Origin of the sequence: Roseiconus lacunae (assembly GCF_008312935.1) — a bacterium.
Taxonomy (GTDB): Bacteria; Planctomycetota; Planctomycetia; order Pirellulales; family Pirellulaceae; genus Stieleria; species Stieleria lacunae.
This window is the reverse complement of sequence record NZ_VSZO01000005.1, coordinates 173015-230685: the sequence shown is the minus strand read 5'-3', so window position 1 is coordinate 230685 and position 57671 is coordinate 173015. Positions and strand designations below refer to the sequence as shown.

The 57671-nt window shown below is 54.3% G+C and carries 46 protein-coding genes (2 of these 46 running past the window's edge); 28 read left to right on the top strand and 18 right to left on the bottom strand.

Annotated features, from left to right (window positions below; translation table 11 throughout):
• From FYC48_RS09430 to FYC48_RS09385, 10 genes are all read left to right on the top strand, one after another.
• On the top strand, window positions 1-742 hold the final stretch of the coding sequence (locus FYC48_RS09430; RefSeq protein ID WP_149496442.1) for an efflux RND transporter permease subunit. Its footprint begins 2450 nt before the window's first position; only the last 742 of its 3192 coding nucleotides appear in the window; its start codon lies off the left edge, out of view; its stop codon occupies window positions 740-742.
• Between the two features lie 46 nt (window positions 743-788).
• Window positions 789-1178 (top strand): RND transporter, encoded by a 390-nt coding sequence (locus tag FYC48_RS09425; protein ID WP_149496441.1) that lies wholly within the window; start codon window positions 789-791, stop codon window positions 1176-1178.
• Window positions 1179-1436: 258 nt separating this feature from the next.
• Entirely contained in the window at window positions 1437-2213 is a 777-nt protein-coding gene (locus tag FYC48_RS09420) for a hypothetical protein (protein ID WP_149496440.1), read from the top strand.
• A gap of 224 nt (window positions 2214-2437) precedes the next feature.
• The gene (locus FYC48_RS09415) at window positions 2438-3667 is read left to right on the top strand and encodes an ABC transporter permease (RefSeq protein WP_149496439.1); all 1230 of its coding nucleotides are present in this window, start codon (window positions 2438-2440) and stop codon (window positions 3665-3667) included.
• Window positions 3660-4229 (top strand): hypothetical protein, encoded by a 570-nt coding sequence (locus FYC48_RS09410; RefSeq protein ID WP_160149421.1) that lies wholly within the window; start codon window positions 3660-3662, stop codon window positions 4227-4229. Before FYC48_RS09415 ends, FYC48_RS09410 begins: the two co-directional genes overlap by 8 nt.
• Window positions 4230-4296: 67 nt before the next feature.
• Window positions 4297-4980 carry an ABC transporter ATP-binding protein gene (locus tag FYC48_RS09405; protein ID WP_149496437.1) on the top strand — a complete coding sequence of 228 codons (684 nt, stop codon included), beginning with the start codon at window positions 4297-4299 and terminating at the stop codon, window positions 4978-4980.
• 78 nt (window positions 4981-5058) lie between these two features.
• Window positions 5059-5472 carry a thioredoxin family protein gene (locus tag FYC48_RS09400; RefSeq protein WP_149496540.1) on the top strand — a complete coding sequence of 138 codons (414 nt, stop codon included), beginning with the start codon at window positions 5059-5061 and terminating at the stop codon, window positions 5470-5472.
• A gap of 105 nt (window positions 5473-5577) precedes the next feature.
• Window positions 5578-6228 carry a cation diffusion facilitator family transporter gene (locus tag FYC48_RS09395; protein WP_149496436.1) on the top strand — a complete coding sequence of 217 codons (651 nt, stop codon included), beginning with the start codon at window positions 5578-5580 and terminating at the stop codon, window positions 6226-6228.
• A gap of 5 nt (window positions 6229-6233) precedes the next feature.
• The gene (locus tag FYC48_RS09390; RefSeq protein ID WP_149496435.1) at window positions 6234-6428 is read left to right on the top strand and encodes a hypothetical protein; all 195 of its coding nucleotides are present in this window, start codon (window positions 6234-6236) and stop codon (window positions 6426-6428) included.
• Between the two features lie 10 nt (window positions 6429-6438).
• On the top strand, window positions 6439-8571 hold the full coding sequence (locus FYC48_RS09385) for a heavy metal translocating P-type ATPase (protein ID WP_235034168.1): 2133 nt from the start codon (window positions 6439-6441) through the stop codon (window positions 8569-8571).
• Between the two features lie 19 nt (window positions 8572-8590).
• Here the strand turns inward: FYC48_RS09385 and FYC48_RS09380 are convergent, their stop codons facing one another.
• Window positions 8591-9283, bottom strand: coding sequence for a hypothetical protein (locus tag FYC48_RS09380; protein WP_149496434.1), 693 nt, complete (start codon window positions 9281-9283; stop codon window positions 8591-8593).
• Between the two features lie 103 nt (window positions 9284-9386).
• Window positions 9387-9737: a hypothetical protein gene (locus FYC48_RS09375; protein WP_149496433.1), complete on the bottom strand. Its 351-nt coding sequence runs from the start codon at window positions 9735-9737 to the stop codon at window positions 9387-9389.
• A 239-nt stretch (window positions 9738-9976) separates the two neighbouring features.
• Here FYC48_RS09375 and FYC48_RS09370 point away from each other — a divergent pair, with 239 nt between their 5' ends.
• Both FYC48_RS09370 and FYC48_RS09365 read left to right on the top strand, forming a co-directional pair.
• Window positions 9977-10507: a hypothetical protein gene (locus FYC48_RS09370; RefSeq protein WP_149496432.1), complete on the top strand. Its 531-nt coding sequence runs from the start codon at window positions 9977-9979 to the stop codon at window positions 10505-10507.
• A 189-nt stretch (window positions 10508-10696) separates the two neighbouring features.
• Window positions 10697-12085 carry a TolC family protein gene (locus FYC48_RS09365; protein ID WP_160149420.1) on the top strand — a complete coding sequence of 463 codons (1389 nt, stop codon included), beginning with the start codon at window positions 10697-10699 and terminating at the stop codon, window positions 12083-12085.
• Window positions 12086-12433: 348 nt separating this feature from the next.
• Here the strand turns inward: FYC48_RS09365 and FYC48_RS09360 are convergent, their stop codons facing one another.
• Complete coding sequence (locus tag FYC48_RS09360) at window positions 12434-12877, bottom strand: hypothetical protein (RefSeq protein WP_149496430.1); 444 nt, start codon at window positions 12875-12877, stop codon at window positions 12434-12436.
• Between the two features lie 152 nt (window positions 12878-13029).
• On the opposite strand from FYC48_RS09360, the gene FYC48_RS09355 reads away from it, so the two are divergent.
• The 9 genes from FYC48_RS09355 to FYC48_RS09315 all read left to right on the top strand — a co-directional run bounded on the left by FYC48_RS09355 (window position 13030) and on the right by FYC48_RS09315 (window position 25778).
• A complete protein-coding gene (locus FYC48_RS09355) occupies window positions 13030-14532 on the top strand; it encodes an efflux RND transporter periplasmic adaptor subunit (protein ID WP_235034167.1) in 1503 nt (500 codons plus the stop codon).
• Window positions 14533-14543: 11 nt separating this feature from the next.
• Window positions 14544-17798 (top strand): efflux RND transporter permease subunit, encoded by a 3255-nt coding sequence (locus FYC48_RS09350; protein WP_149496429.1) that lies wholly within the window; start codon window positions 14544-14546, stop codon window positions 17796-17798.
• Between the two features lie 36 nt (window positions 17799-17834).
• Window positions 17835-18509 (top strand): hypothetical protein, encoded by a 675-nt coding sequence (locus FYC48_RS09345; RefSeq protein ID WP_149496428.1) that lies wholly within the window; start codon window positions 17835-17837, stop codon window positions 18507-18509.
• Between the two features lie 94 nt (window positions 18510-18603).
• Window positions 18604-19134 (top strand): hypothetical protein, encoded by a 531-nt coding sequence (locus FYC48_RS09340; RefSeq protein ID WP_149496427.1) that lies wholly within the window; start codon window positions 18604-18606, stop codon window positions 19132-19134.
• 94 nt (window positions 19135-19228) lie between these two features.
• Window positions 19229-20005 carry a hypothetical protein gene (locus FYC48_RS09335; protein WP_149496537.1) on the top strand — a complete coding sequence of 259 codons (777 nt, stop codon included), beginning with the start codon at window positions 19229-19231 and terminating at the stop codon, window positions 20003-20005.
• 98 nt (window positions 20006-20103) lie between these two features.
• On the top strand, window positions 20104-21333 hold the full coding sequence (locus FYC48_RS09330) for an ABC transporter permease (RefSeq protein ID WP_149496426.1): 1230 nt from the start codon (window positions 20104-20106) through the stop codon (window positions 21331-21333).
• A gap of 69 nt (window positions 21334-21402) precedes the next feature.
• Window positions 21403-22086, top strand: a complete 684-nt coding sequence (locus FYC48_RS09325; protein ID WP_149496425.1) for an ABC transporter ATP-binding protein — start codon at window positions 21403-21405, stop codon at window positions 22084-22086.
• Between the two features lie 186 nt (window positions 22087-22272).
• Window positions 22273-23034 carry a methyltransferase family protein gene (locus FYC48_RS09320; RefSeq protein ID WP_149496424.1) on the top strand — a complete coding sequence of 254 codons (762 nt, stop codon included), beginning with the start codon at window positions 22273-22275 and terminating at the stop codon, window positions 23032-23034.
• Between the two features lie 236 nt (window positions 23035-23270).
• The gene (locus tag FYC48_RS09315) at window positions 23271-25778 is read left to right on the top strand and encodes a heavy metal translocating P-type ATPase (RefSeq protein WP_149496423.1); all 2508 of its coding nucleotides are present in this window, start codon (window positions 23271-23273) and stop codon (window positions 25776-25778) included.
• 427 nt (window positions 25779-26205) lie between these two features.
• Here FYC48_RS09315 and FYC48_RS09310 read toward each other — a convergent pair whose 3' ends face one another.
• Both FYC48_RS09310 and FYC48_RS09305 read right to left on the bottom strand, forming a co-directional pair.
• Window positions 26206-28260 carry a recombinase family protein gene (locus FYC48_RS09310; RefSeq protein WP_149496536.1) on the bottom strand — a complete coding sequence of 685 codons (2055 nt, stop codon included), beginning with the start codon at window positions 28258-28260 and terminating at the stop codon, window positions 26206-26208.
• Window positions 28261-28453: 193 nt separating this feature from the next.
• Window positions 28454-29884 carry a hypothetical protein gene (locus tag FYC48_RS09305; protein WP_149496422.1) on the bottom strand — a complete coding sequence of 477 codons (1431 nt, stop codon included), beginning with the start codon at window positions 29882-29884 and terminating at the stop codon, window positions 28454-28456.
• Window positions 29885-31037: 1153 nt separating this feature from the next.
• On the opposite strand from FYC48_RS09305, the gene FYC48_RS09295 reads away from it, so the two are divergent.
• The 4 genes from FYC48_RS09295 (at window position 31038) to FYC48_RS09280 (ending at window position 37998) form a co-directional block, all read left to right on the top strand.
• Window positions 31038-32216, top strand: a complete 1179-nt coding sequence (locus FYC48_RS09295; RefSeq protein ID WP_149496420.1) for an exonuclease domain-containing protein — start codon at window positions 31038-31040, stop codon at window positions 32214-32216.
• 74 nt (window positions 32217-32290) lie between these two features.
• Window positions 32291-34480, top strand: coding sequence for a tellurite resistance TerB family protein (locus tag FYC48_RS09290; RefSeq protein WP_160149418.1), 2190 nt, complete (start codon window positions 32291-32293; stop codon window positions 34478-34480).
• Between the two features lie 3 nt (window positions 34481-34483).
• Window positions 34484-35800: an ATP-binding protein gene (locus FYC48_RS09285; RefSeq protein WP_149496418.1), complete on the top strand. Its 1317-nt coding sequence runs from the start codon at window positions 34484-34486 to the stop codon at window positions 35798-35800.
• On the top strand, window positions 35797-37998 hold the full coding sequence (locus FYC48_RS09280) for a DEAD/DEAH box helicase (protein ID WP_149496417.1): 2202 nt from the start codon (window positions 35797-35799) through the stop codon (window positions 37996-37998). The genes FYC48_RS09285 and FYC48_RS09280 overlap by 4 nt, the downstream gene beginning before the upstream one ends.
• A gap of 161 nt (window positions 37999-38159) precedes the next feature.
• On the opposite strand, the gene FYC48_RS09275 is transcribed toward FYC48_RS09280, so the two are convergent.
• The 5 genes from FYC48_RS09275 to FYC48_RS09255 form a co-directional block, all read right to left on the bottom strand.
• Entirely contained in the window at window positions 38160-41276 is a 3117-nt protein-coding gene (locus FYC48_RS09275; protein WP_149496416.1) for a UvrD-helicase domain-containing protein, read from the bottom strand.
• On the bottom strand, window positions 41273-43936 hold the full coding sequence (locus FYC48_RS09270; protein WP_149496415.1) for a PD-(D/E)XK nuclease family protein: 2664 nt from the start codon (window positions 43934-43936) through the stop codon (window positions 41273-41275). The genes FYC48_RS09275 and FYC48_RS09270 overlap by 4 nt, the downstream gene beginning before the upstream one ends.
• 196 nt (window positions 43937-44132) lie before the next feature.
• Window positions 44133-45971, bottom strand: a complete 1839-nt coding sequence (locus tag FYC48_RS09265) for an AAA family ATPase (RefSeq protein WP_160149417.1) — start codon at window positions 45969-45971, stop codon at window positions 44133-44135.
• Window positions 45972-46889: 918 nt separating this feature from the next.
• Window positions 46890-47495: a restriction endonuclease gene (locus tag FYC48_RS09260; protein WP_160149416.1), complete on the bottom strand. Its 606-nt coding sequence runs from the start codon at window positions 47493-47495 to the stop codon at window positions 46890-46892.
• Window positions 47496-47685: 190 nt separating this feature from the next.
• A complete protein-coding gene (locus FYC48_RS09255; RefSeq protein ID WP_149496412.1) occupies window positions 47686-48585 on the bottom strand; it encodes a WYL domain-containing protein in 900 nt (299 codons plus the stop codon).
• A 226-nt stretch (window positions 48586-48811) separates the two neighbouring features.
• Between FYC48_RS09255 and FYC48_RS09250 the strand changes: the two genes are divergently transcribed.
• From FYC48_RS09250 to FYC48_RS09240, 3 genes are all read left to right on the top strand, one after another.
• Complete coding sequence (locus FYC48_RS09250) at window positions 48812-49045, top strand: DUF2188 domain-containing protein (RefSeq protein WP_149496411.1); 234 nt, start codon at window positions 48812-48814, stop codon at window positions 49043-49045.
• Between the two features lie 228 nt (window positions 49046-49273).
• Window positions 49274-50182, top strand: a complete 909-nt coding sequence (locus tag FYC48_RS09245; RefSeq protein WP_235034166.1) for an SAVED domain-containing protein — start codon at window positions 49274-49276, stop codon at window positions 50180-50182.
• A 2-nt stretch (window positions 50183-50184) separates the two neighbouring features.
• Entirely contained in the window at window positions 50185-51768 is a 1584-nt protein-coding gene (locus tag FYC48_RS09240) for a nucleotidyltransferase (RefSeq protein WP_149496409.1), read from the top strand.
• Window positions 51769-51964: 196 nt separating this feature from the next.
• Here FYC48_RS09240 and FYC48_RS09235 read toward each other — a convergent pair whose 3' ends face one another.
• The 8 genes from FYC48_RS09235 to FYC48_RS09200 form a co-directional block, all read right to left on the bottom strand.
• Entirely contained in the window at window positions 51965-52627 is a 663-nt protein-coding gene (locus tag FYC48_RS09235; RefSeq protein ID WP_149496408.1) for a HesA/MoeB/ThiF family protein, read from the bottom strand.
• Entirely contained in the window at window positions 52627-53211 is a 585-nt protein-coding gene (locus FYC48_RS09230) for a hypothetical protein (RefSeq protein WP_235034165.1), read from the bottom strand. The genes FYC48_RS09235 and FYC48_RS09230 overlap by 1 nt, the downstream gene beginning before the upstream one ends.
• Window positions 53212-53227: 16 nt before the next feature.
• A complete protein-coding gene (locus FYC48_RS09225) occupies window positions 53228-54223 on the bottom strand; it encodes a hypothetical protein (RefSeq protein WP_149496407.1) in 996 nt (331 codons plus the stop codon).
• Window positions 54223-54444, bottom strand: coding sequence for a MoaD/ThiS family protein (locus FYC48_RS09220; RefSeq protein WP_149496406.1), 222 nt, complete (start codon window positions 54442-54444; stop codon window positions 54223-54225). Before FYC48_RS09220 ends, FYC48_RS09225 begins: the two co-directional genes overlap by 1 nt.
• 122 nt (window positions 54445-54566) lie before the next feature.
• Window positions 54567-54785, bottom strand: a complete 219-nt coding sequence (locus FYC48_RS09215; RefSeq protein ID WP_149496405.1) for a hypothetical protein — start codon at window positions 54783-54785, stop codon at window positions 54567-54569.
• Window positions 54786-54888: 103 nt separating this feature from the next.
• Window positions 54889-55107, bottom strand: coding sequence for a hypothetical protein (locus FYC48_RS09210; protein ID WP_315853770.1), 219 nt, complete (start codon window positions 55105-55107; stop codon window positions 54889-54891).
• Window positions 55108-55139: 32 nt separating this feature from the next.
• The gene (locus tag FYC48_RS09205) at window positions 55140-56084 is read right to left on the bottom strand and encodes a hypothetical protein (protein WP_149496403.1); all 945 of its coding nucleotides are present in this window, start codon (window positions 56082-56084) and stop codon (window positions 55140-55142) included.
• A 209-nt stretch (window positions 56085-56293) separates the two neighbouring features.
• Window positions 56294-57671, bottom strand: the 3' portion of a protein-coding gene (locus FYC48_RS09200) for an AAA family ATPase (protein WP_149496402.1). Its footprint extends 116 nt past the window's final position; the window shows 1378 of its 1494 coding nt (coding positions 117-1494); the start codon falls outside the window, past its right edge; it ends in the stop codon at window positions 56294-56296.

The window sequence follows — 57671 nt, the reverse complement described above, 5'->3', positions numbered from 1 at the left end:
GTATCAACGGCGGATCACGATCGAATCGAACGTTCGTGGTCGCGACATGGGTACTTTCGTCGCCGAAGCTCGGCAGAAAGTTGACGCGCAAGTTGCGTTACCGCCGGGAAGGTATCGGGTCGAGTGGGGCGGACAATTTGAAAATCTCCAGCGCGCCCAAGCGAGGCTGATGATTGTCGTTCCTGTCGCAATTTTGCTGATCTTCTCATTGCTCTACATGACGTACCGCAACTGGATCGACACCCTGCGAGTCTTTACTGGCGTGCCGTTCGCATGGATCGGCGGCGTGATTGCACTGTGGATTCGAGACATGCCGTTCTCCATCTCGGCTGCGGTTGGATTCATTGCCCTGTCAGGTGTGGCAGTCCTGGACGACATGCTGTTGGTATCCACCATTCGCCAGCTTCGCCGCCGCGGTCGTAATCTTGATGAGGCTGTCGAGGAAGCTGCGATGACACGCCTGCGTCCGATCTTGATGACCACGCTGGTGGCAAGCCTGGGCTTTGTTCCGATGGCGTTTAGCACCGGCATGGGCGCTGAGGTCCAACGGCCGCTGGCGACGGTTGTCATTGGCGGCGTTTGTAGCGCGATGGTGATGAGCTTGCTCGTGTTGCGCGTGCTGTACGTCGTCTTCAACCTTCCTCAACGCAAGAAGACAACGGCCGATGATGAATTGTCGGCAAGGGAAGAGTCCACCCCCGAGGAAACTAGCGAGCGCCGCCAGGAACTTGCCTCGGTCTAGTCTTAGTTACCGTTTTAAATTTAAGTCCCCTCTCAGGAGTACAAGAATGACCTATCGTTTCCGATTCCCCATGTTACTTGGTGCTGCCCTTTTCGCGGCAACACTGTCGCTTAGCGGATGCTCTGATTCCGGTACTGCCTCGACGGATGCGACACCCGCTTCAGGTGAGCACGCCGACCATGACGAGCATGGCGATCACGATAATGCGGAGCACCAGCACGGCGAGTGGTGGTGCGGCGAGCATGGAGTTCCGGAAGAAGAGTGCGCTCAGTGCGACAAGTCTCTGGTAGCAGACTTCAAAGCGAAAGGTGATTGGTGCGAAGAACACAATCGCCCCGACTCGCAGTGCTTTATCCACCACCCGGAGAATTTTGAAAAGTACGCGTCACTGTACGAAGCCAAGTTCGGCGAACGCCCCGAGATGCCCACCGAATAGCTTCGGGCAGTCTGCAATGATTTATGTCATGCGCGTACCGCGTGTGGCCTTTAAGCAAACGTGGTCGAGGGACTGAGGAGTTACGCCAGCCCATGGATGCCTCGTCCCTCGATCACGCTCAACTCCGACAGAGGGTATCGTTCGCATACGCTTGCCTTCTGTCGCTTTGCCTAGATCAAGAACAGTCACAATCGTGAAATCGCCGGCCGATCGATTTCGCGGTCTACGTTTCCCATCGGCTCGCAAGGAGTTTCAAGGATGACCTTTCGTATTTTGCACGGAATCGCAATCGCGTGTCTTGCCATAATGGCCGGCTTCTCTACCGCAAACGTCAAGGCAGCAGGCCCCGGTCAAGAATCGATCGAAGCCGCGGCCGGCAACAACCAGTTTTCATTTGTGCTGTTCTATCGCGCGAACGACGCGAATACACAGCAGATGTACAAAACGTTGCAGACGACGCTTCAATCGCGAAATGACGCGGTCGCAGTTCCCGTGAACGTCACGGATGCGGCGAACCAGGACATTGTTACCAAGTTTGATGCCACTCGGATTCCGCTGCCAGCGGTCGTGGCTATAGCTCCAAACGGGGCTGTGTGCAGTGCTTTCCCACGCAAGATCGCTGCCGAACAAATCGAGGCGTCGTTTGTCTCGCCTGGTCAAGCAGCTTGCTTGAAAGCGTTGCAGGACGATCAAATTGTCTTGCTGTGCGCGTATTCGGCAAATGGTTCAACGGTGCCGCCAGCGATCAAAGCATTCAGTGAAAATCAGATGTATCGGGACCGAACGCAGGTGGTCAGCGTGCGTGCGGATGATCCGGCTGAATCGCGGTTTCTCAAGCAGTTGAAAGTTCCGACAGACCGGCAGACCGCATCAATCGCCTTCATGGCTCCTCCCGGATCGATGCTGGGTGTGTTTGATCAGTCCGTTTCATTCGACACCCTGGCGGAGACCATTGCTGCAGTCGGCAAGTGTTGTGAAGACGAGAACTGCAAGTTCAACAAAGCAGCCGCCAAGCAGGGTAACACGCGGCGTTAGAAAACATTTCGCCCAAACACTCAATGCACTTGTAGACGGACAAGCCCCATGCGTGGGGCTTCCGTCGCCGGAAAGCAGTTGTCCTTTTAAGCAACTCGACGACTCGGCTCGGCAGCCTGACACGAATCGTCGCGCCGCGACCATGTTGGGCTCCCGAGCCGACAAACACCGGCTTTCAGTAAACCACTTACGCCACCGACGACAGAGTATCCACGGAGGGATCCATGAAAATTCACCATCTGATTTGGAAAGAGATGCGCAAACGCCCAACGCCCATGATCACCAGCTTATTAGCCGTAACGCTCGGAGTGATGGCATTGGTGGCGATCCAGAACATTGCGGTGTTTTCACAGCGAAAGATTGCCGGGGACATGGAGTCGCTTGGCGCAAACGTCCTGGTGTTGCCGCCCAACGCGTCACTGCAAGACTACTATGCGGCGGACATGCACGGCGAGACCATGCCGGAGGAGTTTGTCACCCGACTTGCCTTCGCGAGGTTGCCTGGCGTCGAGAACTTGGCTCCCAAACTGTGTGTGGAGACCTCGACGAGCGGACAAGAAATCACAGTCACCGGAATTCTTCCCCGTAGCGAGTATCAAGCCAAGTCCGCATGGCAAGGCCTTGGAATGCTGACCGGCGCTGTGGGTAGCGATCGTGGTTGTTGTAGTTCTTCGGCGTCATCGCTTTCTGGGTCGGACGATCCCAGTTCGCTTGCGACCGAACGAACAATCAAAGACCTGGGGGAACGGGAAGTGGTCCTCGGAAGTCATGCAGCGGCAAGCTTGGCGTTGAAGGTTGGGGACAACATTCGGCTGTTCGATGCCAAGTTCAACGTGATTGCAGTTCTTCCTGAGGGCGGGACGATTGATGATTCGCGGATCTTCGCGCACCTGCATTCGGTTCAAGAACTCGCAGGAACTGGTCCGGTAGTCAATGTGATCGAAATCATCGCTTGTTGCGAAGACGCCGCCGGCAGTTTGATTAGCAACCTCTCTGCGGAACTTCCCGAGACCAAAATTGTCACCATTTCCCAGGTGGTTCAGACGCAACTTGCCGTCAACACTTTGATGTCAAGGCTGTCGTGGATCTTCTTTTCGATTCTGTTACTGGTTGGTGCGAGTAGCATCGCCAGCGTGATGTTTGCGAATGTTACCGAGCGACGTCAAGAAATTGGCACACTGATGGCATTGGGTGCAAGTCGCGGCTTTGTAACCAGGCTGTTTCTTGGCAAGGCGGTGGTTCTGGGGGTGGTCGGCGGCGTCGCCGGTTACGTCGGAGGAACGATGCTTGCCATCATCCTCGGGCCTCGGTTGTTGAACGTATCGGTCGAGCCCCTGCCAGCGTTACTCGCTATCGGTCTTGTTGCTGCAACGCTTGTTGCTGTGCTGGCGAGTTTCCTCCCAGCAAGACGAGCGGCCGGCTTGGATCCTTGTCTGGTATTTAACGATGCGTAGGCCATGTCATCCCGGTGACTCAATCATGAATTTCAAATACCAAGATGCAGTCGAAATCGGTTGCCGTCGACCTGGCGACGAACTCCAACGTCGCATTCATCAGCCGATTTTGCAGGATAATCAATACTCGCTTACTCAGCTGAGAGTTTCGTCGACGTCGCTGCCGCTCGATAGTGGCCGACGCGACGACCTCCGCCAAATCGGAGAAGGATTGACGCAGGAACGCATATCGCCAGGAGTTGACGTCAGGGTGTTGCGATTCCCTGAGATACTCAGCTCCTCCAATCAAAGTGCGCTTGCTCGCGTTTTTCGAGACGTCAATTTGATCCTCACCATACCTGTTGTCGTGCCAATTGTGCTCGATCTGACATCGATACGGATTTGCGGTGCAGGATTCATTAACGGCTTGATCGCGTCCAAGGAAAAAATCCAAGCCTGTGCGGCGGAGGTTGTTATCGCAGGTGACCCCGATCGTCTGCTGTCTCTTTTTCAGGTACAGCGACTTGTACCTGTTTATCCAGATCTACAAGCCGCACTTTTGAAAGTATGCCGGGCGAACTAGTCAACTCGCACACAGCGGGTGTCCGGCTGTAACAGAAATCACATCTACAATTCGAAAGGGAGTTCCCATGTATCAACTTAAGCAAGTCACGCAAACGTATCACTGCCGAGGCAAAATGGTCACCGCGCTCAACGCGGTTGACTTAGCAATTGAGGACAACGAGTTTCTCGCGATTGTCGGCCCTAGTGGCAGTGGCAAAACGACGCTGCTTTCCGTCCTGGGTGGCATGCTTAAGCCGGAGCAGGGCGACGTGTCGTTCGATGGCGTCTCACTTTACGACCTTTCGGTGGAAGACCGCGCGAAATTGCGTGGCACAAAGATTGGATTTGTTTTTCAGACCTTCAACCTCGTGCCATGGCTAACCGCGCAGGAGAATGTCCAGGTTCCGATGATGCTTGCGGGGCTCTCTGCAAAGCAGCAGATCGATCGAGCTGGCGAACTGTTGGACCGAATTGGACTCAGCGATCGGCTAGACCATCACCCGGGCGAGCTAAGCCAGGGGCAGCAGCAGCGCGTCGCCTTGGCGAGGACACTTGCAAATGACCCTCAAGTGATTTTGGCCGATGAGCCAACGGGAAATCTCGATCATGAAACGAGGCATCAGGTGATGGAGTACTTGGACGAGTTTCATCGGGACGGACGCACGATCATTCTTGTGACTCATGATAGCGATACCGCATCATTCGCCAAACGGACACTGCGGCTTGTGCAGGGCAGTGCTCAATCATTGAACGAGCGGCGCGTCGCATAGAGAAGTCCCATGCAGTACCGCACTCGCACGGATTCACTATTCCAAGCCAAGTATCCGACTTTACTTGCGATACTTGGCATGTTTGCAGTCGGCTGTAGTTCACAGACTTCTCCATCAGACACTCGCGAGTCAAGAGTCGTCATTGAGGTCAGCGACCAGAGTTTTCATCGTGAGGTGCTTGAAGCCGACGAGCCTGTTTTAGTGGATATGTGGGCGCCGTGGTGTCAACCTTGCGTGGAGATGAAGCCAGCGTTCCGAGATGCGGCTGAATTGCTGCAAGGCGAAATCAAGGTTGTTGAGATTAATGTGCAAGAGAACCCCTTCATCAATGAAAAGTACGGAATCAATCAGTTACCGACACTGATGCTTTTTAGGCACGGAGATGTCGTTGAGAAAAGCGCTGGTGCGCGTTCAGTCGATGCTTTGCTCGACTTTGTTCGACCCTTTCGGCGAAACGACAACATCCAAGGAAAAGGCAGTGTACAAAACTGAAGCATCGCGTTCATGAAAGGCAAGGACAGCGGCATGCCTTCCCATATCATTGGGGATTCGTGATGCGTAAGCGAGGCAGAACTTGAACAACTCACAGGTCCATTCATGAGCGATTCAACCCATGAGCGTATCGAGCAGATTCGCAAAGGGCGATACATCGAAACGGCGAGTCTTGTCTACAACCTCATCGAGGTGGTCGTTTCGCTCACCGCAGGTTTCGCGACGGGAAGTTCGGCGCTTATCAGCTGGGGAGTCGACAGCATCGTCGAAAGCAATTCCGCCGCGTTTATGATCTGGCGTCTTCGCGGAGAAGAAAAAGGCATCAGCAGATGCAATGTGCTCAAGCGAAAGAAGGTCACGTTGAGCGTTCTGTCAGCTGCATTTGCGATCGCCGCATTGTTCATTCTCTATGAAGCGATGAGCAAATTAATCCGCGGTGAAACGGCATCAATGTCTTGGTGGGGCGTTGGCATCCTGCTGGTCTCGCTGGTTATCAATCCGCTGCTGGGTTGGGGCAAATATCACTACGGCAAGAAAACGGGTTCACCCACACTGAAGTATGACGCGATCGACACGATGATCTGTGAATATCAGACGGTCGTCGTGTTGATTGGTCTGGCCTTCGTGCAGTGGCAGGGCTGGTGGTGGGCTGACCCGGTCGCGGCATTGCTAATCGTTCCCTATGTCGCTTGGGAAGCATTCAATGCCGGACGCGAGGCTTGGGCCGTTGACCCATCTAACGAACAACTGGAGTAAGCAAAATGGAACTCAAACACATCATTCTCGGGATGCTCGAAGCGGTAGTCTGGTATTTCTTTCTTTACTACTTGCTGCTGACGATCAAGAAGCCGGACCGAAATCTCTGGATCGCCGCGGGGGTGCTCTTGGTCCTGTTTTATCTGGGTTTCGTGCTTTGCCCTTGGGTGAGACATACGCCGGCATGGCAGGAACTATAGAGACATACGAATGGCATCAGAAATGAAATTGCGGATTTACGGCATGGACTGCGCGGAAGAGGTCACGCTTCTGAAGCGGGAACTTCTACCTGTCGTGAAAAACGAAGAGCGATTGGGATTCGATGTTCTCAATGGCAAATTGATCGTCGACCTGTCCGGGACAGACGTAACGGAAGGAGACGTCCTTGCGGCGATTGAGCGAACCGGGCTTCGGTCAGAACATTGGCGGGACCGATCGGAGACGACCGACGATCAATCGTTCTGGCAGCAGCATCAACGATCAATCCTAACCACCGTAAGTGGCCTGTTCGGGCTCGTCGGGCTGGTGATCCAGTTGGCGCTCGGAGGCGAAACCGAAAGTGTGCCGATTTCCTCGATCGTCTTCTACAGCATCGGTATCCTTGCGGGCTTGGTGTTGGTGCTGCCAAAGGCGTGGCGATCGCTCTTTTCGCTCCGCCCCGATATGAACCTGTTGATGTCAGTCGCCGTTGTCGGAGCCGTGTTGATCGGCGAATGGTTCGAGGGCGCATCGGTTGCGTTTCTGTTCTCATTCTCATTGCTGCTTGAATCATGGAGCGTGGGACGGGCGCGTCGGGCGATTGCTTCGTTGATGGACCTGTCGCCTCCGACCGCTCACCTGCGAGATCAGACTGGTGACGTGAAGGACGTCGCACCCGCTGATGTTCCCGTCGGATCGGTCGTCGTTGTCCGACCCGGCGAGAGGATTCCGCTCGATGGTCGCATCACGAAAGGAACAAGCAGCGTCAATCAGGCACCGATCACAGGAGAAAGTGTCCCGGTTGAAAAAGAGAACGGCGATGAAGTGTTTGCGGGCACGATCAACGGTGACGGGTTGTTGGAAATCGAAACGACCAAAGCGGCTGACGACACAACGCTGGCTCGCATCATCAAGATGGTCGGTGATGCCGGTTCTAAACGTGCCCCATCGGAAAAGTGGGTTGAAAAATTTGCCGCCGTTTACACGCCGGTTGTGATGGTCGTGGCCTTGCTGATGCTGCTGATTACGCCTTTGGCTTTTGGTGATCAGTGGTCAGGTTGGCTCTATCGCTTTCTGGTGTTACTGGTCATAGCGTGCCCATGTGCCCTTGTGATCTCGACGCCGGTGAGTGTCGTTGCTTCGCTCGCCGCAGCGGCACGCAACGGAGTGCTGATCAAGGGCGGAGTTTATGTGGAAGTTCCCGCGCACCTCAAAGCCATCGCGATGGACAAGACCGGCACGCTCACGCAGGGAGCACCTCGGGTGATTGATGTCGTGCCAATGAATGGACACGATGAAGCTGAATTGCTGACTCGCGCCGGGGCCTTGGAACTCAACAGCAACCATCCTCTGGCGAAGGCGATCGTCGAAGAAACGCGGTCCCGAGGGATGACCATTCCACCAGCCGACAATTTCGTAACCATTCAAGGGAAAGGTGCTTCCGGAGTGATTCAGGGAAAGCCTTTCTGGCTGGGTTCCCATCGTTATTTGGAACAGCGTGGACAGGAAACACCGGAGGTTCACCAGCAACTGGAATCCATGCAGGAAGCGGGGCGAACCGTCGTGGTGGTTGGAAACGATGAACACGTTTGCGGTTTCATTACACTCGCCGACGCCATTCGAGAAGAAACCCGCGACGCGATCGCGAAGCTCCACGAAGCAGGTGTCGAGCAATTGCTGATGCTGACCGGTGACAATGAAGGGACCGCCAAAGCGATCGCCAAAGAAGCGGGCATCGACGAAGTTCATGCCGAGCTATTGCCCGAAGACAAGGTCACCGCCGTCGAGCGTCTCGTCGAGCAACACAAACACGTCGCCATGATCGGCGATGGCGTCAACGATGCACCCGCACTGGCTCGTGCGTCACTTGGACTTGCGATGGGAGCCGCCGGAAGCGATGCGGCCATCGAAACTGCCGACATTGCTTTGATGTCCGACGATCTCTCGAAACTGCCGTGGCTGATTCACCATTCCCGGCGAACCCTTAGCATCATTCGCCAGAACATCGCATTCTCACTGGCCGTCAAGGCTCTATTCGTCGTGCTGACCTTCGCGGGTTTCGCATCACTATGGGCCGCTATCGCCGCCGACATGGGAGCCTCACTGCTGGTTATTGGGAACGGCTTGCGTTTGCTGAAATCGTGAAAGAGCTACACCGAGTTGCTTACACTGTTGATGGTGGTGGAACATCGAATCGCTTTGGTTTGCCTTCACGCGGCGAAGACGGCGAGTTTGGTTCAAGCGAAGGTGGTGGTGGACTGTCCATGCGAATTGAGTCATCTCGCTGCGGCTGTTCACGACGGAAGTCTTGTTCTGGCTGAAAGTCGCCTATGGAGTCGCGAGGAAGCGATGGCCGCGCGATGTAACCTCCATCGGGTGGTGCAACGTCACGATTCGGAGCCTGGAAATCCTGGGAATGACCTTCGTGTGAATGTCCGAAATGGCTGTCTCCACTGTGTGAGTGGTCGTGGCTCGGCGTTTCTAAGCTGAAACCGTAGTCGTATTCGTCCGTCAATCGATGCGGCAAATTTCCACAACGCTGAAGCGGACAATCAATCGGCTCGCGGCAAATGGCGTCATTTCCGTATAGGCTGGCAGCAGCCTCAGCGTAAGCGGGGATCGCGTGATGACGACTCAGGGCTGGGTTGGGGTACGAGATGTGGCCACACCCGTGGTAGTCGCCGTGGTTGTGATGGTAGCGGTGATGTGAATCGTAGTGGTCTCGGTGACCGTGATCATCGAGGCTGTAGGAATAGTCGTGAAGGTTGCCATACACGTATTGGGCTGACGCTGGAGTTGCGATGCAGCCAAAGAGTGCCAACACGGATAAGGTTGCTAGCGTAGTCGTGCGAATCATGGTTTGATCCTGTTGGCTTGCTTGACTCGGAAAAGGCAGATAGGCGAACAGAGCCGCCGGAACGGCTCAAGGAGATGGGATTCGAGCTCGAATAAGCGATTGCTTAGTGATGATGACCGCCGATACCCAAGACGTGAAAACGCCCGATGTCAACATGCAGGCCACCGTGCTGATGACTGCTATAGGATCGGTAGCGAGGTGCGAATCCCTGCCGAACTCGAGGCTGGTAGCCATGGCCGTTGCCGTATCCGAAGGTCTGGCTCCCGTAAAATCCCCCGTAGCCATAGTTGGAATAGGGTGAAACTGCGTAGCCGCCTCCATGAGCATAACCGTGACCGCCGTGGTGACCGTGATGAATTCCGTGACCACCGCGGTACCAGTCACCGGCTTCCGAAGTCGAGGCAAAGAGACTGAATCCGGCGACGAGGGCCGCCAGTGCTAGAAGACGCGTCATGGGTCTGATCCTTCTTGGGAATTTGAGAGAATTGATGCGATCGGGCCGCGATTTCCTCAGGTTGCACAACGTGTGCCAACTGGAAATACCAGCGGTTTCTGCCGAAGGCGTGAAGGTTGCGCACTCACATTGACGACAGCCGGTGTCTGAATGACGACGATTCCGTTATCGCCACGCGAACTGCCAGCGGGAAAGTTGTGCGGATTATGCCTGTGATTCCGTCCCTTTAATCAGAACAGGTGATTCGTGCTGAGCAGGTCGATAATCCTGAAGAACCGTTGCCGTCGGACAGTGCGAGTGATCCTCTCGCTGCCTTTCAGCCAACGCCAATTAGAACTTTCACCGACAAGGATGTCCCGGTGTTTCCCCGCGTTGCTACATCACTGCTTTTGGCTGCACTGCTGATTTTTCAGTCAGTCGTACCGTGCTGTGCCATCAGCAAGGTCATGGTGGTTGGCGAACGCACGGAAGCAGTGGCAACGCATGCAATGCATGTTTGTTCCTGTTGCCCGAATTCACAGTCTCAGCAGGAACCCGCTCCTTCGGATAACGACCACTCGCCGAATGACAAGTGTCCGTATTGTGGCGGACTGCTCTTTCATTCGGTCTTGGACGATGCAACACCAATATCCGAAGGCGATTTACTCTTGGCGTTGATTGGCGATGCATCGAAACATACGAGCGCGCAAGTTTCTGTTTTCCCTCAGATACTTCAGCGACAGGTTCTCGGACAACCATTTCTGAACACCGGTACGCGCCTTCTGATCTAGGCCTCTTCAGCGACTGGAAGTCCGTGCCTGTTCAGATTGTTTTGTTCACCGCCCTAAGAGACGTTTGCCATGTGTTCATTTAAGAGATACCTCCTGCTCGCTTTGACGGCAGTACCGGTGGTCAGTGTTGGCTGCTCCACTGCACGACAACATTTGGCCCGACATTATTCGACTCCAACACAAGTCACTGTGGCGGAGTCGTTAGTCGACGCGAACGCATCACCTGAAGTCCGTGATGTGCCGGAAGTTCAGGCCGTTGTATTTCGCGATGACGAGCCGGGTGAAGGAACCGAGGATTCGGTTGACTCGGAAATTCAGCTTGCTGTGCCGGTTAAAGTTGAAGGTTTCGCGATGGGCGAACCCGGCATTACGCTCGATGCCATCGAACAGTTGGCATTGGCAAACAATCCCGCGATTCAACAGGCCAATGCGGCTTCGGCCCGAGCTGGTGGCATACGGACGCAGGTCGGACTCAAACCCAACCCGACCATCGGGTATTTTGGCGAAGAAATTGGCAACGAAGGTGCCGGTGGACTTCACGGAGCGTTTGTTTCACAGACCTTTGTTCGCGGCGACAAGCTCGCGTGGAACCGTCAGGTGATCGGCCACGATGTGAACGCGATGAATTGGCAAATCGAAACGCAACGCCAGCGAGTTCGCACCGACATTCGGCTTGCTTTCTACGACGCATTGGCTGCTCAGAAGCGCCTGCAACTGGCCAAAGACTTCCGCAGCGTCGCCCAAGAGGGCGTGACGGTTTCCGAAGAACGAGTTGACGCCAAGGTTGGCACTCGACCAGACGTCTTGCAGTCGGAGATTCAACTCAATGAAGTCGATCTGTCGATTCAACGAGCCAAGTTTGAATTGTCAGCGGCGCTGAATGAACTCGCAGCGTTGGCCGGTGTTCCTGACCTTGGAACGCCGACGTTGATTGGAGAATTGGACGCGGCGGTCAAGTCACGCGACGCGGAAGCGGAGTTCGCACAGATTGTGGCAATGAGTCCACAGTTGGCGGCTGCTCAGGCTCGTGTCGATCGGGCGCGAGCGAACATACAGCGTCAGCAGGTGCAACCGATTCCAAACGTGACCGCACAGCTTGGTGCGGGTGGGGATGATGGGACTGGAAATGCGTTCGCCAACGTCCAGTTGAGCCTTCCTGTTCCCGTTCACAACAAGAATCAGGGCAACATCCGGGCGGCTCAGGCCGAATACTGTGCAGCGACGCAAAACGTGCAGCGAATTCGTCAGGGCATTCGCCGCGATCTGTCTCAAGTCATGCGAGAGTACAACATTGCCGAGGCCACAGTACGACAGTACGAGCAGTCGATTCTGCCCAAAGCGGACGAAACGCTGAAGCTGATGCAGCAAGCTCGGGACGCAGGAGAGTTTGACTTTTTGCGTGTGTTGACCGCTAGACGAGCCTACTTCGACGCAAACCTGAAGTACGTCACTGCGATGGGCCAATTGGCTCAAGCCAACGCTAAGATCGACGGACTGCTCCTCACGGGCGGACTGTCGAATGTCGTCACATACGACGTTGGGGACGATCTGCGTGGGCAGGCTTTGAGCGGTCAGTAGTGCTGGGCATTTGCCTGCCAACAGCGGAGTGTCAAATGGTCGACACTTTCAATCAAAGTGAAGACTTTACAATATTCGTAGTCGCGGCAGGTCCGCCATTTCCCAAGCATTTCCACCTTCTAAGTGACGAATTCGCCTTTGGCACGCTAGTTGCTTAACTGTCCAGCCAAGAGGAATCACTGTAGACCGTTGCCGGAATAACCGATACAAATCCAATCGGCGGGAGCAACGCGCCAACAAACGTTAGAGTCAAGCCTTAAGTTCATGTTTCACAGCATCATCAGCATCCTGACAACGGCAGCAGTTGCGTTACATGCAATGCTGGGATGCTGTGCGCACCATGATCATTCATGCTGCGATTCGCACGGACTGACGGCTGCGGTTCAGCAAGCTGACGAGGACAGTTTGCACGACCACGAACACGTTCCTCATCACCACGATGATTCCGATTCGTGTGGCGAAAACGCTGAGAACGACTGCGGCAATCAGCATGATGATGGTCACCAACACGACTGCGATCATGGCGATTGCAGCTTCACTTCGGTGCAGCGAATCAGTGATGTCGAACTGATGCTCACATTCTCGATGTGGTGCCAGAATCTCTGCGATGCGCTGAATGTTGACGCAATCGATCGTCTGGTTGCATTGAACTTGGCCGCCGAATCGCCCCCCGATCCGCTCTGGAACTCGGGTACTGCACGCGCCATTTCTCAGGTCTGGCGGCTGTAACAGCACGCGACCAAGGTTTTTCTCCGGCTCCCGCGCGTGACGACCGGTGGCTTTCGATGCCACTGATGCTCTCGTCCCACAAGCGATGCCGGATGCGCTCTTTGCCTTGGTCTGATCCCCTTGCGATTGATTGATCGCTTTCCGCTGCGCTTGTCTCAGACATGAGGCATATCGCACGCAGGTTGGATGATTTCCCGTGTGCTGGATACAGAACAATGAAGATACGTTTTCCCAAAATCCCAATGAAGTGGGTCTGGTTCGTCGGACTGCTGCTTGTTGCCGTTGTCGGCCTCGCAACTTGGAATCGTTGGTTCCCTGCGGCCACGGCATGGGTCGACAGCACCGTGACCGCGTTCCGTGGCGGAGTTGAGACTTCGTCCGACGACGGTCATGTGGAAGATGATCCGCACGCGGGACACGATCACGGTGCCCATGCGGGACATAGCGACGAGACTTCGCTGGAGTTGTCGGCGCAGGCATTGCGAAACATCGGTCTATCCGACGAGACAATTCAACCGGTCAAACTGGAGACGTTTCGCAGGTCGATCACCGTTCCTGCTGTCGTCGTGGAGCGGCCCGGTCGGACTCGCGTGCAGGTGGCGACACCGATGACCGGCGTGATCACTCACGTTCACGCTGTGCAGGGGGAAGCTGTTGAACCGGGAACGCTGCTGTTTCAGATTCGGCTGACTCATGAAGACCTCGTCAACGCACAGACGGAATTCGTCAAGACGCTCGGTGAATTGGAAGTTGAAGAACGAGAGATCAAGCGACTTCAAGGCGTCACTCAGAGCGGTGCCGTAGCGGGAAAGCTACTGCTGGATCGCGAATACGCTCGTGACAAACTGACCGCGTTGCTACGTGCCCAACGGGAAGCACTCAAGTTGCACGGACTTTCGGAAGCTCAAGTTGATCAGATCGCATCCGAGCGTCGACTGCTGCGGGAGTTACAAATCTTCGCACCGTCAATCGACAGTCACGGTAACGACGAATTGAAACTAACACGCCGGTTCATCAGTCAGGCGAGCTATCAGCAGCCTATAGAGCAACCGAACGCTGAACGGCCACATTCCGGTCCTTTGACTCTACAGCAACTGGATGTTCATAAGGGGCAATCGGTCGCCGCTGGCGAAACGCTCTGCATTCTGGCTGACTACGACGAACTGTTCATCGAAGGCATGGCGTTTGAGCAGGACGTGAGCCAGCTCCGTCAGACATCTGACAAAGAATGGACCGTTGATGCGATCTTCCGGCAACCGGGCGACGAGATACAGGTCGTCGAAGGCTTGAAGATTGCGTATCTTGCGAACACCGTCGATCCCGCATCACGAACACTGCACTTCTATGTTCGCCTGCCTAACGAAGTCGCGAAGGATCGTCGTGAGGACGGCAATCGTTACGTCGAATGGAAGTATCTGCCGGGACAACGGCTGCAACTGCGAGTCCCGGTCGAGGAGTGGCCGGACCAGATTGTGTTGCCGGTTGATGCGGTAGCTCGCGAAGGAGCCGAGTCGTTTGTCTTTCAACAGAACGGTGACCACTTTGACCGCGTGCCGGTCCATGTGAAGTACCGCGATCAGTATTCGGCTGTGATCGAAAACGACGGTTCGCTCTTTTCGGGTGATGTGGTGGCACTGCGTGGTGCTCACCAGATGCAAATGGCCCTCAAGAACAAGGCTGGCGGCGGAGTCGATCCGCACGCAGGTCACAACCACTAAGGGGCCACACCATGCTAAACGCCATTATTCGATTCGCACTGAGACAACGTCTGCTTGTCATTGCTGCCGCTCTATTCCTTATTGGATATGGAACGTGGCAGGCAACCCATTCGCAGATTGATGTCTTTCCCGATCTGAATCGTCCTCGCGTGGTCATTATGACCGAAGCACCGGGGCTGGCTCCGGAGGAAGTTGAAACGCTGATTACATTTCCCATCGAAACCACGATGAACGGGGCCAACGGTGTTCAGGCCGTTCGCAGTTCATCGGGCGTCGGAATCTCCGTGATCTACGTTGAGTTCGACTGGGGCACCGACATCTACAATGACCGGCAGATTGTCAACGAGCGGCTGCAACTCGTTCAGGAACGCATGCCGGAAGGTGTCAAGCCAACGCTGGCACCGATCTCGTCCATCATGGGCCAGATTCTGATGCTGGGCGTGTGGAGCGATAACAATGCAACTCAACCACTCGAATTGCGGACACTCGGCGATTGGGTCGTTCGGCAGCGATTGCTGACGATCCCCGGCGTTTCGCAGGTTTTCACGATCGGCGGCGGTCGTAGGCAGTTTCAGGTACTGGTCGACCCCGACGCCATGTTGAGATACGGGGTGACGCTTCATGAAGTGAAGCAAGCGGTTCAGAACAGCAATGAGAACGCGACTGGCGGCTATCTCGATGAGCAAGGACCAAATGAGTTGTTGGTCCGAGCTTTGGGGCGTGTGCAGTCGATTGAAGACCTGCAAAAGGTGGTCGTTACGATGCGAGAAGGCCGACCGATTGCATTGGCACAAATTGCTCGCGTAGTCGAAGGACCGCAGGTCAAACGCGGCGACAGTTCCGCCTTCGTTCGAGGCGACGAAGGCAACTTCTCCGGTGGTCCCGCTGTTATTCTCACCATCAACAAGCAACCGGGAGCCGATACACGGCGTGTGACGGATGATGTCATGGCGGCGATTGATGACCTGCGGCCATCGCTGCCGAGCGATCTGCGAATCGAGCCGCTCTATACACAAAAATCATTCATCGACCGAGCGATTGAAAACGTCGTGGAAGCATTGCGAGACGGCGGCGTTCTCGTCGTCATCATCCTGTTTCTGTTCCTGATGAACTTTCGCACGACGTTTATCACGCTGACAGCAATTCCGTTGTCGCTGCTGATGTCGATCATTGTGTTCTCGTTCTTCGGTCTCTCAATCAACACCATGACGCTGGGTGGTTTTGCGGTTGCCATTGGCGAGTTGGTCGACGATGCGATTGTTGACGTTGAGAACATCTTCCGGCGACTGAAAGAGAATCGTAGCCGAACGAATCCGAAGAATCCGCTGCTGGTTGTGTTTCAGGCGAGTGTCGAGATTCGCAACTCAATCGTCTTCGGCACGATGATCGTGATTCTGGTTTTCGTTCCGCTCTTTGCCCTGTCGGGAATGGAAGGCCGTCTGTTTGCTCCGCTGGGTGTTGCGTACATCGTCTCGATTGTGTCTTCGCTGCTGGTATCACTGACGGTGACTCCCGTGCTGTCGTACTGGCTGTTGGGAGGCCGCAAGCTTACTGAACATGAGAAAGACGGCTTTGTTCTGCGAGCAGTCAAATGGGTTGGCAACAAAGTCATTCGCTTCAGCCTGTTGTTTCCGCGATTCAATCTGACTGTGACCGCAGTGTTGGTCGCTCTGGCGGCGCTATTCGTCTTCCGGCTCGAACGGGACTTCCTGCCCCCGTTCAACGAGGGTGCTGTTCAACTGAACGTCGTTCTCCCGCCGGGTACATCGCTCGAAACGTCGAACGATATCGCTGGCCGCGTCGAGAATCGGCTCAAGCAGATTGAAGACATCGAGCAGTTCGTTCGCCGCACAGGACGAGCCGAACTCGACGAACACGCTGAAGGTGTGAACATGAGCGAGTTCATTCTGGAACTCGATCCGGAGTCGCCTCGATCCCGAGAAGAACAACTCGAAGAAATCCGCGAAGCGATGGCCGACATACCGGGCATTGTGACCGCAGTAGAACAGCCGCTGGCCCACCTGATCTCGCACATGCTATCCGGTGTGAAAGCTCAAATCGGGATGAAGATTTACGGCGATGATCTGGACACGCTGCGTCGCAAAGCGGAGGAAATGAAGTCCGCCATGCAGTCAGTTCCAGGCGTAAAAGACTTGCTGGTCGAACCACAGGTCACGATTCCTCAGCTTCGCATCGAACTCGACCGCGATCAGCTCTTGCAATACGGACTCACGCCGGTCGAAGTCAACGAATTCATTGAAACCGCAATGAACGGGCAGGTGGTGTCCGAAGTCCTGATTGGCCAGCGAACATTCGACTTGCTGATTCGGCTGGACGAGAACTACCGCGAGAACCTGCAAGCACTTCGGCGGCTGACGATCGACATGGAAGATGGCGGCAAACTGCCTTTGGAAGCAGTCGCCAACATCTACGAGTCGGGCGGTCCCAACACCGTGAACCGCGAGAATGTTCGTCGTCGGATTGTCTTGCAATGCAACGTGTCAGATCGCGGTGTTGTGGATGTCGTACAAGACATTCAGAAACGAGTGCGTCCGGTCGTCGAATCGCTCCCGCCCGGCTACTTCGTCGAATACAGCGGCCAGTTTGAAAGCCAGCAATCAGCATCGCGAATCATCGGAGCCTTGTTTGCAGTATCGATGATCGGCGTGTTCCTCGTGTTGTTCACGATGTTCCGTAGCGTCAATCTCTCGCTGCAAGTGATGATGGCGTTGCCAATGGCTTTCATTGGTTCGGTCGTTGCACTGGTAATCACCGGGCAGACGCTGACGGTGGCTGCGATGGTCGGCTTCATTTCGCTGGCCGGCATCGCGACTCGCAATGGCATTCTGCTGCTGAATCATTACCTGCATCTGGTCAAGTACGAAGGCGAAAGCTGGACCAAAGAAATGATTGTCCGTGCTGGACTGGAACGTCTGGCACCGGTGTTGATGACGGCTCTGACGACAGGTATCGGTCTGGTGCCGCTTGTGCTGGCGGCTGGCGAGCCGGGGAAGGAAATCCTTTATCCAGTCGCGACAGTCATCCTTGGCGGGCTTATTAGTTCGACGCTGCTCGACTTCTTCGTGCATCCGGCACTCTTCTGGCTGATCGGTCTGAAGGAAGCCGAGCGAGTCGTCAATGAATCGAATACGGAAGTTGCCCTCGTCGAGGAAGCCGACGAGGAACACTTCACCCGTGAAAGAAATCTCACTTCGTCCGGGACTACGGAGACCACTGAACCTGTTACCGCTCCTGCTGCCCAATGACGGGTGACAGTCGGTGAATCTCTGAAGGAGATAACCATGTTGAACGTTACGAAAACCGTCGTCTGCTGTTTGGCAGTCCTGATTCTGTCGAGTGCGTCGGAAGCAGGCGAAGCAATCGCCTACCGCCTGTCTAACACGAAGGAAATGCACTTCGATGATGCACGCAAGGCCGAACAGCACTTGGCGGCTGTCAGGAAACTCGGCTGCGAAGCCCGCATGGACTCACACGGCGGGCACACGGATGTGATCTACCGATCTGTGAAATGGCAGGTTATGGAACTCGCCAACGACAAGCTGGCTCACCAGTGGGAAGAGTGGCTGAAGAAAGCCGGGTTCGAGACTGTCCACGGCCATGCTGCCGACCACGGGACAGGCCATGACGCTCACGATGGTCACGATCACTCCGGCCATGACCATGCCGGTCACAGCCACGCGGGGCACGACCACGGTCCCGGCGAAGCAGAAGAAGTTTCGTACTTATTGCCGAACTGGAAAACCATTCATTCACGCGATGCGGCTCAGATGTCCGAACTGGTTGCGCTGATGAAGGGGCTCGGATGCGAAGTGCGAACTGAAGACCACGGCGGTCACAAGGATGTCAGCGTTCGTTGTCCGCAGTGGAAACACGTTGAAGTCGCATCTCATCAAGCCGCCGCAGGCTGGCAGGATTGGCTGCGAAACAACGGCTTCGAAACACATCACGAACATTGATCAATACGAATAGCCAACACGGCTGGCAGCCGCTCGAATGTGTTCAGTCGGTTGCCAGCCACTTCATATACCACATTCCTCACCGGAGAATGCAATGAAAACCGTCTCTGCTTCACTCACCCTATCGTTCGCGTTGATGGCCATGACTGTCGCTGGCTGTTCCAACGAAAATTCTAATGGTCCAGAAACTGCCGGTCCGCCAAACACGATGGATTCGCATGACGATCACGCTGGCCACGCTCATCCGAGCGAAGGTCCACATCATGGTGACCTGATTGAGTTGGGCAACGAAGAATATCACGCCGAGATTCTGCATGACGACGATGCAGGGACAGTCACCATCTATGTCCTCAACGGGGCTGCCACAGAGCAGGTTTCGATTGACGCAACCGAAGTCACAATCAACGCCAAGCATGACGGCAAGCCGGAACAATTCACGCTGACCGCCTCACCGGATACGAACGATCCACAAGGCAAATCCTCTCGCTTCGTCTCCAATAATGAAGAACTCGCTCATCACCTTGATGAAGAAGGAGCGGACCCGCGTCTGGTTCTGACCATCAACGGCAAGTCTTATCGCGGCACGATCTCGCACGATCACGACCACGAAGGACATGATCACTGATTCCAACAATCTGCAACTTCCAACGGCCCATGTTCGTCAGCCGAGCGAACACGACGGCTCACTGAACCTTCGGCAAACCAAATGGAGTTTCCCAATGACAAGGATCGTTTCAACCTACGGACTGACCGTGGCGCTGCTGAGTGCTTTTTTAAATGTTAGCCCTTCAGCACACGCGGCCAGTCCCGGCGAGCAAGCCGTCGCGACTGCGGCACAGAACAACCAGTTTGCCTTCGTGATGTTCTATCGCGGCAACGATGCCGCTGCTCAGGCCATGCACGGAACCATCAAGTCCACATTAGCCGAACGCCGCGATGCCGTGATCGTTCCGGTTCAGATCGCGGACAAAGCCGAGCAGGCATTGGTCAAGAAATTCGATGCAACTCGGATTCCGATGCCAGCTGTCGCCGTGCTGGCTCCGAACGGGGCGGTATGCAGCGTCTTCCCACAGAAAGTGACCTCCCATCAACTGACTGCGGCGATTGTCTCTCCCGGACAAGCAAGTTGTCTCAAGGCATTGCAAGACAAGAAGCTTGTCGTGCTGTGCGCTCAACCGGCTCCGTCCACCGAAATTCCGGTCGGCGTGCGTCAGTTTCAGGCGGACAAGCTGTATTCAAACCGCACAGAAGTCGTGTCTGTTTTGGCGAGCGATCCGGGCGAAGCCAAGTTTCTGAAACTATTGCGAGTTCCCACCAACCAGCGTACGTCCGTCGTCGCATTCATGGCACCTCCAGGTGTCATGGTCGGCACCTTCAATGCCAGCGTCAGTTTCGAAGTGTTGGCCGAGAAGTTAGCCGCCGCAGGAAAATGCTGCGACGACGAAAACTGCAAGCACCACAAATCCGCTCAGGCTTCGCAACCAGCACGACGCTAGAAAGAAGTTTGGAGAGGGGGAGGTGGGAGGCCATCGCTCCCAGCTCCCAAAATCTTCAATCTCAAATCAACCAACATCAATTACAAGGAACGGACTCCATGAAACTTCGTCACCTGATTTGGAAAGAACTCTGGCAACGGCCGACGCCGATGCTCACTAGTTTGCTGGCCGTCACGCTTGGCGTCACAGCGCTTGTTGCGATTCAGAACATCACCGTGTTTTCAGAACGCAAGATCGCCGGTGACATGGAGTCGCTCGGTGCGAACGTGTTGGTGCTGCCACCGAGCGTCACGCTGCAGGACTATTACGGTGCCGACATGCACGGGCATACGATGCCCGAGGAATACGTCACCCGTCTTGCGCTCGCTCGATTGCCCGGTGTTGAAAACCTTGCTCCCAAGTTGTGCGTCGAGGCAGACGTGGACACGATTCCCGTCACACTGACCGGCATCCTGCCCAAGAGTGAGTTTCAAGCCAAAGCCTCTTGGCAGGGACTAGGTATGTTGGGCAATGCGGTCGGCAGTGATCGCGGTTGTTGTGCGACCGCCGCTGACACCAGTGAAGTCGACAACGATCCGAACTCGCTGGCGACGACACGTACCATCGCCGAACTGGGCGACCGCGATGTGATCCTCGGAGGTGATCTCGCAAGCCAACTTGGAGCGAAAACTGGCGATAGGCTGCCTCTATTCGGTGAAGATTTCACAGTACTCACTGTGTTGCCTTCGACCGGCACGATCGACGACGGGCGCATGTTCGCTCACTTGCACAGCGTCCAAGACCTGTCTGGTGCAGGGCCGGTGGTGAACGTCATCGAAATCATGGCGTGCTGTGAAGACGCCGCTGGCGGTTTGATCACGAACCTTTCCGCCGAACTTCCCGAAACGCGAATCGTCACGATCGCACAGGTTGTTCAAACACAGGTCGCAGTCAACGGTTTGATGTCGCGTTTGTCTTGGGTCTTTCTGTCGATCCTGTTGTTGGTCGGTGCAGCGAGCATCGCCAGTGTGATGTATGCCAACGTGACCGAGCGTCGCAAAGAAATTGGAACGCTGATGGCAATCGGAGCCAGTCGCAATTTCGTGACGCGGATGTTTCTTGGCAAAGCCGCAATCTTGGGACTCGCCGGTGGTGCAGTGGGCTTCATTGTCGGCACGATTGTCGCCGCAGTACTGGGACCACAGTTGCTGGGCATTCATGTACGTCCAATGCCGATGCTGTTGGGCGTGGGGATGGCATCGGCAACGATCGTCGCGGTCGTCGCCAGCCTACTGCCCGCCCGCCGAGCCGCTGGTCTCGATCCCTGCCTTGTTTTCAACGACGCCTGATCGCTGCGTCGCGTGATCGAAAGATCTCACTTCCAATATCAATAAACACACTTCAAGTCGAACCAAGATATGTACCAACTCACTTCCGTTACCCAGACTTACGAACGCCGAGGCCAGATCGTTACGGCGCTCGACAACGCCGACCTCACGATTCCCGACAACGACTTCATCGCAATCGTTGGCCCCAGCGGTAGTGGCAAGACCACGTTGCTATCCGTCCTCGGTGGAATGCTCGCCCCGTCAACCGGCGACGTGATGCTCGATGGCCAGTCGTTGTACGACCTGTCCGTCGAAGAGCGCACGGCGTTGCGAGGCCAAAAGATCGGATTCGTCTTTCAGTCGTTCAACTTGATCTCGTGGCTGACCGCTCGCGAAAACGTGCAAATCCCACTGATGTTGTCCGGCAAAACTGCCAAGCAACAAGAAGAGCGTGCGATGGAGATGCTCGACCGTGTCGGATTGTCCGATCGAACCGATCACCGTCCGTCGGAAATGAGCCAAGGACAGCAACAACGAGTCGCGTTGGCAAGGACGCTCGCTAACGATCCGCAAATCATCCTGGCCGATGAACCGACCGGAAACCTCGATTCAGAAACCCGCCAGCAGGTAATGAATTACCTGAATGAATTTCACCAAGACGGGCGAGCGATCGTCATGGTCACCCACGACGCCGACACCGCCGCGTTCGCACACCGCACGATACGACTCGTCGCTGGAGTGACCCATGAGGTTTCGACAGCAAAAGTTGCTTAAAAAGAAGATGTGGAGTTGAGAGTGGGGGAGCATGGTCTCCTTGTCTCCCCCTCTCCGTACCTCCCTGATTCCCAACTCGAACACTGCCGGTTGCCATTCAGCCGTCAGCCAAGTTCCCGGACCGCGTCACTCACCAGCCGACGCACCGGGAACCGCCCCATTCGCTTCCCATCACGACATTACCACATGCCACTCATTGAAGATTTTGAACGCACAGGATCATGGCTGTTTCGTTGGCGCAGCTATCTTCCGTTCGTGTTCTTACCGCTGATCGTAATAGCCGTGCTTCGATACCCGGCTATCGAGTCGAACCCGAATCTGCATTTCGCTTGGAGTATTTTCAGCCTTAGCGTCTCGCTGGTCGGTTTGTTCGTTCGTTGCCACACCGTCGGCCACGCTGCCGAAGGGACATCGGGACGAAACACGCATACACAACTTGCCGAGTCGCTCAATACATCTGGTTTCTATTCGGTAGTCCGACATCCACTGTACCTTGGCAATTTCTTAATTGCCCTGGGCATCGTATTGCTCTCAGCATCACCATGGTTGATCGTATTCTATGCGATGGCGTTCACGTTGTACTATGAACGGATCATGTTCGTTGAAGAAATTTTCTTGCGACGCAAGTTCGGTCGCAAATTCATGGAGTGGGCCAATCGCACGCCAGCGTTCGTGCCGAAGCTACGGCAATGGAGGTCCGCGGAACAGCCAATCGACTTCCCCAAAGTTATTCGCGCCGAATCCGTAGCCGTTGCCGTGATTGCGTTGACATTTCCGACACTCGAATTTGCCATGCACTATGCCCAGGAAGGGAATGTCGAAATTGAAACCTCGTGGTACGTCCTTCTCGCCAGCGGGATACTGACCTACATCGTTGCCCGAGTGATGAAACGCCAACTTCGACGCTGGCTTAAATACGAGCGAATTTTGTACGAGGCAGCAAAATGATCCCCAACATGAAAAGCGACGCTTCAGGAAACCGTGAATCACCAGCATATGAGTGGAATGCATCCTCAATCGATTCGAATTTGAGGGATTCCAAGTTTCCGACGAGCAGGTGGGGCGCGTCGCTATCACCGCGAGCGTCGAGACATCAATGACTGTCTGCTAAACGTCGCGACCGCACGGACGACTCCCGGCTTTCGGGAAGTTCGCAGTGACTTCACAACCGATAAAACGTCACCATGAACAAAGAGAAGATTGAACTACGACTGCTCCTTCCCGACGTTCCCGATTCCGACGACCACTGCGTCAAACGATTGGCCGACCTTCTGCAAACGAAGGCGGGAATCGACTCAACGCATTTACTGAGGACCGAATCGGAACATCCCGATCAAGTCTGCATCCACTACGATCCCTCGATCGTATCGACAGGTGAAGTCCGAGAACTGGCAAAGCGAGTTGGTGTTGAACTGGATCAGCGTTACGGCCATTGGCTCGCTACTACAAAGTCGATGCACGCGCGAAGGGCGTCAGCGATCGAATCGCGACTGACTCGGATCGACGGCGTGCTCGAAGCGGTCGTGTCACCCGATGGAACGGTGCGTGTAGAATACGATCGAACGCTGACTAGCGAATCAGAAATCGCTAACGCTTTTCGTCAGTGGCAAACCTCTCTGCCCGTTGATGATCACGCCGATCTTGACGACGATGATGACGGCCACCACCATACGCAGCGTCATGCCGGCCACAAACACGCTCATAGCGGAATTTTCGGTCCAAAGACCGAGCTCATCTTCGCGGTCTTGTGCGGTGCATTTTTGCTGGTCGGCTGGCTGCTAGAAACCTTCGCTGAATTTGCCGATTGGATTTCGGTAGCCTTGTTCGTAATCGCCTACTTCTTCGGTGGCTACTTCACGATCAAGGAAGCGATCGAGAAGATCAGAGCTGGCAAGTTCGAGATTGACTTCCTGATGATCGTCGCGGCTGCGGGTGCTGCGGCTTTAGGAGCTTGGGCCGAAGGCGCGCTGCTGCTGTTTCTGTTCAGCATTGGACACGCGCTGGAAGGTTACGCGATGGGCAGAGCGAAACGAGCGATCGAGGCACTATCGGAACTTGCCCCGCGAACCGCGAGAGTACGCCGCGACGGGAACGAAACAGAAGTCGCGGTTGAAGAACTACAGCTCGGCGATATCATTATCGTCAAACCCGATGAACGCATCGCGGCGGACGGCTTTGTCATCGAAGGTGATTCGAGCGTTGACCAAGCACCCATCACCGGCGAAAGCGTTCCTGTCGATAAACAACCGGTCACTGACCGAGACGCCGCCGCGGCCGACCCCGAATCGATTGCTTCCGAGTATCGAGTCTTCGCGGGTACGATCAATCAAGCAGGTGCGATCGAAATACAAGTCACCAAGAAGGCATCTGAAAACACACTCGCCCGCGTCGTCAAAATGGTCGGCGAAGCAGAAACGCGAGTCTCGCCAACTCAAAAGTTCACGAAACGATTTGAACGGTATTTTGTACCATTAGTCATCGCGGTCGTCGTCCTGCTTCTCTTCACGCCCTTCATTCTCGACGAATCATTCAGCGATGCGTTTTACCGAGCGATGGCTGTCCTGGTTGCCGCCAGTCCGTGTGCGTTGGCGATCGCGACGCCAAGTGCGGTTCTTAGTGGCGTCGCGAGGGCGGCGCGAGGCGGCGTTTTGGTCAAAGGGGGAGGGCCTCTGGAAAGTCTCGGACAGCTCGATTCCGTCGCCTTCGATAAGACCGGCACGCTCACCGAGGGCGAGCCCCGTGTTACCGATGTTCGTCCCGCCGACGGCGTCGGCGAAGCCGAACTGTTGCGGATTGCTGTCGCCGTGGAAGACCTCAGCAATCATCCACTCGCCAAAGCGGTTGTTCGTGATGGAAAGATAAAGTTGGACCAGGGGGAGATCGAGAGTCGTGAGCCGACGGCGCTAGCTGCGGTTGCAATACCCGAAGCGATGAACTTGAAGAGCATTACCGGACGTGGGATTCAAGCCGAAGTTGAAGGCACACTGGCTCACATCGGAAAAGACGACTTGTTCAGCGAAGTCGACGGTCCGCCGCTACTTGAGTCAACTCGACAAGCCGTCGAATCTCTTGAATCCGAAGGCCGTACCACGATGATTGTTCGTCACGGCGATCGCTACCTCGGCGTCATCGGTTTGATGGACACACCTCGCGAAGCTGCCAAACGCACAATCGCTCGACTGCGTGAACTCGGCATCAAACGCATGATTATGATCTCTGGCGACAACCAACAAGTCGCGGATGCAGTCGCCAAAGCCGTCGGACTAGACGAAGCACGCGGCGACTTGATGCCAGAAGACAAAGTCGCCGAGATCAAGAAGCTTGACAGCGAAACCGGGGTCGCAATGGTTGGCGATGGAGTCAACGACGCACCTGCGATGGCATCCGCATCTGTCGGAATTGCGATGGGTGCCGCAGGCAGTGACGTCGCACTTGAAACCGCCGACGTTGCGCTGATGGCCGACAACCTCGAGCACCTACCGCTAGCCATCGGACTCAGCCGTGCCACCGGCCGCATCATCCGCCAAAATCTATGGATGAGTCTCGGCATGGTCGCGTTCCTCGTCCCTGCCACAATTCTCGGCCTCAACATCGGCCCCGCCGTCGCGCTCCACGAAGGGAGTACCCTCGTCGTCGTTTTCAACGCACTTCGCCTCCTTGCTTACAGTGAAAACGGGAAGAACGAGAATTGAACATGCAAATCAAGCACAGAAGGAAACTCCTAACCGCAAAAAATAGCTGTCTTCCAAATGGTCGGGAACCGTTGAATTTCGATCGTGGTTGAATTCGCGTTTGTTGAGGACACAACTAAGGTGAATTCAACTTTGAAAGTGAATTCCGCAAAGTGTTGATGGCAAATAACTTACGGAAATGGATTGCCAAGTGCCGAGGTGTTCGGGCCAGTGGGTTACCTCATTTTGCCGGGATTCAGCTCTTCCAGGCGCCGAAAGCGAAGGACGCCAACGCGTTTCTCTTAGGGCCTATGACAAGAAAACCCAGCTCAGTTGTGAACTGAGCCGGGCAGGCGAATGGTCACACGGATCCGCTGGTCGGCAGTCTTTTCGGCGAAGGTGGACGCCCTGATAAAACCGGTCCACTCAGCACCAAATTCCAATCCTACTATGCGGACTGTCGTTTGTTCCCGTTGTTGTAGGGAAGCACTGGGATGGGCTGCCCGGTCATTTCGTACCACCGACGGTAGCTGTACCAAACATTCCCCGAGTTGATTTTGTGCCCTTCCTGCTGAAGCTGCTTGGCGGTCTGCCGGTGGCTGAGTCCTTGTTCGTCAATCAACTGATGCACGCGTTCAGCAAGAAAGTCAACTCGCGGTGGACGCCGTAGCCAAATCCGGAGTTCTTCATTGGGATCCGTCCCCGGAATCAGCGTATCTGACCAGTCTGCCAAAGCCACGCGGATTTGGGGACGAATAATCCCTTCTGCGACCTTCTGTTTTCGCCCGCGACGTGTTTGCACCTCAACCTCAATGCTCCCACCAGTGATCGAGCGGAAAAGACTCAATGCCTGGAAAATCTCATCGCCCTCGAGTTCGTCGCGAGCGGCACGGCGGAGCAATAAAGCCATCTCCGAAAGTTGGCTCAATGCTTCGTCGTACGTGAGCTCACGATTCGTATCAAGTGAATTGCGTAGTTCCCGGAGTTCCGCAACTACTGCATCCCGACGCATTTGAGCTGCGCGCAAGTGAGACCTCGCCTCCGTCCGGCCGTCCCCGGAGCTGTCAGCATAGAGTTCGAACAACGCGTCAACGCGATTCTCCATTGATTTAAGTTCGATTTCGGCGCATGCAATTGACTTTCGAGTCTCTTCGACAAATTGGTCGCGATCATCGGGGATTCGACTGACCTCTTCAGCGATCGTTTGGGCTTGCTCATCGAGCAGCTTTGCCAGTTCACAGCAAACTTCGATCACTGCCGTTTTGCGGTGCAGGCAAGTTGAACAGGAGCATGTCTCGCCTTGGGAGCACCGCATGCCGCGGCCGTTGGCTCCCGCCATATGAAAACGCACAGGCTTCTCGGATGTGCCGCAATGACTACACCTGAAACATTCAGTCGCAAGGTCCCAGAGCTTGGAGACCTTCTCGTTCCGCGGTCCACGAGGGCCGGTCTTGCGCTCTTCGAACTTTCGCTGGAGCGCAAAGTATGTCTGATCGTCGAGGATCCGAAGTTCGTCAATCTGCTTCACCAGCACCTCGCTTTCCGATTGTTCCACTTGCTTGACATAGTCACGTTTGGAAGAAAATTCGTTTCGTTTCCGACCGAATTCCCAACGCCCAATCAGTTTCGGGTTCGAAAACAGCCGCCGGTAAGCGGGATATGTCATTCGGCCGCTGCTTGACCTAGGGTCGCATGGCCCGCCCGCCTCGTTCCACCTTCGCACGCCTTCCCGTAGCGACATACCGCAAAGAATCAACCTTGCATGTTCTTGGATCAGTGCAGCCGCAATTGGATCCACAGTTGGGCGGGTCCGCGGGAGCCCGCGATTCGTCTTGCGAGCATTTGGAACCTCTTCAGGAACAAACCCGACGCTCAGCGCGCCGGTTGTGAACTGGTCGAGGAACAAACCCTTTTGGCCATCACGAACGTGGTCCGCGATTACGTCTAGGAGCATCTCGTCCATCAAGCCGTGGATCTGCAACTGCAACTTCCAGGATTTTTTGTCGTCCGTATCAATTCCCTGTGATACCGAAACCGCTCGTAAACCCTCTTCGACAACTTCTTCTTGAATCAGCTGGTACCCCTTGCCCGCGCTGCGAAACAGCCGGCTCGCCTTATACACCAACAGCACCCGAGCTTTCCGAGACGAGAAAATCTGCCTGGTCCGGTTCAAGCCGACGCGTCTAGACTTTGAACCTTTGACACCTTCGTCGACTGAGATGAAGCAGGGTGGGACGAAGATCCCGTTCTTTGCTGCCCAGATAACGCATTCACGGATTTGATCTGCCGTCGATTGCTGCATTTCCGTGCTGTAACGCGAGTAAATCGTTGCGATGGTCAATCCGTTTGCTACAGCCCAATCGATCAATGCCTCGTCACTTGCCGTAGGATCGAATCCGTCCAGGTCGATGCCAGATTTTTCGGCAGCCTCCGCCCAATGATCAAGAGCTTGCCTTGCGACTCCCTGATTCGCTTGTCCAACTTCCGTGATAGTGCTTTGCATTTCTTGGTCTCTGCGATAGAGCACCATGCGGAACACGGCCAACCGCCGCATTAGTGACCGCATGGCATCGGCGGAGACTTTGGGCGACGGTGGTCGCCACTTAGTCGCGGCTGGCGACCGACACTCAGTAAGCCGAAATTCCCTGAGAATTCGAGGCAAGCAGAAGAAAAAATTCAAACATACACATCTATTTCTAGCGTCCGGCGAAGCGAGTGAACGAAGAATGGCGAGCAGGCTGAGGATCAAGCTCGCCAAGCCGTTCCTCGGTGAACCAGCCAAGTAGGCAGATTTCATTTGGCTCCAGATTCAGTCGGTAGGTGCCCGGGCCGGCCGACTCAACCATAGCATTGAGCTCATTCGAGATGAGCTTTTTCAATCCACTTCGACGATCCTTCACGGCTTGATGTGAAAGCGGTTCGAGAAGCCGCGAGCCGTCCTCACCCGGCGGCGTGGACTTGGGATTGCTCAAGTCGTAGCCGTCGACGTTGCGCCGGACCATTGCACGATCGGCGAGCGTCCAGAGGAGTTCCCACTGCAAACTGTGTTTTCCGTGCCAGGCGACATCGCGTCCGGTGTCGGCGCGTGCGCCGTCGAGAAAAACACTACGCTGCTCCTCGACGAGAACCAATCGCTTCTTCGCCTTTTGCTCCTCAATGACTTCGTCGGGCGGAACTGCCCTTCGGGCAACTTCAAGTATCTCGTTCAGAGCTTCAAAGGCACGCTCGGGAACATCCCACAAGTGGCGGCGTTCGACGCGATGAGGAAGGTCAGCGATTCGCTGGTAATACTCCGTTGGTAGGCCCAACCACTCAAAGGACAAGTTTTGACGGAAACCGACGTAAACTTGGAAAAGGGCGATACAGGAGTCGCGGAACCTCGCATCGCGTCCATCGAAACAGACTCGGCGAAGTTCGGCGAAGCGTTCTCGCAGCCCTTGCAGCAGCTCACCCGATGCGGCCAACTCCGAGTCAGCTTGAAGGTTGTTCACTCGATGAAGATCCCAGAGGCGCCGGTAGAACTTTTCGACGTCCTCGATCAGTTCCCGGATACGGACTTCTGCACACCGCGATACAAAATCTCCCGGGGGACGAAGTCTCGGCTGAAGATATGGAAGAAAACTACCATGCTGGAGATTACCTGGCCCGACAGGAGGCTGAGCCGGATGAAAATAGTCCCTTGCTGAGACCAGATCATCCCAGGTCCTTTCGGCAACATCTCGCATTTTGCTGAGTCCGCTTTGCAGCTCCCAGCCGGAAGGCTCGTTTCCTCTGGCTTCGGCCTCTTGCCTCCCGGGCTGTTCGAGGAGCCGTGCGAATCGCTCCGACTCCGCCAGGGTCACCAACTCCCGGGCAAGGTTGACAATTCTTCCGTCGACGTCGAGCAGCAACTCACGGTGCTGGGTCGTCAACTGATTGCGACCTCGTTGGTCATGGGCGAGAAAATCGAGTGGCCATCGGACGCGATTTCGGAAATCCGGACGTTCAAGCAGCCGATCAACCACGCGCCCAACGTCGAACTCAAGCCATTCAGACAGTTGCATCGCCAAGGTGTTCGACATCTCCAACGAAGGATCAGGAACGAATCGCTGATATTTCCGAATTGCTAGCTGAATGTTGTCGATCATCTCGTATTTCAATCTCCGGAGACAACGCGACCAGCATCGCGTTTCGCGCTTTTAGGAAAAAAATCTCCAGTCGCTGGCAGCGACTCAGTAGCGACCGCCGCACTTCAAAATCCCGCCGCACGACGACCGGTTTCGGATCGATCCAATTTGTGGGACAGGGAATGGATGCTTCACTACTGAATTCAAAGGATGCGGCTTCGGAGCTTGGGATCTCAGTCCCGACGTTCTATGACTGGCTCAGTCAGTCGAGGAACGGAACATTCACGCTCCGCGGCAAACCGGTGACAATCGAATTTTATCAAGGAGGGCGGTGTGGTCAGGGGCGGATTCGAATTCCACGTCGCGAAATCGACCGACTTCTTGCCCTGATGCTTGTACAGACTCAACCCAAGCCGCTACGGCGTGCCCCAAAACCACGGAAAAACTTTAGCAACATCACCGTCACTCCCGGAAGGCCTGAGTCCTGAGACTACTCGAAACCCTGGCGGCAGCGTTCACGCGGCAACGTGGACGCGACTTTGGCCCAACCCGAGACATCCCGGGTTGGGCTCATTTTTTGTAACGCCGGTATCACTGTCACCCTGAATTGCGGAGGAGTTTTATGAGTAGGCGCTCCCATCCAACCGTTTCCGTTGAAGTCCGCGAGACACGCCGCACTCAAAGTTCAATCAGGTTCTTGGTTAAATCACTGGCAGCGAGGCTCAAGAGTTGGCCACCGATACAGGAAGATTACCGGTCGGAGATATATTACCGAGAGTTGCGTTCTTGATTGAGTAACAAGTGCGGCGTATCCTGTTGAGCATCCTGACCAGACTCATTCCCCAGTAAGTGTTCGATATTGCGCTCGACTCAAGGAAGGTGCCGTATGAGGAAGACGCTCGGATACGAATTTGTGCGGTGGGCGGCTGTCAACAGCCATCCCTATCGCGATCCGAGAAAAAATCTCAGGGTTTCAGAAGCGGCCCCTGACCACACTGAACTCCGACTTTATCGTGGGTCACAAAGCTGTCTCAAAGTCGTTGACACATTCCACCGCGCCATCTAAACCGGCGATGTCACGCATAGGGCTCTCGATTCTACTGACCAATGTAAATCGGACTCCATCGAGTCACAACCTAGCAGCTGAATTGGTTAGGATTATAGCCGTGACCTAATGGAGAAAGACTCGAGGGCAAAAGGCATGTCGAACAACGGAAACGGTTTTGCGGTCGTTGACGTCGAGACGACCGGATTCGGGAGTGGTGATCGCGTTATCGAGATTGGTATTGTTCTTCTCGACCATCGCCTCCGCATTGTGGATGAGTATGAGACGCTGATAGATCCTGAACGAGATCTTGGACCAACGCACGTGCATGGCATCACGCCGAAGATGATATCGATGGCACCGTCATTCGGCGAAGTGGCTTCCGCCATTGCCAAACGCATTGGTGACCGCGTGATTGTTGCTCACAACCTAATTTTTGACGAGCGAATGCTCGGTCAGGAGTTCGGTCGACTGAGGGCAATATTCGATCCCGGCGTTGGCATCTGCACTTTGAAGTTGACCAAACAAAAGTTACCGGCCGCGTGTCAAATGCTCGGTGTCGATCCACCAAGCCATCACCGCGCCCTCGCCGATGCTCGTGCCAGCGCTGGATTGCTGAGAGCTTTGAAACCGAAATGCAACGGGCAGCCATTGAAACTTGGAAATGTTCCGGGAGAAATTTCAGTGCGGACGCATCGCCGGTGTGCCGATGAAGGGACACTCGTTCTTGACAGGCTCATCAGTCGAGTTGTCTACACCGAAGGCGATACTCGTTTGCTTCAATACATGGACTTGCTTGACTGGGTACTTGATGATTTTGTTCTTACCGCCGACGAACGACAACATTTGAATTTCTTGGCAGAAGAACTGTCGTTGAGCGAGGCCGAGATTGTCCGCGCTCACGAACAATATTTCGATGCAATGGTTGTTGGAGCAAAAAAGGACGGAATTATTACCCAGGAAGAAAATGCCGCACTCGCATTTGTCGCCAACGCGTTAGGAATCCCAATAGATCGCGTCCCTGCTGTCACTGAACCTGACTGCGGTTGCAGCAGTATTCCGGTAGGATCATCTATCTGTTTCACCGGCAGTTTCGCCGACTCCAATGGTAATAAGTTGCCAAAAGCAGAACTTGAAAAGCTGGCAACCAACCGCGGCTTTACGGTTGTCTCGAATGTGACGAAGTCCAAGTGCGATGTAGTAGTTGCGGTGGATCCATCATCTTCGTCAGGAAAGGCCAAGAAGGCCCGTGAGTTTGGCAAGCCTGTGATCGCTTCGCAAGATTTCCTGAAGCAGGTTCAGAATTAGGAAAACGGATGTTTCGTCGATTTCTCAGAGGAGCAGCGTCAACTCATGAAGCGGATCTGGTCGAGGTGCGCTCCGTGCCAACACCGAGTCAGCTGAACGATGGCGGGTTTGCAATTCCGTTGCCCGAAAATGAAGGCAGCGGCGAACGGTATATCGAGGCGACTCCCAAGTCGAACTTGCAAACCAGTAGCGTTGTTTTCTGTGGACCGGGAGACTCAATAAAGTTTCAGGTTTCGGTCGGCAAGGGAGATTCGATCGAATTGGATGTCCAGGATCCGTTGGTCTACATCGCTAACGGACCACTGCACGGTCGGTTCGATGCATCATTGATTGACTTGTCATTGCCTATCGCGTCAACGTCGATCAACGCTCAGCAATCGTTGCCATACTGGCCCAACTACTACGACTGCTCGGCAATTCAGCGTGGTGAGTACCTAAGTTGGCTTCAGGGTGGACGCAGAGACTCGGACGTCGAACTTGGTTTCGTTTTCATTTACTTCTACGGACTGGAACGCCGTGTATTGATTGATCGTGCCGACTATGTCCCAATCGCCAACGAAGTCATGCGATTGCTGCTCGTATACGGAAAGTCAAACTCTTTTCGACGCTATGGGACATCGCTCTTGTGGACCACGATCCATCTGGCATCGCATGCTGGCGAACTACCCACCAAGTTGCTAAGCAATGCGATCAGGGTGACCAAAACGTGGACCGACGAAACGCTGGGCATTTGCTTGGGAATACTTCATTCCAAGTCGATCTTGTTACCATCTCGGCTCGCTCGAACGATCGCTCAGCGTGACGCAAGGTCGTCTTCCAGCGTGATCGTTAACCGTCACGAGGAAGAGTTCAACAAGCTGTTCAAGGTGAAGTACCGCGAGCGGTTTGGAAAAGGTCTCTCGCTAGATGTCAGTAAGCGGGCCAAGCGAGTTGACTACTATCCAGCAAGTGGCAGCCTGCTTCGTAACCTGCATTCCGATGAAAACCCATCTATCCCGCCGCGACCAGATGTCTTCGGAAAGACTGCACAATTCAAGCCACTCATTGCGATCTGGGAAGATAGCATCGAATCACTGCGGAGTTTTAGCCGCGAGAAAAAGAAGTCGTCTGGTGAGATCACGGCCAACGTCTATGAATCACTTCCACCGGAGTTGCGTCAGGGTGAGCATCCGGAGGAAGAAGCTTGGCTCAACGCGTGGGAACGCAACGTTGATGAAGACGATTGGCCAATTGTCCCCGTCTCGGAGCTCGCCGCGATAAAGCAGATCGCCCGTCGAGACCGACTCACTAAGACTCAATGCGGACAGATATTAGCGACCGCAGATGTGATCGGTTTCGGTGTCGAACCCGACGCGCGTATCACCGGGAAGAACTACCGATGGGACGAGAAGGTAACGCTGTTTTTTCACGACGGCAATGTGCTAGACGATCCTACAGGATACGCCGCCGCATCGGTATTGCTGCGACTTGGCGCGAGTATTGCCGAGGCCGATGGCAGTATTGACGCGGAAGAACTCAATTTCATCAACGAACACCTGCAAGGACAGTTCAATCTATCGGAGGCGGAATCAAAGCGTCTTGATCGCTTGCAGTACCTTCTGCTGCATTCACGATCCGGTGACAACACGATTGGTAAGGCTTTGGCGAAAAGATTATCGATCAAGCATCGACGCTTGGTCGGCGAGTTTCTTGTTGGTGTGGCCGCAAGCGATGAAGTCATCTGCAAAGCCGAGCAAAAAGCGTTGCGAAAGGCTTATCGGTCGCTGGACCTTGACGAAGCTGAGCTCGACCAACTTATCCATCGCCACGAGACGACCGGAGTCAACGGGGATAGCCAGTCCGACGACTTGCAACTTGATCTCGATGCGGTTTCAAAAATCATGGCCGAGACGCACCAAGTCGCCTCTCTTCTTCGCGATGCGATGGCCGACGAGGATGACGACGAGATAGCGGACGAGTCCGTTTCCGCGTTGTCGTCAACAAGGAGTTCGGCCAAAGACACTGCTGAACCGCGTTCCGAGGTGGCAGCAGATGCGAGGTTCGGAAGCCTCGACACCCGTTATCATCCGTTGCTTCATTCGATTCTCGAAAGCACAGAATGGTCTTCTGAAGCGATGCGGTCGCTTGCCGATGAACATGGTTTGATGCTCATCGGGGCGGTCGAAGCGATTAATGAATGGTCAACTGAGGAGTTCGGCGATTGGCTAATCGAGGAAGGAGAAACATTCACGATTCATGCACAATTGATTCAGGAAGAAAGCTAAACGATGATTCCCAATCGCGAACGATCTGCCGTTCTACAATCTCTTTCCGCCGGTGTCGTTCCGGCCATTGGGCTGCAGCATATTCAAGTTGGTCGACTGAACGAAGTCGACGCCTTGGTGAATGATTTGAAACTGGTGGAGGAGGATGGTGCATCCGTTCGATTCATCGTGGGCCGCTTTGGTAGCGGAAAGACGTTCTTTCTCAATCTGATTCGAAATGTTGCCCAAAAGCGAAAGTTCGTTGTCGCACAAGCTGACATCACGACAGAACGACGCTTTCATGGATCAGGCGGACAAGCAAGATCCCTCTATACAGAACTGATGAGGAATCTATCCACTCGGTCCAAGCCCGAAGGGAATGCACTTCAAAATGTCGTCGAACGCTGGGTCGGCGAAATTGACCACTCCATTCGGCAGTCTGGCAGTGGGAACGAGGACGATGTGAAAAGGGAGTTTGTGCGCGTTCTGCGTCCGCTCCAAGATCTCGTCAGCGGGTTTGACTTCGTGAATGTCATTTCCAAATACTACGAAGGCTATATTTCACATAATGAAGAAATCCAAGCTAACGCGCTCCGTTGGTTGCGTGCCGAATACACCACCAAGACCGAAGCCCGCCAAGACCTCGGCGTTCGTTCGATTATCGACGATAGCGGATTTTATGACTATCTAAAGCTGTTTGCCGGGTTCGTTCGTTTGGCGGGATACGCTGGACTGCTCGTGAACGTTGATGAACTCGTTGTCCTGTCTCATCGGCTATCCAACACCACGGCTAGAAATAATAATTACGAGGCGTTATTGCGGATTATCAATGACTGCCTGCAGGGACGCGCCGAAGGCCTCGCATTCTTGTTTGCCGGCACTGATGAATGTTTGGAAGACCAACGTCGGGGGCTCTACAGCTACGAGGCATTGGCAACAAGATTAGCTCCAAACCGGTTTGCCGATGAGAAGCAGCAAGACTATTCCTCTCCCGTCATCAAACTCGAAAACCTGACACCGGAAGACTGCCTTGTACTGTTGTTGAACATTCGGCGGGTTCACGCGGGAAAGAACGGTGAAGATCACTTCATCTCGAAGGATGGTTTGGTCGCATTTCTGAAGAACTGTCAGTCACGAATGGGCGCTGCGTACTTCCAGACTCCACGAGAAACGATTAAGGATTTTGTGAGCTTGCTCAACATCTTGGAGCAAGACCAAAGTCGAAGCTGGAAGGATCACCTTCAAACACTGGGGAAGGCAAACGAAAGTTCTGCCGAAGGAAACAAGGGGGGGCAGCAGCCCGCTTCAACGGACGAGGATTTGACCGAGTTTCGGCTATGAGTTCGTCGCAGGCGTTCAATTTGCTCGCTCCGCCTATTCAGAAAATCTTGTGGGACATGCGGTGGCGTTCCCTTAGACCGATTCAGGAAACAGCCATAAACGCGATCTTGCGTAGCGAGGCAGACATCGTGATCTCGGCGAACACGGCTTCGGGAAAAACCGAAGCAGGGTTTCTGCCGATTCTATCTCGCATCTTCGACTCGCAAAAACCTTCTGTCCAGGCGGTGTATGTCGGGCCGCTGAAAGCACTGATCAATGACCAGTTTCGTCGGCTCGAGAGTCTGTGCGAGTTCGCAAAGATACCTGTCTATCGCTGGCATGGTGACGTTGATGCCGGACGCAAGAAACGCCTGATTCAGCATCCCGGAGGTGTTCTGCTTATCACTCCGGAGTCAATTGAGTCCCTGATGCTGAATCGAACGTCTCGGATTGCAACTGTATTCCGGCATCTCGAATTCGTCGTGATAGACGAAATTCACTCGCTGGTTGGGATCGAACGGGGGACTCACTTACGAAGCCTACTTTTTCGCCTGCGCCAACAAACTGAACGGGACTTTCGCATGGTGGGCCTTTCAGCAACCCTGGGCAATGCGTTTCCAACCTACCAAGCCTGGCTTCGGCCGGACGGCAACCGCGAGGTTAAATTGATCGAAGGCAGTTCCGAGTCGAAGCGTGTTCTGTACAAGATTCATGGCTTTGTAAACCCTCCCCCTAAACAACATCACGACGAAGGGGATGATCAGTCCATGCCCCTGCCTGTTGGGATTGTCGACGCCATGTTCTGCCACTTCGCTGGAAAAAAGAATCTGATCTTTGCGAACAGCAAATCCGACGTCGAGCAATACGCGGACGCGTTGAACGCACACTGTCGGGCGGACAGTCGGCCAGAAGAGTTTATGGTGCATCACGGTTCGCTAAGTAAGGAAAGCCGAGAATTCACTGAAAGAGAGATGCTTGGCCGTCGCCCGAAAACCACCATCTGTTCTTCGACCCTTGAGCTTGGAATCGATATCGGGAATGTCTCCGCAGTCGGGCAAGTCGATCCACCTTGGTCTGTTGGTTCGCTCGTTCAGCGGATCGGTCGAAGCGGACGTGGAGAAGATGAGCCACAGTGCATGCGGCTCTACATTACCGAGAATCAGATCACCGCGAAGTCAACTCTGCTCGACAAGTTGCACTTGAATCTCCTTCGAGCCGCCGCTGCGACCGAATTGATGCTCGAAAGACCTCAATGGGTGGAGCCACCCTCAATTCCAAAACTCGATCTGAGCACGTTCACGCATCAAATACTGAGCACTCTCGCGCAATTCGGCGGTGCCCAGGCCTCTCGCATCTTCGAGTCGCTATCCACCAATGGAGCGTTCCGAAGTTTCTCAGCCAAGCAGTTTGCACAGATTCTGCGGTGTCTGGCGGCGAAGGAATTGATCGAGCAAATGCCGCAGGGAGATGTGATTCTCGCGCCGAAGGGCGAACAAATGGTGCGTCACTATTCATTCTACAGCGCTTTCGCGAGCGGTAGTGACTACAGCGTGTTGCATCACAGTGTTCCAATCGGAATGTTGCCCGCTGACTCATTGCCAAAGGTCAACGACCACTTCTTACTAGGTGCCCGGAGATGGCAAGTCATGAACATAGATGACGCCCGGCGAGAGGTAATCGTAAAGCGAGCTAGCGGAAAGAAACCACCTAAATTCATCGGCGGAGGTGGAGAGATTCACGAACGCGTCCGGCAAAAGATGAGAGAAATTGTTTCCGGCAACCAGCAACTTGGCTATCTAGACGACGGTTCCTCGCAATTGCTGTCAGAAGCACGGGCGACGGCCAAGCTGAGTCGTATCCACAAGACCAATTTCGTAGAACTTTCACCGAGCCGTTCATTGTGGTTTACGTGGACCGGAACTCGCATTCAGCGAACGCTATGTCTTTTAGCCGAAAACGCTGGAATCGCGTGCATCGATCGTGATGTCGCCTTGGAGTTTGAATCCACAGGTGTCAGCGAATTGATAAAGCGTTTACCTGCCTTGATTGCCAGTCCGGTAGATGCTCTTGCACTAGCGCGTCGCCTGCCGTCAAAGCAGTTCAGGAAGCTCGACGAGCTTCTCTCCGAAGAGCTGCTCTGCGAATCACTTGCAACAGATTTCCTGGATGTCCAGGGCGCTGTTCGTTACATAAACAGTGTGAACCCAGCGCAACCGTAATTAACCCGAAGCCTCGTGTATTACATCTCATTACGTCGAAAATGCGACCGCTAGGCGTTAAGCTGATTGCGGCGTAGCGGCGCGACAAGAGTTACGATACTCAATGAGCTCCTCTTCGGTGAGTTTCTTGATCCGTCAGTTCATAAATCAATGTAAGTAGTTTAGGAATCACGTAATTGTGCAACAACTCCGGCGAGCGGGAAATGAATTAATGTGGCGTCGACGGTCCTATTCGAGCTAGCGAGTATCTCGTTGTAAGCCAGGAGCTGGCCAGCGTATTCGGCCGCTTTGGTTGCGCAGTGGTCGCGACGAATGGGTGCGCTCTTGTGATCAATCAGGATCAGCATACCATCGGAAAGCTCAAGAATGAGATCGATCGTTCCGACCCATTGGCCACCGTCCGAACGCGGCGCGCTCACTGGCACTTCTGAGTGCCATTTTGCACCAGGATATGTTTCGTTTACCCAGTCGATGAATCGGTCACCGGAGCGGACAAGCTCGGAGGCTGGCAGGATTGCGGCAACTGAAAAAACCGTAATGCAACGCTCGGCGACCTTTGTCTTTTGTTCTGGACTTGCGTTGATGAGCGAAGGCAAGGCTGCCATGTAGCCGTGGACAGCGTCACCGATCGACGAGTATTGATCTTCGGTCGTTTTCGCAGGAAAGAATTGAGATCCGGGGAACGTCACGGTTGTAAATTCGGCGCATCCTGTTGGGGTTTGAGCTTGGCTTGGTGAGTAATATCGCTTGTTGAAGACAGGCAACTCGCTTGGCTGGTCCTGACTGATCCAAACTTGCGTTGCCGGTTCGTCAAAGCAATGCTGGTCCAGTTCTTCGTGTGACAGGTGCCGGATGACGAGTGTCGTAGCGATGCCCTCGATCGGGTGTTCCCCTGGCTCTTGAGTTGGATCGAGCAAGTCATCGATGCGGGTAAGCGATTCAAGCCATTTGTAGTTTCCAGCACGGTGCGAGAAAACGAGCTTCTGTTTCGCTCGCGTACAACCAACGTAAAGCAATCGGAGATTTTCTTGGGCTTCACATTGACTTTGATCTTGTCCCTCGGGAGTCGCAAGTGCGTCGATTTCGAGCAAGCTGCCTTTCTTGATACTTCCAAATGGACCATCTGTGATTCCGAATGGCCAGAACCAAGCTCGCAATTGTCGATTCGCAAGTGGATCATCAGCAATCGTTTCGCTGCTAACGACTGGCTTCCACATGTCGGGGTCACGCGCCGAGTTCAGTCCGCTCAGCACGACCACTGGCCACTTCAGTCCTTTGGCCCCGTGATAGGTCATGAGCGTCACAGCGTCATGGCCTTGCGATGTGAAACGTGAATCTTTGGCACTAGTGGCTAACTCCTCCAGATGGAGAATTAGTCCAGATAATGTCGCACTGCCACTCCCAGTCGCGGCAGACTCTTCGTACTCCCTTGCATGGCGGATCGCTGAATCGAGATTAGAGCAGCGTTGAGGCGCGTTTCCCCAGGTATGCACACGGCGGGGAATCGCGAGAGCTTCAACCACCTGCTGTATGACCAATGATGGAGACAGATTGCGATAGTCAATTGCCTCAAGGCCCGCCAAAATTGGATCGTTTTTCCAGGGAAGCTGGAACTCGGCTTCTCCGGTTTCGGGATTTACGGGGGCGTTTGCAAGAGCATGAAGCCTTTCAGATAGCCAGTCCGGCGTCGGTGTAGTTGGATCGCTGGAAAGATGCATTACCGTTGCTGCTGCAAGCGAGTCGTTGCGATTAGCGACAAGCCGCAATCCAGCCAGGAGAAGTTGGCCCTCTCTTGTCGAGAACAAACCGGGGCTTTCCAGTAGATACGGAATTCCGACCTCGTCCAGTGCGACTCCTAGTCGTGTGAGCTGGGCATTTCCTCTCTCCAAAATCGCAATATCGCCAAAGCGTGTTCCTTCGCGATGAAGTTGTGCGATACCACATGCGAGTGCGACCGCTTCGTCGTCGTTGTTCTTGACATTCAGCAACCAGCGTTCGACACCACGATCTTCCGCGTCATTTTGTGGAATCTGACGAGGGTCTTCGTCGAAATGCGGCGCGAATAATTCCCCGACTAACTGCACCAAGCCTTTTTGGCTACGGTGATTGTTAGGCAAAGTCGATCGCTGTTCTTCGGGTACTTGCTCCCAGACTTCCGCGACGAGTCGAGGGTCTGTATCTCTGAATCCATAGATCGCTTGCCGTGAATCACCGACCCAGCGATTACGAGGCGCAATCGTCCGCAAACGCTGGAAGATGGCGAGTTGCAGCGGATTCGTGTCCTGGAACTCATCCACCAAAACCAAGTCGTAGTCCTGCGAAAGACGGTCTGCTAAAGATTCATCTTCAAGCAAGCCCAGCAACAGGGTCTCCAGGTCGGTGAAGTCGACCAGGCCTCGTTCAGCTTTGTAGCGAGTGTATTCTGCATCGAGCAGCAGGATTTCCTCCGTCAGTAAACTGTTGAACTGAATCAAGTCCTCATGCAACTGTGGATTGTTTCGCACCTCCGCCGCGTGCAATCGAAGTTCGTCGAGCAGTTGGTCAGCTCCTGACCTTTTTCCTGCACTGATCTTCGCCGCATCGAGATATGTTCCCCACAATGGGCCTTTGCTCGAATTGAGCTTGCGCAGTTTTTTGATCGCGTCAGAAGTTGTCTTGGTTGTGTCCGTTGTCGTGGTTTCGATATTGTTGATTGCGGCTTCTGCCAATGCGAAGAGATGCGATACGGGCTGAGCCGTACTAGCAACTCCGTTCGGGGAGAGGATCTCGCAAACTCGGGAAGCACTCGCCGCGAGGTGTTCACGGAATGTGTTGTCGCAAATTCGATTACCTCGCTTCGCAGCGAGCAAAGCTAGAATTTGGCTCGACAAATCACTGACACCAAGTCGTTCGGTACGCTCGGTTAAAGGTTCCCAGCGAGCCAATGGAATTGCCGCCAGCAAGTCGCTAAGAACTTTGTCGGCCCCTTGCTCAAACACCTCAAGCCGTGGCGACAAGCCAAGTTCGATCGCATATCGACGCAGTAGTTGATGCGCAACGCTGTGAACCGTTCCAATTGCAGCAAGTTCCAGTCGATCGGCATGAGTGTGCCAATCGCCTTCAAGTAGTTTCGCCTGGACACGTCCCTTCAGCTCGGCGGCTGCTTTCTTGGTAAACGTGGTGGCCAAGATTCGAGCTGGATCCAAGCCATCAGCGACAGCCTGAGCTACCGTGTTGCACAGGTCGGTTGTTTTGCCGGAGCCCGCGCCTGCGCGGACGACTTCAAGTAAGTTTGTCATAGCAGTTGTTTGAGCCCGCAAAGATGTTGATAGTCGCAATACTTGCACACGTATTGCGTGTCCGTAGGCTTGAGGTCCGTTTCCAAAACAATTCGCAAGCGGTGAGGCCACTCTTGTGCTTCCTGTAAAGGTCTCGCAGGGATATTGCCGTCAGAAGTCAGCCACGATTCGGCATTCGTGATCGCCGTTTCAAACTCTTGCCAAACGGCTTGTACCGCTGGTCCATCGACAACCGACCGATGTCCATCCCCATTGATCGGGCCGCGAGATGGCGTGAATAGCAACCCGTCACTCAACACCAGATAGGCAATCGCTGGAAATCGCCCGGTCTCTTCCGAGCGGCTGTAAGCGTACGTGGCAAGCTGGACAGCTCGCCCCTCTTGGATCATTTTCTCGTATTTCTTGCCACCATATTTGAAATCGATAATCCCCTCTTGTCCTGCGGAATCTTCAACCAGACAATCAATCTTTCCGGAGAATGGCTTGCCGAAGGCCTGACCCTCAACGTCGACTTCAATCCCATTGATGCGATAACCACCGGCTGACAGCGTGTTGATCAAAACACGGGTAGCGTGGCTCAGCTCTTTGCGAAGCAACTGTCGCTCGCGGTACTTGCCTGATTGGGCCAGCGGTGCGGCGTCCAATTCCAGCCGCTCATCAAACAGACGCTCGACCCGTGCAACGGCCACATCGACATCTGGTAAACCATCACCGTCATTGAATGCGTGCTCTAGGATCTTGTGACAGAAACTGCCCTTAAGTTGAAAATCGCCCGGCAATTGAGCAATGGAGCTTGGCCGAAGCTTAGCGCGATACCGGAAAACCCATTTCAATGGACAAGCCAACCGATCTTCAAGCTCGGTTGCCGAAACAGTCTCACGATCTGAAAGCAATGAGGGATCGACTGACCAAATGGGACGGACCGCTGGCGGTGGCTGGATCTCTTCAGATGACAAACTGCAGACAAACGGCGACAAGCTAGACACGTCACCCGCTTCGATCAGACTTTCCAAAACAGCCACGTGGTCTTGAGCATGCTTCGAAAGTGCCATCCGGATCGCCAGCCATAGCGGGTGCCGTCGCTGCTCGTTGTCTTGTGGCAGCAAGACAGCAAAGAGTGCATTCTCAATGAACCCAAGACCGCGTGCTTCGGCAGTTCGCAATGATGTTAGAGAATTGGTTCCGTCATCAACTTCGATTTCAAGATCGCGAAGTATGTTGAGTTGATCGGTAGACCATCGGCATGGTGAAGCGTCGGCGGTTCCCAGTCCCAGCCAGATGACTCGATAACAGCGATCGTTGATCTCTGCCAAAGAGCGAACACGCATCGGCCCGCCTTCTGCTTCAATGGCACCTATCGACTCAACGCCGGCGGACAAAGCCTCCTCCAGCAATCGTGACAACTGAGGTTCGCTAAGTTCCGTGCCTTGGCTTTGTGCCAATTCACCCAGCAGCGTCGCTTGGCCAGCGGCTAGATGCAGAGCTTGAATCAATTCTATGGAAGCCTCCGGCTCGTTGGACATTGCGATAGCCAATCCGGTCGCCCATTTCGCCACTGCGGCGCATCGTTCTCGAACCAGTCGAGTCGGCACCAAGTTGTTTTGAATAACCCGTTCGCAGAACAACCATGAGTCCAATTTGGCTCGAAGCGAGCCTTCGGGATCTGCTTCTGAATCGCAAAGTGTCGCGATCGACTCTTCCCACGAGCTGCTTCCCAAACCCGGCTCATTAGTCAATGCACGAGCCAGTTCATTCGCAGCTCGTCGCGGAATGGGCGAAATTGGCAGAGTTAAGAAGTCGAGCAAGTGTTGCGGTTCGACCGGACTCCACAACAATGCCAAACTCAGCGGCAATACCTGCAGCATCGGATGAGCCTTGGAGCACGCCGACGCTCCCATAGTGGGCAAACCGTATCGACGCAGCGCCGCATCTAACTGGATGGCAAGATTGTCGTCTTCGCACAGGATAACGGTTCGTTCAAGCTGGTCTGGGTCGTGTGCGAGAGTTGCTGCGACGTACTCAACGGCGGCAGTCTGACTAAGCGACTGGACATAGCGCAAAGAATCATCCAGCTCCACATTCGACCCGGTACCGCCTCGTACAACGGTCTGCATAAGTCGTAAAGCTGCGCCCTCGGCGGCAGAGAATTCCGCTTCAACAAATGGCGTGATAGTCAGACGTTGCAACAGAGCCTGCCATTTCCTTGGCCAGCGATCGATGGGATCCGCTAATTCGCACGAATGCGGAGGTAGAACTTGACCGTCATCGAGAGCATCCAGGACGCGATGAATGCGATTGGCGACACTCGGGAACACAAATTCGCGTCCGCTCGCCGCCAGAGCAAGGTCGCTGACAACAACAGGCAAACCGTCCACATCAGCTTGATCCCATCCGCCAACCTGCAGTTCATCTCTGCGAGACAATAATTCCGATGCAGTCGCCCATCGATCAGTCTGCAAACTGGCAGTGATAACGGAGTCGGCCACCCCATCAAGAGCTGTCGCATACTCCGTAACGTGACTTCCCCGGTGCGCTTCGACGACTGGCAAACCAAGCTGCAATTCCAACCAACGAAGCAACGTCTCAGGACCGCCGCGCAATTCGTTAATCGTCGCTTTCCCAAAGGTCGGCCGAAGCGGACCAGGAGTAAGCCGAATCATGAGTCGCGTTAAGTTAAATCGCACTTAAACTGTATACTAACATTGAAGGAATAGAAACCACTAATCGAATACTCGAAAAAGCCAAACATATGGCGGTATACATTACAACCAAAAAGACCCGTCTCTAAAGTCGAAGCAGCAAAACGAAACACCGCACGATGCTGAGCGGATTCTTATTGTGCGAAGATCCCGCTTCTCAAACCACAAGCTTCTGTTCAGCTTTGATTTCGACAACCAGTTTTCGTAATTCATCCAGATCATCGAGTGCGTTGCCTGGAGTTGGGACACCGAAACTGCGGAGCGAAGCTCGATCGTGAGCAGAGGTGATATCACAACAGCGTTTGAATAGCGTCTGCAGACGCTCGCAATGGGTCGTTGTCATGGCTGTAACCTTCTTGAGATTGCTTAAGCTGATGTAATCTTTATGACGAACAATGACACCTCGAAAGAAATGCTCTTCGATAGCTCGTTCAACTGTTGCTCTAATGTCGCCGTAAACCGCGAATATATCCCGTTCGTAAACGTCGTCGTTTTGGTTGTTGTAGTCATTTTGTGTCGCCCTGACGCGATGCTCAAGTTCATCTATTCGTGGCAGGGTTTTTTGAGCAATCCACGGTAATTTGTCATCGACGAAACCGCTGTTGTTACGATTCGATTGCACGCGACGGAGTTCAATTGGCACCTTCAGTTGTTCGGCACCTGACAAAAGATCATGCAGGAACACAATGTCGTGGGTAAAGACAATGGCCTGTCGATCGGCAGCTTCCTCGACCAAACGTTGCGCGAAGCAACCACGCCAGTGGTGGTCGAGCGACGTAACTGGGTCATCAAACACCACAGTTGACTTGGTCGTCTCGGTTGCAAGCTCTGATAAGAACCCAGCCAATGCAATGCAGCGATGCTCGCCTTCAGAAACAATTGTCACCACCTGAGCATTGCTGGCTCCAACTAATTGGACGCGATAAAAGGTGCGTCCGTACTTTCCTTCTGCTGCGACAAGTTCCACGTTTAGTCGACGCACCCCTTGTTGCATCTTCTTGATTTCATCTGCAAACGCATTGCGAAGCTGATCGGTCACGTAGAGCTTGGCCAGTTCTTTGCTTTTGGTCGTAATTGCATTCGTTCTGGTCTCGGCGATTGCTTTTTTCAACTTGCTGATGTCGGCTAGCCGAGACACGTGCTCCTTCACGTCGCCGAGTACGGTTGCCAGCCACTCGCGAGCTTTTAGCTCTGCAAGTTCGTCCGTCAGCCTTTTTCGCTCTGTCGCATCTGCTGATTTGTCAATCTCTGCGGCACGCAGGCCCAGGGTCTTAATGAGGGCTACCAAGTGGTCGCCAACGTCGTTGAGCGCTTCCGGAGTCTCGAAAGACCAGTTGCCTGATTCGTAAGCCAGCTTAACCGCACGCAATCGTCGCAACAGCGTTGCGAGCTGATCCCGAACTGACTGAAAGACGTTAGCGTCTAATGCTTCTACGTCTTTCATTTGTTCCCTGGTACCTTCGCCTTGAAGGTCAAGCCGATCTAAAGCTGTAACAGCAGTTGTCAAAGCCGCAGTTGCCTTGGTTGCTTGTTGGGCACTATCGTCACGCACGAACTTTTCGAATCGCTCTAATCGATCTTTTGCGTATTCAGCAAGCGGTTGTTGACATAAAACACAGACGGCATTTTCAGCGTCTGTAGCAGGGAATTCCGTGTCTGGAATTGCGTCCGTAGAGTATCGACGAGCCGCTTCCCAAAGAGCACGCCATACTGGTTCCCCAATGCCGTCCAGTGGATCATCATTGAAGTTCATCGCCGCAGCAACTTGAGCGGCCTTCGTTTTCGCGGCGGCGTCACTGGCAAGTACTTTGATTGCTTCAAGTGCTTCGTCAGACAATGCCTTCTCGGCCGCAGCAAGCGAACGTCCGAGCGTGGTGATTCGGCCTGCCTGAACCCGCAGCTCTTTCGCCGCTTTCTGCGGGTCGGACGCCAATTGTGCAGGTATCTCCTTCAGTCGCTCCACTTCGGCATCATCCAAAGACGCCAGCGTATCCAAGTCTTCCGGTTTCGCTGAACCCTTGAGCGAGGTAAGCGTTTTGCCGACCTTTGTGTTGCCGGTCGCGTAGCTGCTTCGTAGAAACGGAGGTGTTTCACCTTCGAGTGTCCTCTTTTCCGCGCCGAGCTTTGCTTGAACTGATTTGCACAAGTCACCCAGTGTCGGCAAGATCTCTAGGCCGAATGGCGTGAAAGCAACCTCGTTCTTATCTCGTACATGCACCGATGCACAATCCGAATCGAAGAAACTGATTGATCCAAGACCATCGGGCGATTGTTGCCCGTCGATCCATTGTGCTGGCAGCTGCTCGGCATCATCAATCGCGGTCGTGATGACAGCGCTGGCTGGGTCAGTCGTCGCTTTACCCAAGACGTTAGGCAGGATTGGGTCACCTTTACTGCGGGCACGGCAGGCACGGCGCAGGATTCGCCCGTATCCACTCTTTCCCGAACCGTTGTAACCAAATACCACTGTCAGGCCGGTTGCAGCAAACGATAGTACCTGACTTGAATCCAATGCATTGACGTTCGCCGCTTCCGAGATCGAGCACAGCGTAATCTTTCGACCGGACTGTTGCCGGGAAGGGATATGCTCGGTCGCTAGCGGTGATAAGTTGGGTGCGGAATCTTCGCTCAGCCCGTAAGCCTCACGACAGGCCGCGGTCAACTCATCGGTATCCGAGACATCAAAGCTGCCTTTTTCGACAATGCGACGTAACGCATCGCGCTGCCAAAGCGGTTGGTCGAGCGACCATGCGAGGATTTCATCGTGAATTGTCATTCTTCTTGTAGCTGGGGATTTCACGAGTGGCCTCATCACTTGATCCTAGATTTCTTGATTAGCTGTGGATTCGTGTTGTCAACCGGTTATCAAAGTCCAGATCCAAACCCAGTATGACATTAGCGGTTCTTCGTAGGTTCACTTGGTTCGCGGTGTAAGCACTTCTTGAATATTGGTTGCCACTTCGTAATCAACTCCGAGTTCTCGGAAGTGGGCGCGGCCGCAATCGATCTTGTGGTTCTCGGTGTCGCGGCGTTTGTCGCGGTCGTGGGTGTCTTTGGTTTCTCGGGCGAGATACAGCTTGCGCGTCCCTCCCACTTGCAACATTGGGCTGCTGACGTGGGGCGGCGAGATCTCGACGCTTTCGTCATCCTTGCTGACATCAAGCCCGATCGAATCGAATGGATTAAACCAAACGGGCTGCGGCTGATTATCGGGTTTCGGTGGTGTTTCAAGTCGCTGAGGGTTGGCCAACTGCCACTCAAATTCAGACTCCGTTTCATCACAGCCAACCACCTCGACCGTTTCAGCGATGACGCCCTTATCGAGTTGATCCCATGGTTGACCAACAGCGTCTAGGATCTCGGCGTCCGAAATGTCTGGACGCCCTTGTGCGGCATAAATGTAGATTGCCCCTCGAATCTTGTTGGCCTGAGAGCGATGCTCCACGCACTTATCGCACCGGAGGATCAATTCCGCCCAGAGTTGCCGAATACCGGGTGCTTTGTATCGCTCATGTTCCATATATTGCCCCAAGTTAAAAACCAGCTACGGACATACGATACCGGAATGCTGCCAAAGAACCGCTCCCCTGAGGGGGGTAGCATCCGAGCGTAGCGGATGCGATTGACACGTTTGGTCACTCGCGACATGGATCGGGCAAATATTTTGGGCAATGAACGCCAGATTCTTCGCCGTTTGAGGTTTCGCAAAGTCACGCCTGCGCCTCCGAAGCAATTTGGCTCTTTACCGTTTTTTGAATTCGTTCGACCTCATCTCGGTTTATCAACACGAGTCGAGCAACCTTTGGGTCAAGCGCATCGTGCTCCGGGGCCAAACACAAGTGCCCCATCATGTAGTAGAGCAAAGAGACCCGAGTCTCGATCTTGCACCTGCCATCTTCCATTCGGTAGTCGAGTTCAACGGCGCGCTTGTCGCCTGGAGATAGCTTCGGGTTCGGTTCAAGAATGAGAGTGACGGAGTGATTCCACTCAACGTCTTGCGCTCGATTGATCTTCTCCGGCTTGGAGCCATCGACCTCCACGATTCGGGTGAGAACAAAATCTCGAAACGATTTATTGCGAAGGCACCAGGACCGAGCGTGCCAACCGAATCCGTCGTATCCAAACGCATGCGGGGCGATCCAACGCCACGTCGTTGAATTGGAGTAAGCGGACTGATACTTAACCTTCAAAGCTTGGGAGTCACGAGCCGCGCCAATTGCCGCTCGCAATATCTCCGGTTCTACGGGACGACGAAGGATCGGGACGACCGAGAAGTCGGGCGTTTGCTCAGCCCACGTTTCGCCCTCGGCAACATAGCCAGACTCTTGCAAACGCAACTGTGATAAATAGGCGTCAGCCGAAGGCCGCAGATGCAACGGCTTGAACCGTTCAGTGGGCCGGTATGTCTTCAAGTGGCGGTCGTAACGAATGAAATCAGGGGCGGATTCCTGGTACCGCTTCAAATCCCCCGATGCTTGCGGAACAGAGACTCCGAATTGCGCGACGATATCCGACCGATTGATTTGTCCTTCCCAAAACAAACGAAACTCAATGAATTCCAGTCTGCGCTGGACACTATGGCGAATTTCTGACTTTTCCGGTTGTACCACTGTTGCGGGCTCCGTTTTGCTGCGTATACTTTTTTTACGGGTAAAGTAACTTTACCCACCTAGGTCTTCGTCGATCGCCAAGTGTCTGTCAATGCGGGCAGCGCCCGAAGTCGTTGATCTAGTCGGCAAAATTGCGGCTGTTCCGCGAAATCGTCGTAAGCGGCAAACCTTTATGGCTGCCTTTGTTGGGTAGCTAAAGCGAAACCATTCACTTGTGGAGAGAACCATGACCAAGAAGGACTACCACGTTGTCCCCGGGCAAAACGGTTGGGCAGTCAAGCGAGAGGGAGCTGAGCGGGCGTCGTCCGTTCACTCAACTCAGCAACAAGCGATTGACGCCGGCAAAAAGCTCGCCCAAACGCACAAGACGGAACTCGTGATTCACCGCCCCAACGGCCAGATTCGCGATTCCGATAGTTACGGTAACGATCCGAACCCACCGAAGGATAAGAAGCACTAGACCGAGATGTCAGTATCAAACGTTCCAGAACCGATTAGGCTTTGCCTTTGGGGCAGAGCTGCCGGTCGCTGTCAATACGAGGGTTGCAATCGAGAGCTGTTCCGCGATCAGGCAACGAAGGCGGAGTTCAACCAGGCATACATTGCGCACATTATCGCTGATAAGCCCACGGGGCCGCGCGGCGATTCAGTACTATCTGAGAAGCTCAAGGCGGACCTTTCCAACTTGATGCTTCTTTGCGATGCGCATCATCGCTTGATTGACAAGGTGGATGTCGCGGGGCATACAGTTGCGCGTTTGCAAAAAATGAAACAAGCTCACGAGAGCCGCATTGAGCTCGTAACGGCTATTGATCAAGAACGCCGCTCACACGTTCTTATGTACGGTGCGAGGATCGGCGAACACGGGACGCCGCTAACGATTCAAAATGCAAAATTGGCCCTGCTTCCAGAGCGGTATCCCGCGAGCCACGAACCAATATCGCTGAGTCTTGGAAACGCCTCAATCGGTGATGACGAACAGCTCTATTGGACAATGGAGGTGGAACATCTTCGGCGTCAGTTTGCCGAACGTGTAAAACCGCGTTTGACGGCTGATGCTCTGCACCTTTCTGTGTTTGCATTGGCGCCCATTCCTTTGTTGGTTGAGTTGGGAAGGTTGTTATCTGACATCCCAATGGCTGACGTGTTCCAACTCCACCGGGAGCCTTCAACCTGGAGCTGGCTCGAACACAACAAGCCGTTCGAGTTCAAGGTGCTGCAAGATGGTAATGAATCAGCGACTGCCGTCGCAATCAATCTTGCGTTGAGTGCAAATGTCACAAATGAACGTGTACGGTCCGTGTTAGGCGACAACTGCTGTATCTATACCGTCACTCCAACCGAACCTGGAAACGATTTTCTCAAGAGCAGCGCTCAGTTGCAACTTTTCCGCGAAACCATGAGGAAGCTATTTGATCAAATCAAGCTTCGGCATGGCGAATCGTGTGAGTTGTCAGTTTTTCCTTCAATTCCGGTTGCCGCTGCGGTCGAGCTCGGTCGAACTTGGATGCCGAAAGCAGATCTTCCTTTCCGCGTGTACGACCAAAATCGCAAGAGCGGTGGATTCATACCAACGATAACCATTTCCCAAGTCTAGCCATGCATCACTCAGTCATCGACAACCGAACCCTGATCGTGAACTCGATCCTTCGGCAGCTTGCTGAAGAACTTGACATTCCTCCAAGTAAGTACAAGCAAGCTGTGGAGCGATATACTTCGGTGGGGCGGTGGCTGAATGATGGGCACTACCCAGGTGCGCACGGTGAGCCTTCTATCTATCCGCAGGGTTCATTTCGTTTGGGCACAGTTGTTCGCCCAATTCGCGATGGCAAAGAAACCAACTACGACATCGATCTCGCATGTGTGCTGCCATACCCCAAGCAAACCACCACTGCGAAGACGATTCGTCATCTGGTAGGCAACCGATTAAAAGAGCACGGCACATATTCAGAAATGCTCGATGAGGAAGGGCGCCGCTGCTGGACGTTAAACTACGCAGAACACGATGGAGCTGGCTTTCACATAGACATACTTCCGTGTATCCCGGATCCGCAGCGGTTTTCCGACGTGGAGGAACGCCATGCGGTTCAATCGGTTGCTCTAACCGACCTTAACAAGGAAGGCCGCGTCTACTCGTGGGGCTTTACGAATCCAGCGGGATATGCGGATTGGTTTGGGGAGCGACAGCAGGCTGTTTTCGAAGAACTTTCGCCTTTGCGTAAACGTGAAATCTATCTAGAAAACATGGAGATATTCGCGAGTGTTGATGATGTACCAGATCAGCTGGTGAGAACGCCCCTGCAGCGGGCGATCCAGGTCTTGAAACGCCACCGCGACGTCCGATTCAACAGTTTGAAAAACTGTGAGGATCGTCCAATCTCCATCATCATCAATACGCTGGCTGCGCTGGCGTATCAAGGTGAGCCAGATGTGTACTCAGCGTTGGCCAACCTAATTGATCGGATCCAACGATACCAAGAGACCGGATTGATCCAGTGCGAAAACGACAAATGGGTCATTCGGAATCCCGTGAATCCAAACGAAAATTTCGCTGACCGATGGAATGACGAAGGTAGCGAGAAGGCAGACGCTTTTTTCCAGTGGATTGGATGGCTTCAAGAGGACATTGACCAAATCCTGAACGCATCGACGTCCAAAGAACTCGAGCGAACGCTTGTCGAATCTTTCGGTAGCGACATTGGAATTCGCGTTGCAGATGTGTATGCGTCACAGCTGGTTGCCAACAACACCCTTGTTGAATCCGCATTTGGTCGAACTCTAGGAAAGTATTTGCGTTTCGACGTAGCGCACCGCGAGCAACCTCGTTGGCATATTTCACCGACAAGATACCAGACTCGAATTAAAGCCAAATACATGCGAAATGGATTTCGTCCGACCTTATTTAGGAGCAACAGTGCAGTGTTGCCGAAGAATGCGGGCTTGGTTTTTGAAGCGATCACCGATGTTCCCAAACCATACAGCGTTCATTGGCAGATCGTGAATAGTGGCCAAGAAGCAACCAACGCGAATGACCTTCGAGGCGGTTTCTACGATGGAAAGCGTTCAGGAAGGACCAGAGAAGAGTCCACGAAGTATACGGGTATGCACTGGGCCGAGTGCTTCATCGTCAAGGATGGTGTTTGTCTCTCGCGAAGTGGCGAATTTGTGGTGAACATTAGATAGGACAGTCGTTCAGGTGGGTGTGATCGGAAGCGTTTTATCCGATTGAGGCAACGGGTAGTTCTTTGGCTCGGCGCAGAATAGCTAAAAAAATGGATGGCTGCTCCGCCTGGGTGGGCGGAGCAGCCATCAGACGAATAACATTCAGTCACATCTTAGAGCTTTCGTCGAGGTTTTCGGGCAACCGAAAAAAACGCCGTCACCGAGCGTCGTTTACCAGCCAATCTCCCGAGAGCAAGTTCAAACTCGTTTCCGTATCCACGGCGATGTCACGTAGCCATCGCGTAAACTGGTGAACCATCAGGGCGGCAGCGATGCTGGCCGCGTAGATCGTACTCCGCGAAGTGCAGGTGCCCGGATGTGCTTCCGACTGGGAAAACAGTGTAGAGCGATACAACGATCCGTCATGACCAGCTACCGCAAACACTCGAATGACTTCACCAAGCATACGCCCGTCGGCCCAAAAATCCACTTTGCCTTCCAGCGAGTTCCAAATCGCGGTACGTGCGGAAATGGAGTCGACGCAGCAAAAGACTGAGTTGCCGATGTCATGCCGTGGACGAAAGCGATCTTGAAGCAAAGTGATGTCGATCGTTGGATCAAGCTCCGCGATCGCGATCGCACAAGCCTGGGTTTTTGCCAGACCGATCTCCCGATGGCGATAACCTTGGGTTGTGGTGTTGGATAAATCGACGTCATCGAAATCGATCAGCTGGATCTTTTGGATTCCGATCGCAGCAAGCTGGATGGCGACTTGCCGACCAATGGCACCGACACCGATCACTGTCGCGTTTGCGCTCCCTAGTCGGTCGACCGGGACGATTCCTGCTTGACGAGAAAAACGATCGAGCGAAGGGTTCATCAACCGACCTCCGAATGCTCATCGGTCCATCGTTCGAACGTGACCGTTGACGGTCGCCACCAGTCGACGTCGATCGATTGGGTAACTGGCGGGTTCTGCGATAGAAATGGATCGTGAATCGAAACATTTTCGCAATACTCCAAAAACCACGCCTCCTGATCCGATGATGGAAACTCACAGTCAAGCTGCGTGCGACAACGGAGACGTCGATCGAAACTTGGACCGACGTTGAAACGGGCCCTGGCATAGCTGTTTCCTCCCTGAGCTAGTATGTACATCACGCACCAATCGCTGCCTCCGAAGCAACGATCAAATGTCTCTTCATCGGTGCCGCTCGGTGACGGCGACTTGCCTGGATGGGTGTGAATCCAGATCCGAGCAAATTGCTCCGGCAGTCGACCACAGTCAACTTGCTCGTCGAAGTAGTCAGCAACACTGTCGTCATCGAATTCGACGGAGACAGCGGAACAGACTTGTTGGACCAGCTGGACGTCCTCGACCAGTAAAAGGTCATCGGCGTTGGAGATTCCAAATCCGCCAACTTCTGTTGGGCCAATATCTCGCAGAAACAGCAGTTTAGCCATTGCATAGGGAGTGAACCTAAGCACATGCCGGCTGCGTTTGCTCGATTGTTTCCGCTTCCGGCGTTTGTTTTTGTCGATCGATGCAATCATCACAAAGTCCTTCGGTTAGGCAAGAGTCACAAAAATGGTCATCACACTCTTCACACAGCGTTTGGCAATACTGGCAGCAATCGGCGTCACAGCCGGCACATGAACCATTGCAGTCATTGCAATAGCGATCGGAACACGACTCACAGCGGGTGCTGCAGTCACAACAGAGCTCCGTTTCACATTTTGAGCAGCGATTCAGATCGTCGGAATCGACGGTATCTCCGCACGCGCGACAGTTCACTCCATCCCAGTCGTCGAGTGAAACGTAGGCACTTTGCGGGTTGTAGGTTTTCAAGATCCGGTCAACGACGGTGAAGAAGTCGAATAGACGACCTTCCCGGAGAGCTCGCTTGATCACCGTTGCACCGTCTCCTTCGCAAAGCCGGTCGCCCTGTACATGGGGATGGGGCGTACCGTCTCGCGTTTCGTATCCCGAGTCGATTGCAATGACGTCGTAGGGATGGGATTCGTCAATCCGAGCCCAGCGGAGGACAATGTCGAATTGTCCTAGATAGACGCCTTCCAAAACGATCTCATCAGTACGGACGCGAAGCTGTTTCATGGATCGTTCGATCACGACCGAATCAAACTCGCTACACAACGACTCGATTTCTCGATACAGATCCCCCGTGGAGATCGACACAGACTCGCTATTCGGTTGACGTACGCCAGCCAAAACAATCTCTGCCCGCTGACGCAACAAATCAACCGCGCTGCACAGTCGTCCGGCAGCATCGCTTTTTGCCGCGTGCCAATCACGAGTGTGAGCTTTCTTCCATCGACTATACCAACGTTGGCAGGATTTGAAGGCATCTTCCAAAGACGCGAGGTCGGCCTGAACGCCGACCGGATTTGGTAGCGCCGAGGCGATCTCGACCGCGGCAGCGTACTGCTGCCGCATTCGACGTTTCGCGTCAGCCATCAGTTAGCACCTTCGATCTTCAACGGTGTGAAGCTGATCCGATCGCCGTCGCAAAGCAGCTGATCAGCAGCTGCTGGCTGACGGTTGACACGAATCAAATAGTTGCCAGCCTTCAGCGGACCGATTTGCTTTTCGAATAGCTGTTGGACGGTCATTCCTTCGGTCAATTCGACATGTTCTGCGAATCCACCGGCGTCATTTGAAATCAGTAGGACTTTCATGCTTGGTTCGTTTCTGGTGTTTGAGGTTCTTTCGACGTTTGGGGAAACGGAGTCGCCGCCGCCCGCGAAGCGGATAGCGACGACTCGTCACAATGTGTCGGTTGCGCGTATTCGTCATCGCGCTAGCAGAGAGCGGCTTCTGGGTCGAAGCAGCGTTCATCGGGTTCCTCGGAAAGGAATTCAAAGTCGTCCCAGTCGAGTACACGACCGCCGTGCACGGGATCGGTCGGGTCTTCGAAGGGCTGGTCAGGATCGGCGATTAGAAATCCGAGACGTTTGATCGCGGTCACGGTCTCGCCGGTCGCTCGGGCTACGGCGCGATTGATATCGTTCTGATTCATCGTGGAAATCTCCAGGGTTTGGGTCGGAAACAAGAAAAGCCCCGGTCACCTGATTTGGATCAGGTAACCGGGGCCGGGCGTGAAAAAGGTGTTGTGTGTGGGGTCAGTCGGTTTGCCGCAAAACCCAATTGGCGTTTAACCAAGTGACTTCGGCAGCCAGCGCATCACTGCGTTTGTCGTACGGTCCCAGTACGGGACCATCGACAACGGAAAGATCGGCAGTCCATTGCCCATCGAAGTTGGGTTCAACATAGGAACCTCGTTCGATCGAGATTCGTCCAACCGCTCTGAGATCGAGCGAATCGTCAAAGATCGTTCTCAATTGACCATTCGGTTGGATCACCACGGTCGGCATCAGCGTGGTCCCCGGATGACATTGCGGCGGGGACGATCGCTCATCAGTTCGTCCAAGCTGGATTCCACCCGCGTCAGTGAGGAGGCGACTTGCTGACGAAGCGATCCGCGATCTCGCAAATCTTGAGGGGAGACACCGCTAATAACTTGGCGCGCGTTCTCAACAAGCTGATCGAGTTCGTCGCTGCTGCCAATGTTCAGATGCTGGAACCGTTCAAAGAACTCGGTTAGGTTCGTCACGGCAGAATCGCGAAAGACTTTTGGCTTCCCATCCGCTGAACCGGACAACCGCTCTGCCAAATGATTGACAAGTTGCGACAGCTCTTCTGCAAAAGTTTGCTCGGCAAGTTCGACGGCTTCGGCAAAGCGTGCTTGCACGCGCCGGCACTCTTGTTGGTACAGTTCCGGGCTGACAGTTCGCAAATACGTGGGCGGGGTGACGGAGGGAAAGTCCCAGGAAATTGCAAACAGATCCGAAACCGTTGTCGGATAATCTGCAGGATCAAACAGGTGTCCGAGCTGGTCACGGGCGGAATCGACCAACTCGCTGAAACAGCGGTCCAATTCGTTGACTGATTCACTCAATTCGTACTGAATGTTGGTCAGCTGGGAATCGAACTCGGAAACATCGCTGCGTCGTAATAGCCGGACGCCGGGTTCGATGTACGGCAGGGTCATCCCTTTCCAGAGCGAAGTCGCCTTCGTCTTGACCGCCGAAACCGCACGAAACGCGGGATGCGAAGTGTCAAACAGTCGTTTGGCGGCCGACAGGGTTCGACTGTCAGCATCAAACGCACCCGCCGCCTGCTGTTTCTGGTCGCGGCTAAGGCTCTTCCGAGTCCCCGGCCAGCGGATGTGCAATCGGACCGCCGTCGTTTCCGCTTGGAGACGGCTGCCCTGCAACTGCGTCGTTTGACTATCTGGTTCATCAAGCATGACGCTCATGGGTTCTCCTTTCGGGTTGATGATTCGTTTGAAGATTGAAGTCGATCGATGAGCGACTCGATTTGTTTGGCGTCGAAGCTCGGGATTGGTGCCCGATCGAAGTAATACTGTTGATTTGCATGACCGGCTTGCGCCATTTCGTCTCGCCAGTAGCGGAGCGATGCAGAGATCAAGGCGAGTTCGTCAGCAGTTAGATTTACCGCTGCCATTTAGTTATCCGATAGCTTCGCGCGAGAGACGCGGCGACGTGAGCTTCCCGCATTTGATCGGTGTCGAAAGATTCCTCCTTTGTCTGCATCCAAGCATCGACCACTGGCCCATTCCCTCAATCGTTCGACCGATTCGGCGGAAGTTGCCGAGACGGGAACCACATTCAGCGAGGCTTGCGACAAAGGCAGATCCAACAGAGCTGCGAGGCGACAGCAAGAACGGATTTCTGCGCCCGTCCAGCCCTCGTCGACGGGTCGGCGTTGATCACCGTCAAGCTGAAACAACTCGATGTACTGGTCCCAGATCCGATCCTTCTGCTCCCTTCCCGGCAGATCCAAGAACACGATCCCATCAAACCGTTCCGCTCGAGTGAGCTCGGGCGGCATTCGCGAGATGTCGTTGCAGGTCGCGATCAGGTACACATTCGATTTGTGATCATTCATCCAGGACAAAAGCGTTCCCAGCATGCGTGAGGCGACTCCGGAGTCGTTTTGTCCGGAACCGGATGTACCGCTGAGCGCCTTCTCAAGTTCGTCAATGAACAGGATTGCGGGTGCCATCGCATCAGCGATTTGCAACGCGCGGCGAACATTTTGTTCCGTTTGCCCGACCAGGCTGCCCATCAGGGCACCGACATCAAGGATCAACGTCGGTCTACCGGTTTCTTTGCCGAGCGCTTTGGCGAAGGCGCTCTTGCCGGTCCCGGGCACGCCAAGCAACAGAACGCCCTTAGGCTGTTTCACTGGATTGTCGCGAACTGGCTGCAAGAGTGATCGCTTGCAGAACGCCTTGAGACTTTCCAACCCGCCCAGTGATCCGAAGTCATCCTTGCCCTTGTAAAGCCTGAGCAAACCAGACTTCTTCAGCATTCCGGACTTAAGTTCCCAAATCGTATCCGGCTTCACCTTCGACTCACGCACCAAGCTTAGCCCGACCGCGTTCTCCATTTCCAGTCGCGTTAGCCCCATCGCCGCATCCAGTACGGTTTCCAGATCATCGCCAGATGGAAGTTCGCCGTCTTCGGTCGCGATTTCTTCAGCGATCACTTTGAGTTGATCACGCGTCGGTAATGGGTGTTCAACGGTGATAAACAGCTTTTCCAGTTCCATAGGGATTTGGACCACCGGCGAGAGGACGACGTAAATGGTCCGCGTTGACTTGCCAAGGACAACTTGGCTCGCCAATGCCTGAACGATTTCAGCCGAGCCAAGGAAGCGATGGAAGTTACGCAAAATGACGATCAAGGGAGCCTCTTCTGAAGCCAGTGACCGCATGGCACGGATCGCCGAAAGTGGATCCGATGCTTGGTCGTCTCCGACCGTGCTGCCAGACAGTTGGATCCCTTGGTCGATGTCCCAGGTTGCCAGTCGCCAATTT

Bases quoted from the DNA above. Each gene is read 5' to 3' on its own strand.
- FYC48_RS09215 (WP_149496405.1), bottom strand. From the start codon at position 54,785: ATGAATCAGAACGATATCAATCGCGCCGTAGCCCGAGCGACCGGCGAG.
- FYC48_RS09345 (WP_149496428.1), top strand. From the start codon at position 17,835: ATGTTGAACGTTACGAAAACCGTCGTCTGCTGTTTGGCAGTCCTGATT.
- FYC48_RS09425 (WP_149496441.1), top strand. From the start codon at position 789: ATGACCTATCGTTTCCGATTCCCCATGTTACTTGGTGCTGCCCTTTTC.
- FYC48_RS09330 (WP_149496426.1), top strand. From the start codon at position 20,104: ATGAAACTTCGTCACCTGATTTGGAAAGAACTCTGGCAACGGCCGACG.
- FYC48_RS09400 (WP_149496540.1), top strand. From the start codon at position 5,059: ATGTTTGCAGTCGGCTGTAGTTCACAGACTTCTCCATCAGACACTCGC.
- FYC48_RS09250 (WP_149496411.1), top strand. From the start codon at position 48,812: ATGACCAAGAAGGACTACCACGTTGTCCCCGGGCAAAACGGTTGGGCA.
- FYC48_RS09350 (WP_149496429.1), top strand. From the start codon at position 14,544: ATGCTAAACGCCATTATTCGATTCGCACTGAGACAACGTCTGCTTGTC.
- FYC48_RS09220 (WP_149496406.1), bottom strand. From the start codon at position 54,444: ATGAAAGTCCTACTGATTTCAAATGACGCCGGTGGATTCGCAGAACAT.
- FYC48_RS09405 (WP_149496437.1), top strand. From the start codon at position 4,297: ATGTATCAACTTAAGCAAGTCACGCAAACGTATCACTGCCGAGGCAAA.
- FYC48_RS09295 (WP_149496420.1), top strand. From the start codon at position 31,038: ATGGAGAAAGACTCGAGGGCAAAAGGCATGTCGAACAACGGAAACGGT.
- FYC48_RS09380 (WP_149496434.1), bottom strand. From the start codon at position 9,283: ATGATTCGCACGACTACGCTAGCAACCTTATCCGTGTTGGCACTCTTT.
- FYC48_RS09340 (WP_149496427.1), top strand. From the start codon at position 18,604: ATGAAAACCGTCTCTGCTTCACTCACCCTATCGTTCGCGTTGATGGCC.
- FYC48_RS09270 (WP_149496415.1), bottom strand. From the start codon at position 43,936: ATGATTCGGCTTACTCCTGGTCCGCTTCGGCCGACCTTTGGGAAAGCG.
- FYC48_RS09260 (WP_160149416.1), bottom strand. From the start codon at position 47,495: ATGGAACATGAGCGATACAAAGCACCCGGTATTCGGCAACTCTGGGCG.
- FYC48_RS09395 (WP_149496436.1), top strand. From the start codon at position 5,578: ATGAGCGATTCAACCCATGAGCGTATCGAGCAGATTCGCAAAGGGCGA.
- FYC48_RS09325 (WP_149496425.1), top strand. From the start codon at position 21,403: ATGTACCAACTCACTTCCGTTACCCAGACTTACGAACGCCGAGGCCAG.
- FYC48_RS09310 (WP_149496536.1), bottom strand. From the start codon at position 28,260: ATGCAAAGCACTATCACGGAAGTTGGACAAGCGAATCAGGGAGTCGCA.
- FYC48_RS09390 (WP_149496435.1), top strand. From the start codon at position 6,234: ATGGAACTCAAACACATCATTCTCGGGATGCTCGAAGCGGTAGTCTGG.
- FYC48_RS09245 (WP_235034166.1), top strand. From the start codon at position 49,274: ATGCTTCTTTGCGATGCGCATCATCGCTTGATTGACAAGGTGGATGTC.
- FYC48_RS09230 (WP_235034165.1), bottom strand. From the start codon at position 53,211: ATGGCTAAACTGCTGTTTCTGCGAGATATTGGCCCAACAGAAGTTGGC.
- FYC48_RS09305 (WP_149496422.1), bottom strand. From the start codon at position 29,884: ATGATCGACAACATTCAGCTAGCAATTCGGAAATATCAGCGATTCGTT.
- FYC48_RS09410 (WP_160149421.1), top strand. From the start codon at position 3,660: ATGCGTAGGCCATGTCATCCCGGTGACTCAATCATGAATTTCAAATAC.
- FYC48_RS09240 (WP_149496409.1), top strand. From the start codon at position 50,185: ATGCATCACTCAGTCATCGACAACCGAACCCTGATCGTGAACTCGATC.
- FYC48_RS09375 (WP_149496433.1), bottom strand. From the start codon at position 9,737: ATGACGCGTCTTCTAGCACTGGCGGCCCTCGTCGCCGGATTCAGTCTC.
- FYC48_RS09335 (WP_149496537.1), top strand. From the start codon at position 19,229: ATGACAAGGATCGTTTCAACCTACGGACTGACCGTGGCGCTGCTGAGT.
- FYC48_RS09385 (WP_235034168.1), top strand. From the start codon at position 6,439: ATGGCATCAGAAATGAAATTGCGGATTTACGGCATGGACTGCGCGGAA.
- FYC48_RS09205 (WP_149496403.1), bottom strand. From the start codon at position 56,084: ATGAGCGTCATGCTTGATGAACCAGATAGTCAAACGACGCAGTTGCAG.
- FYC48_RS09280 (WP_149496417.1), top strand. From the start codon at position 35,797: ATGAGTTCGTCGCAGGCGTTCAATTTGCTCGCTCCGCCTATTCAGAAA.
- FYC48_RS09420 (WP_149496440.1), top strand. From the start codon at position 1,437: ATGACCTTTCGTATTTTGCACGGAATCGCAATCGCGTGTCTTGCCATA.
- FYC48_RS09235 (WP_149496408.1), bottom strand. From the start codon at position 52,627: ATGAACCCTTCGCTCGATCGTTTTTCTCGTCAAGCAGGAATCGTCCCG.
- FYC48_RS09225 (WP_149496407.1), bottom strand. From the start codon at position 54,223: ATGGCTGACGCGAAACGTCGAATGCGGCAGCAGTACGCTGCCGCGGTC.
- FYC48_RS09315 (WP_149496423.1), top strand. From the start codon at position 23,271: ATGAACAAAGAGAAGATTGAACTACGACTGCTCCTTCCCGACGTTCCC.
- FYC48_RS09285 (WP_149496418.1), top strand. From the start codon at position 34,484: ATGATTCCCAATCGCGAACGATCTGCCGTTCTACAATCTCTTTCCGCC.
- FYC48_RS09275 (WP_149496416.1), bottom strand. From the start codon at position 41,276: ATGACAAACTTACTTGAAGTCGTCCGCGCAGGCGCGGGCTCCGGCAAA.
- FYC48_RS09415 (WP_149496439.1), top strand. From the start codon at position 2,438: ATGAAAATTCACCATCTGATTTGGAAAGAGATGCGCAAACGCCCAACG.
- FYC48_RS09355 (WP_235034167.1), top strand. From the start codon at position 13,030: ATGAAGATACGTTTTCCCAAAATCCCAATGAAGTGGGTCTGGTTCGTC.
- FYC48_RS09320 (WP_149496424.1), top strand. From the start codon at position 22,273: ATGCCACTCATTGAAGATTTTGAACGCACAGGATCATGGCTGTTTCGT.